The organism is Bradyrhizobium sp. CCBAU 21365, assembly GCF_015291305.1.
Taxonomy (GTDB): Bacteria; Pseudomonadota; Alphaproteobacteria; order Rhizobiales; family Xanthobacteraceae; genus Bradyrhizobium; species Bradyrhizobium elkanii.
The window spans coordinates 6,227,010-6,284,680 of sequence record NZ_CP030036.1 but is presented as its reverse complement, the minus strand read 5'-3'; the positions used below and the strand labels follow the sequence as shown (position 1 = coordinate 6,284,680).

Annotated in this window: 45 protein-coding genes (2 of these 45 cut by a window edge); 30 read left to right on the top strand and 15 right to left on the bottom strand. The window is 66.0% G+C overall.

Annotation, left to right across the window (positions count from 1 at the left end):
- Positions 1-645 carry the 5' portion of a lipopolysaccharide heptosyltransferase II gene (waaF, locus tag XI02_RS29635; protein WP_194483239.1) on the bottom strand. 420 nt of this gene lie to the left of the window's left edge, so only the first 645 of its 1,065 coding nucleotides appear in the window; the start codon lies at positions 643-645; its stop codon lies beyond the left edge, outside the window.
- Positions 646-780: 135 nt separating this feature from the next.
- Here waaF and rfaD point away from each other — a divergent pair, with 135 nt between their 5' ends.
- The 6 genes from rfaD to XI02_RS29605 all read left to right on the top strand — a co-directional run bounded on the left by rfaD (position 781) and on the right by XI02_RS29605 (position 8,740).
- Positions 781-1,761, top strand: coding sequence for an ADP-glyceromanno-heptose 6-epimerase (gene rfaD / locus XI02_RS29630; protein ID WP_038380740.1), 981 nt, complete (start codon positions 781-783; stop codon positions 1,759-1,761).
- A gap of 18 nt (positions 1,762-1,779) precedes the next feature.
- Positions 1,780-3,252 (top strand): D-glycero-beta-D-manno-heptose-7-phosphate kinase, encoded by a 1,473-nt coding sequence (gene rfaE1, locus XI02_RS29625; RefSeq protein WP_172647659.1) that lies wholly within the window; start codon positions 1,780-1,782, stop codon positions 3,250-3,252.
- A gap of 8 nt (positions 3,253-3,260) precedes the next feature.
- Positions 3,261-4,541 carry an O-antigen ligase gene (locus XI02_RS29620; RefSeq protein ID WP_016840368.1) on the top strand — a complete coding sequence of 427 codons (1,281 nt, stop codon included), beginning with the start codon at positions 3,261-3,263 and terminating at the stop codon, positions 4,539-4,541.
- Between the two features lie 84 nt (positions 4,542-4,625).
- The gene (locus tag XI02_RS29615; RefSeq protein WP_016840369.1) at positions 4,626-6,539 is read left to right on the top strand and encodes a nucleoside-diphosphate sugar epimerase/dehydratase; all 1,914 of its coding nucleotides are present in this window, start codon (positions 4,626-4,628) and stop codon (positions 6,537-6,539) included.
- 48 nt (positions 6,540-6,587) lie between these two features.
- Positions 6,588-7,802 (top strand): glycosyltransferase family 4 protein, encoded by a 1,215-nt coding sequence (locus XI02_RS29610; protein ID WP_038373023.1) that lies wholly within the window; start codon positions 6,588-6,590, stop codon positions 7,800-7,802.
- A complete protein-coding gene (locus XI02_RS29605; protein ID WP_016840371.1) occupies positions 7,799-8,740 on the top strand; it encodes an NAD-dependent epimerase/dehydratase family protein in 942 nt (313 codons plus the stop codon). The genes XI02_RS29610 and XI02_RS29605 overlap by 4 nt, the downstream gene beginning before the upstream one ends.
- A 5-nt stretch (positions 8,741-8,745) precedes the next feature.
- Here the strand turns inward: XI02_RS29605 and XI02_RS29600 are convergent, their stop codons facing one another.
- Together XI02_RS29600 and XI02_RS29595 are read right to left on the bottom strand one after the other, a co-directional pair.
- A complete protein-coding gene (locus XI02_RS29600) occupies positions 8,746-9,756 on the bottom strand; it encodes a hypothetical protein (protein ID WP_016840372.1) in 1,011 nt (336 codons plus the stop codon).
- Positions 9,757-9,766: 10 nt separating this feature from the next.
- Positions 9,767-10,753, bottom strand: coding sequence for a lysylphosphatidylglycerol synthase transmembrane domain-containing protein (locus XI02_RS29595; RefSeq protein ID WP_016840373.1), 987 nt, complete (start codon positions 10,751-10,753; stop codon positions 9,767-9,769).
- Positions 10,754-11,104: 351 nt separating this feature from the next.
- Between XI02_RS29595 and XI02_RS29590 the strand changes: the two genes are divergently transcribed.
- The 6 genes from XI02_RS29590 to XI02_RS29565 all read left to right on the top strand — a co-directional run bounded on the left by XI02_RS29590 (position 11,105) and on the right by XI02_RS29565 (position 19,529).
- Positions 11,105-12,517, top strand: a complete 1,413-nt coding sequence (locus tag XI02_RS29590) for a mannose-1-phosphate guanylyltransferase/mannose-6-phosphate isomerase (RefSeq protein ID WP_172647660.1) — start codon at positions 11,105-11,107, stop codon at positions 12,515-12,517.
- A gap of 263 nt (positions 12,518-12,780) precedes the next feature.
- Positions 12,781-13,785 carry a Gfo/Idh/MocA family protein gene (locus XI02_RS29585; protein ID WP_125459328.1) on the top strand — a complete coding sequence of 335 codons (1,005 nt, stop codon included), beginning with the start codon at positions 12,781-12,783 and terminating at the stop codon, positions 13,783-13,785.
- A 31-nt stretch (positions 13,786-13,816) separates the two neighbouring features.
- Positions 13,817-14,968 carry a DegT/DnrJ/EryC1/StrS aminotransferase family protein gene (locus XI02_RS29580; protein WP_016845980.1) on the top strand — a complete coding sequence of 384 codons (1,152 nt, stop codon included), beginning with the start codon at positions 13,817-13,819 and terminating at the stop codon, positions 14,966-14,968.
- A 43-nt stretch (positions 14,969-15,011) separates the two neighbouring features.
- The gene (gene murJ, locus XI02_RS29575) at positions 15,012-16,541 is read left to right on the top strand and encodes a murein biosynthesis integral membrane protein MurJ (RefSeq protein ID WP_016845981.1); all 1,530 of its coding nucleotides are present in this window, start codon (positions 15,012-15,014) and stop codon (positions 16,539-16,541) included.
- A gap of 128 nt (positions 16,542-16,669) precedes the next feature.
- On the top strand, positions 16,670-18,979 hold the full coding sequence (locus XI02_RS29570; protein ID WP_016845982.1) for a xanthine dehydrogenase family protein molybdopterin-binding subunit: 2,310 nt from the start codon (positions 16,670-16,672) through the stop codon (positions 18,977-18,979).
- Positions 18,980-19,082: 103 nt separating this feature from the next.
- Positions 19,083-19,529, top strand: a complete 447-nt coding sequence (locus XI02_RS29565; RefSeq protein ID WP_016845983.1) for a cytochrome c — start codon at positions 19,083-19,085, stop codon at positions 19,527-19,529.
- A gap of 149 nt (positions 19,530-19,678) precedes the next feature.
- Here the strand turns inward: XI02_RS29565 and XI02_RS29560 are convergent, their stop codons facing one another.
- On the bottom strand, positions 19,679-20,101 hold the full coding sequence (locus tag XI02_RS29560; RefSeq protein ID WP_016845984.1) for a CHRD domain-containing protein: 423 nt from the start codon (positions 20,099-20,101) through the stop codon (positions 19,679-19,681).
- Between the two features lie 165 nt (positions 20,102-20,266).
- Between XI02_RS29560 and XI02_RS29555 the strand changes: the two genes are divergently transcribed.
- Entirely contained in the window at positions 20,267-21,202 is a 936-nt protein-coding gene (locus XI02_RS29555; RefSeq protein WP_016845985.1) for a cytochrome c, read from the top strand.
- A 122-nt stretch (positions 21,203-21,324) separates the two neighbouring features.
- Here the strand turns inward: XI02_RS29555 and XI02_RS29550 are convergent, their stop codons facing one another.
- The gene (locus tag XI02_RS29550; RefSeq protein WP_016845986.1) at positions 21,325-21,570 is read right to left on the bottom strand and encodes an Lrp/AsnC ligand binding domain-containing protein; all 246 of its coding nucleotides are present in this window, start codon (positions 21,568-21,570) and stop codon (positions 21,325-21,327) included.
- A gap of 194 nt (positions 21,571-21,764) precedes the next feature.
- Between XI02_RS29550 and thiD the strand changes: the two genes are divergently transcribed.
- From thiD to XI02_RS29530, 4 genes are all read left to right on the top strand, one after another.
- Positions 21,765-22,562, top strand: a complete 798-nt coding sequence (gene thiD / locus XI02_RS29545; protein WP_075968999.1) for a bifunctional hydroxymethylpyrimidine kinase/phosphomethylpyrimidine kinase — start codon at positions 21,765-21,767, stop codon at positions 22,560-22,562.
- A gap of 339 nt (positions 22,563-22,901) precedes the next feature.
- Positions 22,902-23,714 carry a UDP-2,3-diacylglucosamine diphosphatase gene (locus XI02_RS29540; RefSeq protein ID WP_050994092.1) on the top strand — a complete coding sequence of 271 codons (813 nt, stop codon included), beginning with the start codon at positions 22,902-22,904 and terminating at the stop codon, positions 23,712-23,714.
- On the top strand, positions 23,711-24,802 hold the full coding sequence (locus XI02_RS29535; protein WP_172647661.1) for a glycosyltransferase family 1 protein: 1,092 nt from the start codon (positions 23,711-23,713) through the stop codon (positions 24,800-24,802). Before XI02_RS29540 ends, XI02_RS29535 begins: the two co-directional genes overlap by 4 nt.
- Before the next feature lie 56 nt (positions 24,803-24,858).
- Complete coding sequence (locus XI02_RS29530; protein WP_016841247.1) at positions 24,859-25,848, top strand: threonine/serine dehydratase; 990 nt, start codon at positions 24,859-24,861, stop codon at positions 25,846-25,848.
- A 140-nt stretch (positions 25,849-25,988) separates the two neighbouring features.
- On the opposite strand, the gene XI02_RS29525 is transcribed toward XI02_RS29530, so the two are convergent.
- A complete protein-coding gene (locus XI02_RS29525) occupies positions 25,989-27,284 on the bottom strand; it encodes a hypothetical protein (RefSeq protein WP_172647662.1) in 1,296 nt (431 codons plus the stop codon).
- A 75-nt stretch (positions 27,285-27,359) separates the two neighbouring features.
- Here XI02_RS29525 and XI02_RS29520 point away from each other — a divergent pair, with 75 nt between their 5' ends.
- A complete protein-coding gene (locus XI02_RS29520; RefSeq protein WP_016841245.1) occupies positions 27,360-28,562 on the top strand; it encodes an MFS transporter in 1,203 nt (400 codons plus the stop codon).
- Between the two features lie 25 nt (positions 28,563-28,587).
- On the opposite strand, the gene dgcA is transcribed toward XI02_RS29520, so the two are convergent.
- A complete protein-coding gene (gene dgcA / locus XI02_RS29515) occupies positions 28,588-29,589 on the bottom strand; it encodes an N-acetyl-D-Glu racemase DgcA (RefSeq protein ID WP_016841244.1) in 1,002 nt (333 codons plus the stop codon).
- Positions 29,590-29,730: 141 nt separating this feature from the next.
- Between dgcA and XI02_RS29510 the strand changes: the two genes are divergently transcribed.
- From XI02_RS29510 to XI02_RS29500, 3 genes are all read left to right on the top strand, one after another.
- Entirely contained in the window at positions 29,731-30,864 is a 1,134-nt protein-coding gene (locus XI02_RS29510; protein WP_038380720.1) for an ABC transporter permease, read from the top strand.
- 2 nt (positions 30,865-30,866) lie between these two features.
- Entirely contained in the window at positions 30,867-31,637 is a 771-nt protein-coding gene (locus XI02_RS29505) for an ABC transporter ATP-binding protein (protein WP_028338275.1), read from the top strand.
- Positions 31,638-31,756: 119 nt separating this feature from the next.
- Entirely contained in the window at positions 31,757-32,623 is an 867-nt protein-coding gene (locus XI02_RS29500) for an MlaD family protein (protein WP_018272595.1), read from the top strand.
- Positions 32,624-32,912: 289 nt separating this feature from the next.
- On the opposite strand, the gene XI02_RS29495 is transcribed toward XI02_RS29500, so the two are convergent.
- Positions 32,913-38,933: a negative regulator of septation ring formation gene (locus XI02_RS29495; protein WP_179077276.1), complete on the bottom strand. Its 6,021-nt coding sequence runs from the start codon at positions 38,931-38,933 to the stop codon at positions 32,913-32,915.
- A gap of 380 nt (positions 38,934-39,313) precedes the next feature.
- Here XI02_RS29495 and XI02_RS29490 point away from each other — a divergent pair, with 380 nt between their 5' ends.
- Both XI02_RS29490 and XI02_RS29485 read left to right on the top strand, forming a co-directional pair.
- The gene (locus tag XI02_RS29490) at positions 39,314-39,691 is read left to right on the top strand and encodes an Hpt domain-containing protein (protein ID WP_016841524.1); all 378 of its coding nucleotides are present in this window, start codon (positions 39,314-39,316) and stop codon (positions 39,689-39,691) included.
- A gap of 141 nt (positions 39,692-39,832) precedes the next feature.
- Complete coding sequence (locus tag XI02_RS29485; protein WP_016841525.1) at positions 39,833-40,153, top strand: 2Fe-2S iron-sulfur cluster-binding protein; 321 nt, start codon at positions 39,833-39,835, stop codon at positions 40,151-40,153.
- Between the two features lie 7 nt (positions 40,154-40,160).
- Here the strand turns inward: XI02_RS29485 and XI02_RS29480 are convergent, their stop codons facing one another.
- Positions 40,161-40,622 carry a thioesterase family protein gene (locus tag XI02_RS29480; protein WP_038374068.1) on the bottom strand — a complete coding sequence of 154 codons (462 nt, stop codon included), beginning with the start codon at positions 40,620-40,622 and terminating at the stop codon, positions 40,161-40,163.
- A gap of 164 nt (positions 40,623-40,786) precedes the next feature.
- On the opposite strand from XI02_RS29480, the gene XI02_RS29475 reads away from it, so the two are divergent.
- A complete protein-coding gene (locus XI02_RS29475) occupies positions 40,787-41,815 on the top strand; it encodes an NAD(P)/FAD-dependent oxidoreductase (protein WP_016841527.1) in 1,029 nt (342 codons plus the stop codon).
- 127 nt (positions 41,816-41,942) lie between these two features.
- Positions 41,943-42,509: a DUF2147 domain-containing protein gene (locus XI02_RS29470; RefSeq protein WP_026193022.1), complete on the top strand. Its 567-nt coding sequence runs from the start codon at positions 41,943-41,945 to the stop codon at positions 42,507-42,509.
- 127 nt (positions 42,510-42,636) lie between these two features.
- Here the strand turns inward: XI02_RS29470 and XI02_RS29465 are convergent.
- From XI02_RS29465 to XI02_RS29455, 3 genes are all read right to left on the bottom strand, one after another.
- Positions 42,637-43,576, bottom strand: a protein-coding gene (locus XI02_RS29465; RefSeq protein ID WP_370143117.1) for an IS630 family transposase whose coding sequence is annotated in 2 segments (ribosomal slippage) — positions 42,637-43,239 and positions 43,241-43,576 — 939 coding nt in all. Because the reading frame shifts where the segments join, the coding sequence is not laid out codon by codon here.
- 144 nt (positions 43,577-43,720) lie between these two features.
- Positions 43,721-45,688, bottom strand: a complete 1,968-nt coding sequence (locus XI02_RS29460; protein ID WP_075969255.1) for a hypothetical protein — start codon at positions 45,686-45,688, stop codon at positions 43,721-43,723.
- Positions 45,689-45,791: 103 nt separating this feature from the next.
- A complete protein-coding gene (locus XI02_RS29455) occupies positions 45,792-46,862 on the bottom strand; it encodes a YbhN family protein (protein ID WP_075969254.1) in 1,071 nt (356 codons plus the stop codon).
- Between the two features lie 618 nt (positions 46,863-47,480).
- Between XI02_RS29455 and XI02_RS29450 the strand changes: the two genes are divergently transcribed.
- Positions 47,481-48,872, top strand: coding sequence for an MFS transporter (locus XI02_RS29450; protein ID WP_244981143.1), 1,392 nt, complete (start codon positions 47,481-47,483; stop codon positions 48,870-48,872).
- A gap of 172 nt (positions 48,873-49,044) precedes the next feature.
- Positions 49,045-51,420: an EAL domain-containing protein gene (locus XI02_RS29445; RefSeq protein ID WP_016840860.1), complete on the top strand. Its 2,376-nt coding sequence runs from the start codon at positions 49,045-49,047 to the stop codon at positions 51,418-51,420.
- Positions 51,421-51,434: 14 nt separating this feature from the next.
- Here XI02_RS29445 and XI02_RS29440 read toward each other — a convergent pair whose 3' ends face one another.
- The gene (locus XI02_RS29440; RefSeq protein WP_016840859.1) at positions 51,435-51,869 is read right to left on the bottom strand and encodes a hypothetical protein; all 435 of its coding nucleotides are present in this window, start codon (positions 51,867-51,869) and stop codon (positions 51,435-51,437) included.
- Positions 51,870-51,952: 83 nt separating this feature from the next.
- Here XI02_RS29440 and XI02_RS29435 point away from each other — a divergent pair, with 83 nt between their 5' ends.
- Positions 51,953-52,567, top strand: coding sequence for a hypothetical protein (locus tag XI02_RS29435; protein WP_075968893.1), 615 nt, complete (start codon positions 51,953-51,955; stop codon positions 52,565-52,567).
- Between the two features lie 18 nt (positions 52,568-52,585).
- On the opposite strand, the gene XI02_RS29430 is transcribed toward XI02_RS29435, so the two are convergent.
- Positions 52,586-53,929: a PLP-dependent aminotransferase family protein gene (locus tag XI02_RS29430; RefSeq protein WP_018272582.1), complete on the bottom strand. Its 1,344-nt coding sequence runs from the start codon at positions 53,927-53,929 to the stop codon at positions 52,586-52,588.
- Between the two features lie 180 nt (positions 53,930-54,109).
- On the opposite strand from XI02_RS29430, the gene XI02_RS29425 reads away from it, so the two are divergent.
- Together XI02_RS29425 and XI02_RS29420 are read left to right on the top strand one after the other, a co-directional pair.
- Positions 54,110-54,346, top strand: a complete 237-nt coding sequence (locus XI02_RS29425) for a DUF1127 domain-containing protein (protein ID WP_244981088.1) — start codon at positions 54,110-54,112, stop codon at positions 54,344-54,346.
- 294 nt (positions 54,347-54,640) lie between these two features.
- The gene (locus tag XI02_RS29420; RefSeq protein WP_075968894.1) at positions 54,641-57,181 is read left to right on the top strand and encodes a bifunctional diguanylate cyclase/phosphodiesterase; all 2,541 of its coding nucleotides are present in this window, start codon (positions 54,641-54,643) and stop codon (positions 57,179-57,181) included.
- Positions 57,182-57,428: 247 nt separating this feature from the next.
- On the opposite strand, the gene XI02_RS29415 is transcribed toward XI02_RS29420, so the two are convergent.
- A protein-coding gene (locus XI02_RS29415) for an adenylate/guanylate cyclase domain-containing protein (RefSeq protein ID WP_026193020.1) crosses the window boundary here: on the bottom strand, positions 57,429-57,671 show its final stretch. It continues 1,518 nt past the right edge of the window; only the last 243 of its 1,761 coding nucleotides appear in the window; its start codon lies off the right edge, out of view; it ends in the stop codon at positions 57,429-57,431.

Genomic DNA, 57,671 nt, shown 5'->3' with positions numbered 1-57,671 from the left:
CAGCCGCGCGGCCTCCGGATAATAGGTCCAGCGTTTCGAGGCGCCGACCGAGCCGGGGCCGAGTGCGATGGCGGGACCGCGGCCGAGGCCGTTGGCCTGCCGCCAGCGTTCGATGTCGTGCGCGGGAACCCGGAGCTGCGGCACCGGCCATTCCGGCGGGCGGGCGGCGCCGTCAGGCAGCGCCAGGATCGCGTTCTTGTCGATGAAGCGCGGCTGCCGCTTTTCGCCCCATCGCATCGCGTTGATCAGGCCGAACCGCCCCTCGCCAAAGAAGCCGACCCGTTCCGGGATGCCCGCCAGCGCCGGCGCGAGGGCGGCCTTCCAGGTCCGCGGCAGCACCAGCGCGGTGGCGTAGTTCCGGCTGCGAAGCTCGGCCGCGAGGGCCTGCTGCTGGGCCAGCGCCAGCCGGCTGCGCGGCAGGTCGAACACGATCCCGGCACGAACATCGGGCATATAATCGACCAAAGGGGCGCAAAGCCGGGATGTCAGAAGGTCGATCGGCCGGTTCGGCCAGCGCTTGCGGAGCACCCGGACCACGGTGTGGCCGCGCACGAAATCGCCGATCCAAACATAGGGCACGACGAGGATAGGTCTGGTATCCTCGGTATCCTGTGTTTCGATATCAGATATTGAATCAAGATTCATTTCTAAATAGGCCAGGACCGGTCGGGCGCGGCCAAGTCGGTAACCGGTTCGCGATGAGAGGTAAAGCCGTCGTTGCCTGCGACGCGGGAGTGGGGCAAAGCTGACGGCTGCAAAGGAATCTGGCGGGATTTCATCATGTTTCTGGTAACCGGGGGCGCCGGTTTTATCGGATCGAACGTCGTGGCCGCGTTGAACGACGCCGGGCGCAGCGACGTGGCGGTCTGTGACGTGCTTGGGCAGGACGGCAAGTGGCGGAACCTCGCCAAGCGGCAGCTTGCCGATGTCGTTCCGCCAGCCGAGTTGGGCGACTGGCTGAAGGGGCGACGGCTCACCGCCGTGATCCATCTCGGCGCCATCTCCGAGACCACGGCAACCGACGGCGATCTGGTGATCGAGACCAATTTCCGCCTCTCGATGCGGCTGCTCGACTGGTGCACGGCAAATGCCACGCCGTTCATCTACGCCTCCTCCGCCGCCACCTATGGCGACGGCGAACGGGGGTTTGACGACGACGCGTCAGTCGAGGCGCTGAAGCGGCTGCGGCCGATGAACCTGTACGGCTGGAGCAAGAACCTGTTCGATCTTGCGGTCGCCGAGCGCGCGGCGAAGGGCGAGCGCCTGCCGCCGCAATGGGCCGGGTTGAAATTCTTCAACGTGTTCGGCCCCAACGAATACCACAAGGGCCCGATGATGAGCGTGCTCGCGCGCCGCTTCGACGACATCAAGGCGGGCCACGTCGTGCAGCTATTCAAGTCGCATCGCGAGGGCATCGCCGACGGCGATCAGCGCCGCGACTTCATCTATGTCGACGACGTCGTGCGGGTGATGATGTGGCTGATCGCGACGCCGCGGGTATCCGGGCTGTTCAATGTCGGTACCGGCAAGGCGCGCAGCTTCAAGGACCTGATCGTGTCGGCCTACGGCGCGCTCGGGCTGGAGCCGAACATCCAGTATGTCGACATGCCCGAGCAGATCCGCGGCAGCTACCAGTACTTCACCCAGAGCGTCGTCGATCGTCTCGGGCGCGCCGGGTACAATGGCGGTTTTACCCGCCTGGAAGACGCAGTCGGGGCCTATGTGACGGGCTTTCTCGATCGCGCGGATCGCTATCGCTAGTGCGGATGACGGTGACTGATGTTCGATTTTGAAGCGATCTCGCGTGCAATGTCCGGCCAGACCGTGCTCTGCGTCGGCGATCTCATGCTCGACGAGTTCGTCTATGGCGAGGTGTCGCGAATCTCGCCGGAGGCGCCGGCGCCGGTGATCGCGGTCAGGCGCAGCGAGACCAATATCGGCGGCGCCGGCAACGTCGCGCGCAACATCGCCGCGCTTGGCGGGCGCTGCATCTTCGTCGGCCTGATCGGCGAGGACGCCGCCGGCGCGGTGCTGGCCGAGGCGCTGGCGAAGGAGGCCGCTGTCGAGACCGTGCTGGTGAGCGACGCCGCGCGTCCGACCACGCGCAAGGTGCGCTTCGTCTCCGAGCAATTCTCCACCCACATGCTGCGCTCCGACTGGGAACTCGCCGCGCCGGCCGCGCCGGCCATCGAGCAGCAGCTGATCGACGCGATCCTGCCGCGACTTGCGCGGGCCGACATCGTGCTGCTGTCGGACTACGCCAAGGGCGTGCTCACCGCGCGCGTGATCCGCAATGTGATCGACGCCGCGCGCCAGGCGCAAAAGCGCGTCATCGTCGACCCCAAGAGCGCCAATCTTGCGATCTATCGCGGCGCGACCGTGCTGACGCCGAACCGCAAGGAATTCGCCGAGGCGACCCGCAGCCGCGCCGACAGCCAGGACAGCATCGCGCAGGCCGCGCCCGATGCGATGTATCTCGCGGATTGCGAGGCGATGCTGGTGACGCAGGGCGAGCGCGGCATGACGCTGGTGACGCGGGGCGGCGAATCGATCCATGTGCCGGCGCTGCCGGTCAAGGTGCGCGACGTCTCCGGCGCCGGCGATACCGTTGCCGCGGCGCTGGCGCTGGCGCTGGCGGGTGGGGCCGACTGGGAAGGCGCGCTGCGGATCGCGAGCGCGGCGGCGGCGGTTGCGGTCGGCAAGACCGGCACCGCGATCGTCAAGTCCGCCGAATTGCGCCGAAGGATCCTGCCGCACGCTTCGCTGGCGGCCGAGGAGAAGATCGTCCCGGCCGGCGGCGACATCGATGCACACCTTGCGGAGTGGCGCCGGCAGGATCTGCGCATCGGCTTCACCAATGGCTGCTTCGACATCCTGCATCCCGGCCACGTCAAGGTGCTGACCGCCGCGCGCGGCGCCTGTGACCGCCTGGTCGTCGGGTTGAACAGCGACGCCTCGGTGAAGCGGCTGAAGGGCGAGGGACGTCCGGTGCAGAACGAGCGCGCCCGCGCCGAGGTGCTGGCGGCGCTGGAAGCCGTCGACCTCGTCGCGATCTTCGAGGAGGACACGCCGATCAATCTGATCACGCAGGTGCGGCCGAGCGTGCTGGTCAAGGGCGGCGACTATACCCGCGAGCAGGTGGTCGGCCACGAGATCGTCGAAGCGGCCGGCGGCGAGGTGGTGCTGGTCGAGATCCTGGCCGGCCACAGCACGACGTCGCTGGTTGCGCGGGCCCGTGAGGGCAAGGCGTGAGCGCAAGCATGGCATCCCCGGCAGGCGCCGCGGCGTGTCCGGCCTGGCGCGATCCGGCGCGCTGGCAGACCGCGACCGATGTGGTCGCGGTCCTGATTGCGCTGTCGCTGCCGTGGTCGACCTCGCTGGTCGGCATCTTCGGCGTGGTGCTGCTGATCGCGATTGCGCCGACGGTCGATCTGAAGGCGTTCTGGGCGCTGCTGAAGCGGCCGATCTGCCTGGCGCCGGTCGCGTTGTTTTGCCTCGCGCTTGTCGGCACGCTCTGGTCGGACGCGGCCTGGGGCGCGCGATTCTACGCGGTCGGGCCGACCGCGAAGCTCCTCGTGCTCCCGGTCCTGCTCTATCATTTCCAGCGCTCGGACCGCGGGACCTGGGTGTTTGTCGCTTTCCTCGTCTCCTGCACGCTGCTGATGCTGATGTCCTGGCTGGTGCTTGCCTATCCGCACCTCGCACTGAGGGCGCCCGCGCCTGGCGAGCAGGGAGTCTTCGTCAAGAACTACATCGACCAGAGCCAGGAATTCACGTTGTGCGCGGTCGCGCTGGCCTATCCGGTCGTGATGCTGCTGCGGGCCAAGCGCATCCTGCCGGCCATGTTGCTGATCGCGATTGCGCTCAGCCTGTTCGCCAACATGGCGATGGTGGTGGTGTCGCGGACTGCATTGGTGACGGTTCCGATCATGTTCGCGGTGTTTGCGCTGCTCCATCTGCGCTGGCGCAGCATCGTCCTGATCCTTTGTGCGGCCGCCGCGTTATCCGTGGTGGCGTGGTACGGCTCTTCGCAATTGCGCTCGACGGCCGAGTCATTCGAGCGCGACTACAAGCTCTACATGGAGCGCAACGAGCCGACCTCGCTCGGCTTGCGGCTCGAATTCTGGCGCAAGTCGCTCGGCTTCTTCGCCGAGGCTCCGGTGATCGGCCATGGCACCGGCGCGACGCGGGGCCTGTTCGAGCGCGTCGCGAAGGGCGGTGTGACCCAGGCCTCCGGCGAAGTGATCGGAAACCCCCACAATCAAACGTTGAACGTCGCCGTGCAGTGGGGCATTGTGGGTGTGGCGATACTGTACGCGATGTGGCTCCTGCACCTTTTGCTGTTCCGCGGCGACGGTCTCGTCAACTGGATCGGGCTTCTCGTCGTGGTACAGAATATTTCTAGTTCGTTGTTTAATTCACACATCTTCGACTTTCATGAGGGCTGGATGTATGTGCTGGGCGTCGGAGTTGCGGGCGGCATGGCGTTGAAGGGGCAATTGGGGGCCGGTATGGAACCCGAACCGCCTGCTCGTCCATGATCGCTGGCAAGGGCGCTGCAGATACGCTATCAGCCTGCCAATGTCTCATCGCGAACTCCCAGTTGCCGGCAACCCGTCCGTTAGATGACGCGTCTTTCACAACTCACCCTGCGCAATTTCCTGATTTTGGTGCATGACGCGCTCGCGACGACGTTTGCGTTGCTGGCGAGCTTCTATCTGCGTTTCGAGGGCAGCCTCCTCACCGATCGATTGCCGCATCTGCTGCTGATTCTGCCCTGGTTCGTGCTGTTCAGCGTTTTCGTCAGCTATTTCTCCAATCTGACCACGGCGAAATGGCGCTTCACCTCGCTGCCGGACGCGGTGAATATCCTGCGGGTTGCAGCCGTGCTGACCCTGGCACTGGTCGTGCTGGACTACGTCTACTTCTTCACCGGCACGAATTCGCAAAGCCCGGTGTTCCTCGGCCGGGTCACGATCATCCTGTTCTTCTTCCTCGAGGTGTTCGCGCTGAGCGCGTTGCGCCTCGGCTACCGCTATTTCCGTTATTCGCGCACGCGCCTGCATGCCCGATCCGACAACGCCGCGCCGGCGCTGCTGGTCGGACGTACGGCCGATGCCGAAGTCGTGCTGCGCGGCATCGAGAATGGCGCGATCAAGCGGCTCTGGCCGGTCGGCGTGCTCTCGCCGTCGGACGCGGACCGCGGCCAGATGATCCGCAACATTCCCGTGGTCGGCGGCGTCGACGACATCGAGGCCGTGATTCGGGATTTCGAGACCCGCCAGCGGCCGATCAAGCGCGTGGTCATGACACCGTCGGCCTTCGAACCCGAAGCGCATCCGGAAAGCGTGCTGATGCGCGCCCGGCGGCTCGGCGTGATGGTCAGTCGCCTGCCGTCGCTGGAAGGCGGCGACGCGCCGCGACTGACCAACGTCGCCGTCGAGGACCTGCTGCTGCGCCCGAGCCAGAAGATCGACTACGCGCGGCTCGAGACGCTGGTGCGGGGCAAGTCCGTCATCGTGACCGGCGGCGGCGGCTCGATCGGCGCCGAAATCTGCGAACGGGTCGCGACCTTCGGCGCGGCGCGCCTCCTGGTCGTGGAGAACTCGGAGCCGGCGCTCTATGCGGTCACCGAGGCGCTGTCCGCGCGTGACTCCGGCCCCGAGATCGAAGGCCGGATCGCCGATATCCGGGATCGCGAGCGCATCACGCGGCTGATGAGCGAGTTCAAGCCCGACATCGTGTTCCATGCCGCGGCGCTCAAGCATGTACCGATCCTGGAGCGCGACTGGAGCGAAGGGGTCAAGACCAACATCTTCGGGTCGGTGAACGTGGCCGACGCCGCGCATGCCGCGGGCGCGAGCGCGATGGTGATGATCTCGACCGACAAGGCGATCGAGCCGGTGTCGATGCTGGGCCTGACCAAGCGGTTCGCCGAGATGTATTGTCAGGCGCTGGACCATGACCTGATGACCGAGGCAAAGGGCAAGCCGCACATGCGGCTGATCTCGGTGCGGTTCGGCAACGTGCTGGCGTCCAATGGATCGGTGGTGCCGAAATTCAAGGCGCAGATCGAGGCCGGCGGACCGATCACGGTGACCCATCCGGACATGGTTCGCTACTTCATGACGATCCGCGAGGCCTGCGATCTCGTGATCACCGCAGCGACGCACGCCGTGACGCCGGCGCGGCCCGACGTCTCGGTTTATGTGCTGAACATGGGGCAACCGGTGAAGATCGTCGATCTCGCCGAGCGGATGATCCGTTTGTCGGGCCTGCAACCCGGCGTCGACGTCGAGATCGTGTTCAGCGGCATCCGTCCCGGCGAGCGGCTGAACGAGATCCTGTTCGCAAGCCAGGAGCCGACGCTCGAAATCGGCGTCGCCGGCGTCATGGCCGCCAAGCCGAACCAGCCTCCGATGTCGAGGCTGCGCAAGTGGCTCGCGGCGCTGGAGGATGCGATCGAGAGAGATGACCGTGTGACCATCCGCGCCGTCCTTCAGGACGCCGTGCCCGAGTTCGGATCGAATGCCGCCTGACCGCGCCGTTCTGCGGACGCCGAGACAGGACCGTTTCGAAAGCCATTGATGCGTAGTTCTCGAAAAGTCGTGGTCGTCAGCCAGCACTATCCACCGGACCACAGCACGACCGCCGCGATCATGTCTGCGATCGCCGAACGGATCGCGCAGGAGTCGGAGGTGATGGTGGTCTCCGGGATGCCGGGCTCGGCGCGGGCGCCGGCGCCCGGGCGTCCCGCCGTCGTCGAGATCAGGAACTGGCTGCCTGGAAAGGCGGCGCTGATCAAGCGCGCGCTGGCCGAGGCGCTGTTCACCGGCCGGATCTTTTTTGCGCTGTTGTCGCGCCTGAAGCGGGGCGACGTGGCGCTGACGGTGACCGCTCCCTTCGCGCTGCCTTATGCGGTTGCCGCCGCGGCAAGGTTGAAGGGGGCCAAGTCGGCGCTGATCCTGCACGACCTATTTCCAGATGTGCTCGTGATGGCCGGGCTGCTTCGGCCGTCCTCGCTGGTCGCGCGGGCGATGCGCGCGATCAACGCGCTGATGTTCCGGTCCCTGAACGCTGTCATCGTGATCGGCCGCGACGCCGAGAAGCTACTGCTGCGCTATGGCGGAATGACACAGGACAAGATCAGGTTCATCCCGAACTGGGCCACGCTCGCGCCCGGCAACCGTCCCGTGAGCCCCGACAATCCGTTTCGCAAGGCCATCGCCGCCCGCTTCGTCGTCGGGCTGTCCGGCAATCTCGGCTTCACCCACGATCCGGATATCGTGTTTGAGGCCGCGCGACTGCTGCGTGACGAAGGCGAGATCCATTTCCTGCTCTCGGGATGGGGCATCGGCTTCGCGCGGCTCAAGGAGCTGCAGGCCACCGCGCGGCTTGCCAACGTCACGCTGGTCGACCGCGTCGCGGACAGCGAACTCGATGCGCTGCTCTCCAGCGCGGACGTCTGGCTCATTCCCTATCGCAAGGACGTCGCCGGCGTGTCGGTGCCGAGCCGGTTCTATAATCTGCTCGCGGCCGGCCGCCCCGTCATTCTCGTCTCCGAGCCCGAGGCCGAGGCCGCGCTCACCGTCAGCGAAAACCGGCTGGGCTGGGTCGTCACGCCGGGAAGGCCCGATCAACTCGCCGATGCCATTCGCCAGGCGTCGCGATCGCAGGACGCCGCGATGGCCGAGCGCGCAGTCGCGACCGCGCGGAACTTCAGTTCCGAGCGGGCGCTCGCGAGCTACGCTGCGCTGGTCCGGGAGCTGCTATCCAATCGCGATGTGGAGCGGACGGTATGAATAATGGTCACCGGACGGTTCTGGTGACGGGCGCCAGCGGCTTTGTCGGCCGCCATGTGGTGCCCGCGCTGGCGCGCAGCGGCTGGGTGGTGCGACGCGCGGTGCGAACTCCACCGCGCGATGCAAACGACGTGATGATCGGCTCGCTCAGTCCCGCCACCGATTGGCGCGCCGCGCTCGACGGGGTGGAGGCGGTTGTGCATCTTGCGGCCCGCGTTCATCAGCAGTCCGACGAACGCGCGATAGAGCTCTATCGCAACGTCAATATCGAGGGCACGCTGCATTTGGCGCGGTCCGCGGTCGCTGCGGGCATTCGTGATTTCATTTTCGTCAGCACGATCCTGGTGCATGGGCGCAGCAATTACGGGCGTCTTCCGTTTCGCGAGGACGATGTCCTGACGCCGCGCGGCCTCTACGGAAACTCGAAGGCGGCCGCCGAGGTCGGCTTGAAGGAAATTGTGCCGGGCAGCGGCATGAGGGTGACCGTTATCAGGCCGCCGCTAATCTACGGGGCCGGTGCGAAGGGAAATTTCGCCCTGCTCAAGCGCGCGGTGCTCAATGGCTTGCCGCTACCGCTCGCTTATGTGAAGAATCGCCGCGCGTTCCTGTCGGCGGAAAACCTCGCGTCGTTCATCTTGCACCGGTTGTCGCACCCGGGAGATGATTTCGACGTGTTCCTGGTGGCTGACCGCGAGCAGGTCTCGACGCGGGAATTCGTCGAGCGTCTGGCCCGGGCGGCGGACACCTCGCCGCGTCTGTTCTGGCTGCCGCCGCTGCTGTTGAAGATGGCGCTCGGGATCAGCGGCCGCAAGGAAGCCTATGACAGCCTGTTCGCCTCGCTCGAGCTTGATCTTTCCAAGATCGCGGGCACCGGATGGCAGCAGCCGATCAGCCTCGACGAGGGGCTGCGGCGCGCGCTGCGTCAAACGGACAGCTGAGGCGATCAGAGCGGTCGCGAGAATCGCCACAGCTGCCAGGCGACGGCGAGCGCGCCGGTCAGCAGCAGCGCGATGTCTGCGGTGAGCGAATTGAGGGCAACCGATGCGAATGCGAGCAGCGCCAGCACCGCGTTCAGCGCAAACACCTCGCCGACGACGCGCCACACCGTGAATCGATTGTCGGTCGCGCGCTGGTAGAAGTGCGAGCGATGCGCGGCCCAGAAAGGCTCGCGCCGCGCCATGCGGCGAAACAGCGTGACCGTCGCATCCGTCAAATAGTACAGCGGCAGCAACAGCGCGGCGGCGAACTGCCGGTGCAGGGCGAGCTCGAGCAGGCACCAGCCGAGCAGCAGGCCGATCGGCAGGCTGCCGACATCGCCGAGGAATATCCTTGCGACCGGCCGGTTGAACGGCGCGAAGCCGAGCAGCGCGCCGCACAGCGCTGCCGCGACCAGCGCGGGAGCTGCGGGGAGATAGCCGAAGCTGCCGAGCAGGGCGATCGCCACGGTGATCGGCACGGCCTCGGCCGCGGTCATCAGGTCGAGCCCGTCCATGAAGTTGACGAGGTTCACGAACCAGAGGCCGGCGATCAGCAGCAGGCCGCGTTCGAGCCAAACCGGGCCGGCCGGAACCAGCCTGAGACCATCAGGCGCGGAAAACACCACGGCCGCAACGGCGGCGGCCTGCAGCAGCAGCCGCGGGACGACGGGCAGCGAGCGGATGTCGTCGGCAAAACCCACCACCGCGATGAACAGGCAGGCCGCGAAGACGATGAAGGGAATAGTCAGGTTCTGCGATCCGGCCAGGACGATGACGATTCCGCCCGCCAGCAGCGTCGCCGCCGTGACCGCGATGCCGGCACCCTGCGGCGTTGGAATACGGTGCGACGAACGCGCATTCGGCTTCGCCAGCGCCACACGCAGCAGCAGCGGCCGCGTCGCCTGGATCAGGACAGCCGAGATCGACGCAGCCAGAACCGCCGCGATCAATGACAGGAGGATTTCGAAAGCGCTCATTCTGGTCCGGCTATTGCGATCCCGGGACTCGCGATTGCGATCCCGGGACTTCGATCGGTTCTGTGCCCTTGGCGGCCTTTTCCGGACTCAGGATCCAGACCAGGCCGCCAAACACGCCAACCACGAACGATACCGCGCCGAATAACAGCGAGATGTTGACGCCTTCATTGGCGATCAATCCGGCGTAGCCGAAGGCCAGCGCCATCGTGGCCTCGCGTACGCCCCAGCCCGCGATCGAGATCGGCATCATCGTGATCAGCATCACCGGCGGCAACAACTGGAATATCTGGCCGAAGGTGACGGGCGCGGTGATCGATTTCACCACGCACCAGGCGATCACGACGGTCACCACGTGAATGGCGATCGAGAGAATTGCAACCCTCAATCCGCGCTTGCGGCTGAACAACACCCGGTTCGCGATGACCGCGCAGGCGTGGATGTGATGCGTCGCCCACCATTGCTTCAGCCAGACCCAAGGCAACACGCCGATCAGCAGGAAGCCAAATCCGGCCGCGAGTGCGGCGAGGTCGAGAAGCAGCAACGCCATCCAGCCGTGGGAATCAGAAATCAGCCGATAGCTCCAGGGCAGGGTGGCGGCGATGACGACGGCGAGGGCGATCAGCCCGATCGCGCGGTCGACGAAAATCGAATAGGTGGCTGCGCGCCAGCCCGCACCGGCGCGCGCGACGAGCCAAAGCCGGACCGCGTCGCCGCCGATCGAGGACGGCAGTGTCTGGTTGAAGAAGGTGCCGATCACGTTGAAGCGCATGGCCTGGCCTGTCTCCAGCGGGGCTCCGCACTCCACGCTGATCTCCCGCCAGCGCAACACCCCGAGGAAGATCTGCAGGAACGTGACCGCGATCGCGAGGCCGAGCCAGCCCAGGCTCTCGACCTGGATACGGGCGGCAAGGTCGTACAGATTGACCTTACGCAGCGAGAAATAGAGCAGCGCGGCCGAGATCAGGATCTTGACGGTCGAAAGCAGGATTCGGCGCATTTCCGTTCGCGCTGCCAGGTTTCAGAATGTGTCAAAACAGCGCAAAACGCCTTCGCGCGCCCAAATTCGCCGCCTTGGTATGGTTTCCGCGCCGATCTGGCAATACCCGTACTGGTCCCTATTGCGGCAGGCGCGAAGGGGTGGCTAAAGAGGCCGGAACGGGGGACGGCCGGCCACTCACCGGGGATTTACGTTACCGGTAAAATCCGACCAGGCGCATGGGGGCGCGTGCTACTGCTTGGATAGTGCTTCCGAAGCAACAGGGCCACCGGCCGCCACGGCCCGGGCCGATTTGGTATGTCGTCCGCGGGCGGATACGACGGGACTTGCACGACAGGATTTGAGGCATCGATGGATCGACGAATTATTCCCCTGATCATGTGCGGCGGCGCGGGCACGCGGCTGTGGCCGGCGTCACGCGAGGTGCATCCGAAACAGTTCCTGTCGCTGTTCGGGGCCCGCTCGACCTTCCAGGAGACACTTCTGCGGGTCTCCGACGCCGGCCTGTTCGAGCGTCCGATCGTGATCACCAACGAGGCCTATCGCTTCATGGTGCTGGAGCAGCTGGCCGAGATCGGCCGCGAGGCCGACGTGCTGCTGGAGCCGATGCGCCGCGACTCGGGGCCGGCGATTGCGGCCGGTGCGGCGTTCGCGCAGAGCCGCGACAGCGAAGCGATCGTGCTGGCGCTGGCCGCCGACCATCTGGTGCGGGACACGGCGGCCTTCGTCGCCGCGTGCCGCGGCGGATTGGTCGCTGCGGACGCCGGCCGCATCGTGACGTTCGGCGTCAAGCCGGAGCGGCCTGCCACCGAATACGGCTACATCAATCCGGGCGAGGTGGTCGCCGGCGAGGTGCGCGCGGTGGCGAAATTCGTCGAGAAGCCGGATGCCGCGACCGCAGCGGGCTATATCGATGCAGGCTATCTCTGGAACAGCGGCAACTTCATGTTCCGCGCCGGCGTGCTGCTCGACGAGTACCGCAATGTCGATGTGGACAGCGTGGCCTCGGTGGAGCAGTCGGTTGCGTCGGCGGCGCGCGATCTCGGCTTCGTCAAGCTCGATGCGCAGGCCTTCGGCGCGGCGAAGGCGATCTCGATCGATTACGCGGTCATGGAGAAGACATCGCGTGCCGCGGTGGTGCCGGTGGCGTGCGGGTGGTCCGACATCGGCTCGTGGCGCCAGGTCTGGGAGCTGTCGGACAAGGACAGCCTCGGCAACTCTGCGCGCGGCAAGGCGGTGTTCGAAGACTCCCGCAATTGCAACGTCTCGACCGACCGGGCGCTGGTTGCGCTCGAAGGCGTCGACGATCTCGTCGTGGTCGCGACCCAGGACGCCGTGCTGGTGTCACGCCAGAAGGACGCCAATGGGCTGAAGCGGCTGGTAGCGAAATTGAAAGTCGCGGCGCCGGAGGTGACCGAGAATCACATCAAGGTGCATCGCCCCTGGGGCTCCTATCAGTCGGTCGACAATGGCGATCGCCACCAGGTCAAGCGCATCGTCGTCAAGCCGGGCGGACGGCTGTCCCTGCAGAAGCACCATCACCGCTCCGAGCACTGGATCGTGGTGCGCGGCACCGCACAGGTCACCGTCAACGAGCTGATCAAGACGGTGCACGAGAACGAATCGATCTACATCCCGATCGGCGCGGTGCACCGGCTGGAGAACCCGGGCAAGATCCAGCTCGAGCTGATCGAGGTGCAGACCGGCAGCTATCTCGGCGAGGACGACATCATCCGCATCGAGGATGACTATCGGCGCACCTGAGGCGAACGGGCCCCGCGCTCAAGATCGAGTCGCGGGCGATGTAACTCTTTGAATCAAAACGTGTCCGGATTTCGCCGTTGGCATTCGCCACATTTGTGACGCCGTGCTATAGCGGCTGCCAACGAAGCGGGTCGTGATTTGCGCCAAAGGCGCGGATCGGGCAGAGGGGCCTTGGTGCTGATTCCCTCGGAGCCGGGATGGCTCCCTGAGAAGCCGGGACAACCGCCAGAACGTTACTTGGGGTCTACGATATGAATGCAAAAATGTCCGCAGCCGGCGCGAAGGCCGATATCGGCCGCGCATTGCGCGTCGGCGTGATCGGCGCCGGCGTGATGGGCAGCAACCATGCCCGCGTGCTGGCCGGACTGCCGGGGGTGCTGTTGATCGGCATCGTCGATCCGCTGCCGGAACATCGCACGCGCGCCATCGACCTGGTCGGCTGCCGCGCCTTTGAAAGCCTCGATCAGCTGTTCGCCGAGGGCATCGATGCGGTGACGATCGCAGCTCCCACCCATCTGCATCACGAGATCGCGCTCGCCTGCGTCGCGCGCAACATTCACATCCTGGTCGAGAAGCCGGTCGCATCCACGGTCGAAGAGGGCCGCGAGATCGTGGCGGCCGCCGAGCAGGCCGGCGTCACGCTGATGGTCGGACATGTCGAGCGTTTCAATCCGGCGGTCGCCGCGATCAAGAAGGCGATCTCGGGCGAGGACATCCTGTCGATCGGCATCACCCGGGTCGGCCCGTTTCCGCCGCGAATGTCCAATGTCGGCGTCGTGATCGATCTTGCCGTGCACGACATCGACCTGATCCGCTGGTTCACCGAGTCCGACATCGTCGAGGTGCAGCCGCAGCTCTCGAGCGCGGTCGCCGAGCGCGAGGACATCGCGCTGCTGCAGTTTCGTACCGCGTCCGGCGTGCTCGCCCACATCAACACCAACTGGCTGACGCCGTTCAAGGCGCGCAACGTGACGGTCGCAACCCGCGGCAAGTATGTGATGGGCGATCTGCTCACGCGTCAGGTCACCGAATGTTTCGGCTTCAAGCCGGACGGCAGCTATTCGATGCGTCATCTGCCGGTCGGTCACGACGAGCCGCTGCGCGCCGAACTGATCGCCTTCCTCGATGCCGTACGCGGCGGCAAGCTGCCGGCGGTGTCCGGCGACGAGGGCGTGGCGAGCCTCGAGATCGCGATCCGCTGCCTGGAATCGCCCGCGCGGCCCGCCGCCTCGACGATGCGCAAGGGGCCGCGCCGGATCGCCGGCTAATTTGCAACTTGAAAACACGCGCGAAAGCTTCATGAACCAACACATGCGTCCAGAGCCCGTTCCCTTCATAGACATTGCCGCGCAGCGCCAGCGGCTCGGCAAATCGGTCGATGATGCAGTCGCCCGCGTGCTCAACCATTGCCAATTCGTCAATGGCCCGGAAGTGACCGCGCTGGAGAAGGCGCTGGCCGACTATAGCGGCGCAAAGCATGTGGTGAGCTGTTCCAGCGGCACTGACGCGCTCTTGATGGTCCTGATGGCGAAGAATGTCGGGCCGGGCGACGCCGTGCTGTGCCCGTCTTTCACGTTCTGCGCGACCGGCGAAGCGGTGGCGCTCACTGGCGCGACACCCCTCTTCGTCGATGTGGACGAGACGACATTCAATATCGATATCAATTCGCTCAAGCGCGGGATCGCCGCCGCGATGTCGCGTGGCCTAAAGCCGGTTGGTGTCATTCCAGTGGATTTGTTCGGCCAGAGCGCCGATCATGACGCGGTGGCTGCGGTTGCCGAAGCCGAGGGCCTGTTCGTGCTCGACGACGCCGCCCAGGGCTTTGGCGCGAGTTACAAGGGCCGCAAGCTCGGCACCTTCGGGCTTGCGACCGCGACCAGTTTCTTCCCGGCAAAGCCGCTCGGCTGTTTTGGCGATGGCGGCGCGATCTTTACCAATGATGACGAACTTGCGAACGCGCTACGCAGCATCCGTGTGCACGGGCAAGGCTCGGACAAATATGACAATGTCCGCCTCGGCCTCACCGGGCGGCTCGATACCATGCAGGCCGCGATCCTGCTCGAGAAGCTGAAGATTTTTGACGACGAGATCGTGGCACGCAACCAAGTGGCGGAGCGCTACGCGCGCGGACTCGGCAATATCGTGACCGTGCCTCGCCTTGCGCCAGGTTGCACCTCGGTGTGGGCGCAATACACAATCCGCCTGCCGAAAGGGGCCGACCGCGATGCCTTTGCCTCGACGCTGAAGACCCAAGGCATTCCGACGGCGATCTACTACACGAAGTCGATGCACCAGCAGACCGCTTACCGTGATTTCCCGGTCGCCGACGGCGGCCTAGCGATCAGCGAAAGCCTCTCCGACGACGTCATCAGCCTGCCGATGCACGCCTATCTCGACGAGGCGGCCCAAGACCGCGTCATCGCGGCTGTGCGCAGCGCGCTTTCGGCCTGATAGGAAACTTTTTCAGACCGCAATCATGCGCTAGAAGCAGCGCATGCTTGGGCGCATCTTCACCGTCGGCGGCTATACCCTGCTATCGCGGGTCACCGGGTTCGCGCGCGACATCATGCTCGCGGCGATCCTCGGTGCCGGGCCGGTTGCCGACGCCTTCTTCGTGGCGCTGCGGCTGCCCAATCATTTCCGCGCGATCTTCGCCGAAGGTGCCTTCAATGCCGCCTTCGTGCCGGCCTATGCCCATGTCCATGGCGAGCGCGGCGAAGCGTCGGCACGGCTGTTCGCCGACCGCATCTTCACGCTCCTGTTCGCCTCGCAGGTGATCCTGCTGGCGGTGGCGATGGCGTTCATGCCGCAGGCGATGAGCATCCTGGCGCCGGGCTTCACCGAGGACGCGGCGCAGCGCAAGCTCGCGATCGAGCTGACGCGGATCACCTTTCCCTATCTGCTGCTGATCACGCTGGTGACGCTCTATGGTGGCATGCTCAATGTGATGCATCGCTTCGCCAGCGCCGCCGCGGCGCCGATCTTCCTCAACCTCGCCATGATGATGACGCTGGCGCTCGCGGCTTTCTTTCCGAGCGCGGGCCACGCCGCGGCCTGGGGCGTGCTGATCTCGGGCTTCCTGCAATTCTTCCTGCTCGCCGGCGACCTGGCGCGTCACGGCGGCCTGCCGCGGTTCGCGCCCTTGCGGCTCGACGAGGACGTCCGCGGCTTCTTCCGCGCGCTCGGGCCGGCGACGCTAGGCTCGATGGGCACGCAGGTGGCGCTGTTCGCCGACACCATCATCGCGACCTTTCTGCCCGCAGGCGCGCTGTCGGCGCTGTATTATGCCGACCGCCTCAATCAATTGCCGATCGGCGTGATCGGGATCGCGATCGGCACCGTGCTGCTGCCGGAGATGTCGCGGCGCCTGAGCGCCGACGATCACGCCGGCGCCATGGCGGCGCAGCGCCGCGCCTTCGATTTCACGCTGCTGTTCTCGGTGCCGTTCGTGGCGGCGTTCCTGACGGTCGCCGATCCGATCATGCGCGCGATGTTCGCCCGCGGCGCCTTCTCCAAGGCCGATGCCGCTAGCGCCGGGGCCACGCTCGCGGCCTATGCGGTCGGGCTCATTCCGTTCGTGATGATCCGCAGCGCGGTCGCGACCTTCTACGCCCGCAAGGACACCGCAACGCCGGTGAAAGCGGCGCTGACCGGGGTCGCGGTCAACGTCGCGCTGAAGATCGCACTGGTCGGCTCGCTGGCGCAGGTCGGGCTCGCGCTCGCGACCGCGACCGGGGCCTGGGTCAATCTGCTGCTGGTGCTGATGTTTGCCGTGCGCCGCGGCTACCTCGCGCTCGATCGGGCGCTGATCCGCTCCTTCGGCACCTTCGCGCTATGCGGCGTGCTGCTCGCGGTCGCGCTGTGGCTGACCTCGCATTTCGCTTATGTGTGGTTCGCGCCGATGCAGATCTTTCGCGATGAGCTGATCCTGCTACTGCTGATTGCGGTCGGCGTCTTCGTCTACGCCCTGTCGATCCTCACGCTGTTCGGCCGCGGCTGGCTGTTCGCGCTGCGCCGCGTATAGTTTTACCTGTCAAATCAAATGCATAGGCGGCCGCTGTGTGATAGCGCCGCGCGCGGCGGAAAGCGGTTTGCGCTTCGCCGACAACCACGCCAATATGCGCAAAACACACCAAGGCAATTGGAGAGACGATGGCAGCTCCCATCAAATTCGGCGTCGGACAAAGTGTGCGGCGCAAGGAGGACGACGCTCTGATTCGCGGCAAGGGCCGCTACACCGACGACGTCGCACCGTCTCCCGCATTGCACGCGCTGATGCTGCGCTCGCCGCACGCGCACGCGACCTACACGATCGATGCCGGCAAGGCCCGCGGCATGCCCGGCGTGGCGCTGATCCTGACCGCCGCCGACGTCGCCGAACTCGGCGGGCTGCCGTGCCTGTTCAATCTCGAGACCGATCCGTTCACCGCACCGCCTTATCCGATCCTCGCCAAGGACGAGGTGCGCCATGTCGGCGACGCGGTGGCCTTTGTGGTCGCCGACACCGTCGATCATGCCCGTGACGCGATCGAGGCGATCGACGTCAAATGGACGCCGCTGCCGGCGGCGGTCGGCCTCGTCAATGCGGTGAAGAAGGATGCGCCGCAGGTCTGGCCGGACAAGCCCGGCAATGTGCTGTTCGACGTCTCGATCGGCGACAAGAAGGCCGCCGAGGACGCGTTCGCGAAGGCGCATGCGGTGGCCGAGATCACCATCGTCAATCCGCGCGTCATCACCAATTTCATGGAGACGCGCGCTGCGGTCGCCGAATACGACGCCAAGAAGGATCATCTGACGCTGACGATCGGCAGCCAGGGCAGCCACCGCCTGCGCGAGATCCTCTGCGACATGATCCTGAAGATGCCGAAGGAGAACATGCGGGTAATCTGCCCGGATGTCGGCGGCGGCTTTGGCACCAAGCTGTTTCCCTATCGCGAATATGCGCTGATCTCGGTCGCCGCGCGCAAGCTCAAGAAGAGCATCAAATGGACGGCCGAGCGCTCCGACCATTTCATGGGCGACGCGCAGGGCCGCGACAATCTCACCACCGCGAAGATGGCGCTCGCCGAGGACGGCAAATTCCTCGGCATGGATGTCGACCTGATGGGCGACATGGGCGCCTATCTCTCGACCTTCGCGCCTTACATCCCGCATGGCGGCGCCGGCATGCTGCCGGGCCTCTACGACATCCAGGCCTTCCACTGCCGGGTCCGCACCGTGTTCACCAACACGGTGCCGGTCGATGCCTATCGCGGCGCCGGCCGCCCGGAGGCCGCCTATGTCATCGAGCGCCTGGTCGATGCCGCCGCGCGCAAGCTCGGCATGACGCCGGACTCCATCAGGCGGAAGAATTTCATTCCGCCGAAGTCGCTGCCCTACACGACCGCGACCGGCAAGGTCTACGACTCCGGCGACTTCGTCGCGCACATGAAGCGCGCGATGGAGATTGCCAACTGGAAGGAATTTCCGAAGCGCGCCAAGGCCGCCAGAAAGGACGGCCTGGTGCGGGGCATCGGCATGGCGAGCTATGTCGAGGTCTGCGGCACCATGGGCGAGGAGACCGCCAATGTGGCGCTCGATGCCAATGGCGATATCTCGGTCCTGATCGGCACGCAGTCGAGCGGGCAGGGCCACCAGACCGCCTATGCGCAGATCGTCGCCGAGCAGTTCGGCGTGCCGCCCGAGCGCGTCCATGTGCTGCAGGGCGATACCGACAAGATCGCGACCGGCCTCGGCACCGGCGGCTCGGCATCGATTCCGTCCGGCGGCGTCAGCGTGCAGCGCGCGACGCATGATCTCGGCAACAAGCTGAAGGAGCTTGCGGCGCAGGCGCTGGAAGCCGGCGCCGGCGACCTCGAAATCGCCGACGGCCGTATCCGCATCGCCGGCACCGACCGCTCGATCAGCTTTGCCGATCTCGCCAAACGCCCCGGCGGCGATACGTCGAAGATGAATGCGAGCGCGACCTTCGCCAGCGCCGACGGCACCTATCCGAACGGCACGCATCTCGCCGAGGTCGAGATCGATCCCGCCACCGGCATCATCAAGATCGTCAGCTACGTCATCGTCGACGATTTCGGCGTCACGCTCAATCCGCTGATGCTGGCGGGCCAGGTTCATGGCGGCGCGATGCAGGGCATCGGTCAGGCGCTGATGGAGCAGGCGGTGTACAGCCCGACCGACGGTCAGCTCGTCACCGGCACGTTCATGGACTATGCGCTGCCGCGCGCCTCCGACGGGCCGTCCTTCGTGTTCGAGACCCATAACGTGCCCTGCACGACCAATCCGATGGGCGTGAAGGGCGCGGGCGAGGCCGGCGCGATCGGCTCGTGCCCGGCGGTCGTCAACGCGATCGTCGAGGGGCTGCATCGCGAGTACAAGATCGACCACATCGACATGCCGGCGACGCCGGAACGGGTCTGGATCGCGATCCGCGAGGCGCAGCGCCGCCATAATCTCTGATAAATTGTCGCAGGCGGAATGAAGATTCCGCCTGCGGTGTTTTGCAAACCAGCCCGGCCGCAGATCGCGGACCGGGACAGAGCGGAATTGAGAGGTTTTGCCGATGAAGCGGATTGTCGTCGTCGCAGCGATGCTTGCGTTGAGTGCAGGGGCGGTGGTGGCCGACCAAAATCAGGTCAAGAAGACCCAGGCCATGATGAAGGACAATGGCAAGAATGCGGGCGCGCTGGCGGCGATGCTCAAGGGCGAGAAGCCCTACGACCAGGCGACCGTCAATGCCGCGCTGGCCCAGTTCGAGGACACCGCCAAGCAGCTGCCAACGCTGTTCCCGGAGAGCATGAAAGGCGTCAAGCTGGACGGCGATTACGCCCCCTCGCCGAAAATCTGGGAAGACAAGGCCGGTTTCGCGCAACAGGCTGCGAGCTTCGCCAAGGCGGTCGCCGATGCCAAGGGCAAGATCAAGGATGTCGATACGCTGAAGGCCGAACTGGGCCTGATCGGCAAGCAGTGCGGCGGCTGTCACGAGACCTATCGCCTCAAGAAGGGCTGATCGCCACTCGGCTCATCATCGTTCGATCAATGAGAAGGGCGGACGCTTTGAGGCGTCCGCCCTTTTTTGTGTCGGTCGTTTCTTGTTGGAGCGAGCTCGCGACGATTGCTTCGTGAGGATTGCTTGGTGATGGATTACTTCGTCACTTGTTATTTGGTCACTTGGCCGCGGATCTCACCGCCCGGATTGGCCGCGGTGTGAACGTTGACATAGTACTTGCCGGCGAGCAGATCGGCGGCCTGCGCGTCGGTCAATGTTGCGCTGCCTTCGACCGGGCTCGACGTCGCGTTCGGGATCGCGACTGCGACACCCGCATTCTTGCCCGCCTCGGCGGGGCCGTGGAAATGCGCGGCGGTGGCTGGACCCGACAGGCCGGAATAGGTCAGCTTCCAGCTCAGCTTCTTGGAGGCGGCGTCGTAGTCGATGTCGGCGGTGCCGGTGGCGGCGCTGGTATTCGGCGGCACTTCGCTCTTGCTGTCCAGCTTCGCCGTGAACTTCTCGGCAAAGGCCGGACCGGCGAGGGCGATGGCGGCGCCGAGCGTCAGCGTGGCAAGCAAGGTCTTGTTCGACATGGTTCTCTCCCCTTTGACGTCACAGGATGGTTGCAATCCTCAAACAGCAGTTTTTCGGATTTATTCCCCAAATGATCGTGGGTGCGGCAAATTTGATGCGAGCTTGTCCGGCTGGTTGCCATCATACTGGTCCAAGAACTGACGCGACCAATGACGGATTGGTGAATGCTGCGACGAATTTTCCTCCTGGCGATTCTGGCCGGCGTAATCGGCTTTGGCGTGTTCTGGTGGCTGACGATCCCCGCGACCGTCGCCGCCGACGCGCTGCCTGCCTATCAGCCTGACCTGGCCAATGGCCTCACAACGTTCAATGCCGGGGGATGTTCCTCCTGCCATGCCGTGCCGAAGCAGGACGACCGCACACGGCTCGGCGGTGGGCTCGCGATCCCCTCGCCATTCGGCACCTTCTATGCGCCGAACATCTCGCCCGACCCGAACGACGGCATCGGCCGCTGGAGCGAGGCCGATTTCGTCACGGCGGTCATGAAGGGCACCTCGCCATCGGGTGCGCACTATTTCCCGGCGTTTCCGTACCCGTCCTATCAGCACGCCAAGGTCAGCGATGTGCGCGACCTGTTCGCCTATCTGAAGACCTTGCCGCCGGTCGCCGGCAAGGTGCGCGACCACGATTTGCCGTTTCTCTTCAACATCAGGCGCAATGTCGGCGTCTGGAAGTTGCTGTTCATGAACGGCAAGCCGTTCATCGCGGATGCAAGCCGCTCCGCGCATTGGTATCGCGGCGCCTATCTCGTCAACAGCTTCGGCCACTGCGCCGAGTGCCACAGCCCGCGCAATGTCCTCGGCGGCATCGTCACCGCGCAGCGCTTCGCCGGTGGTCCGAATCCGGACGGCGAAGGCTGGGTGCCCAACATCACGCCGAGGGGGATCTCGGACTGGAGTGTGAAGGATATCGCCTATTTCCTCGAGAGCGGCCAGACGCCGGACGGAGACTCCGCCGGTGGGTCGATGGTGCGCGTGATCCGCAACACCTCGCAACTGTCGTCGTCCGACCGCGACGCGATCGCCGAGTACATCAAGTCGCTGCCGCCGGTCGAGGGACCGCCGAAGCCGGTGAAGAAAGAGAAGGAGAAGGAGTCGTAAAGCAGGATGAGCTTTGGTTGAACCGGCTCGCCGCGGTTTCGGTTCACCTCTCCCAAAGGCGAGGTGAACTTTCGACGCCGTTCAAGCTCGACTCAATCTCATCATGCTCTCGTGGACGCGTCCTACTTCGCGCCGAACGCCTTGAAGGTGATGATGGTGAGGGTGTCCTGGATGCCCGGGATCACCTGAACCTTCTCGTTGATGAAATGGCCGATGTCGGTGTCGTGGTCGACGTAGAACTTGACCAGAAGGTCGTAATTGCCCGCGGTGGAATAGATCTCGGACGCAATCTCGGCCTCCGCCAGCGCGTTGGCGACGGTGTAGGACTGGCCGAGCTTGCATTTGATCTGGACGAAGAAAGGAACCATCAAAGTCGTCTCCGGGGATTTCCGCGACTATAGGCCCAAAACGGGCGGCCAAGGCAAGGGGCGAGGCAAGGGGGCAAGGCGAGGCCAACTCGCGGTAAAGTCAGGCGAACTTGCCGTCGATCCGCGGCCGGGCTAGGACAGGCCATGGTCTTGTTCGCGATGGTCGCATTCGTATCAACCGCCGGTGCTGCAAGATGACGCCGGTCGCGCTCACCATTGCCGGCTCGGATTCCTCGGGCGGGGCGGGCATCCAGGCCGACCTCAAGAGCTTTGCCGCGCTCGGGGTGTATGGCGCCTCCGCGATCACGGCGCTGACTGCGCAGAACACCACGGGGGTCAGCGGCATCCATCCGGTGCCTGCGTCATTCGTCACCGCCCAGATCGATGCGGTGTTCTCCGACCTCGCGGTCGGCGCGGTCAAGATCGGCATGGTGGCACAGGCCGAGACGATCGCGGCGATCGCCGACGGGCTGATGCGCTGGGCGCCGCGCCATGTCGTGCTCGATCCGGTGATGGTCGCGACCTCGGGCGATCGGCTGCTTGCCGTCGAGGCGGTCGATGCGCTGAAGACCCTGCTGTTTCCGCTGGCCTCGCTGATCACGCCGAACCTGCCGGAAGCGGCGGCGCTGCTCAACGAACCGGTTGCCGAGAGCGAGGCCGACGTCGAGCGACAAGGCAAGCGATTGCTGGCGATGGGCTGTCGCGCGGTGCTGGTCAAGGGCGGCCACGGCCACGGCGCCGACAGCATCGACTATCTGATCGACGCCGAGCGCAGCATCGCGCTGGCTGCGCCGCGCATTGCGACCGCCAATACGCATGGCACCGGCTGCTCGCTGTCCTCGGCAATCGCAGCAGGGCTCGCGAAGGGCGAGAGCATGGAGACCTCCGTGCGCAACGCCAAGGCCTGGATCACCGAAGCAATCGCCGCTGCCGATCGTTTTGCCGTCGGCCACGGCCACGGGCCGGTGCATCACTTTCACAAATATTACTGAAGCCCGGAGCTGCGTAGCCCGGATGGAGCCAACGGGTCGCGCGAACGCGCGCCCGATGACAGGCTCCGCGAAATCCGGGAACAGATCATCCGCGGACGCAGAACCCGGATTGCGCTTCGCTCCATCCGGGCTACGCACCGCGCGGGTCGTTCCATCGCGTTACGCAGCCAACACAACGCCTCTTCCACACAGCCGCGACCGCCGATGTCGCCAGATTGTCGCACGCTGCTGTTATCCGCAGGGCAGGGGCGTACTGCTGATTCTCGTTAACTGTTTGTGGGGCTTTGGGTCACGGGGATCGTCATCGCCTTGTCACAGGAATCTGTTAGGTGCACAGGCATGGGAAGTGACTCCTTGAGTGAAGAAAGTCCAGAGCGGCACTTTCGCACTTTGTTTATCTCCGATGTCCATCTCGGAGCCCGCGGTTCGCAAGCCGACCGCCTGCTGGACTTCCTCCGCTCTCACGATGCCGACACGATCTACCTCGTTGGTGATATCGTCGACGGCTGGGCGCTGAAGTCGAACTGGTACTGGCCGCAGACCCATAACGATTTCGTGCAGAAGATGCTGCGCAAGGCGCGCAAGGGCGCCAAGGTGATCTACGTCCCGGGCAACCACGACGAGTTCCTGCGCAAATATTACGGCACGCATTTCGGCGGCATCGACGTGGTGGAGAACACCGTTCACACCGGTGCCGACGGCAAGCGCTACCTCGTGATCCACGGCGACATCTTCGACCTCGTGGTGCAGAACGCGCGCTGGCTCGCCCATCTTGGCGACAAGGCCTACGACTTCGCGATCCAGATGAATCGCTTCGTCAACTTCTTCCGCAAGATGTTCGGCGTGCCGTACTGGTCGCTGTCGCAATGGGCCAAGCTGAAGGTCAAGAAGGCGGTGAACTATATCGGCGCGTTCGAGGCGACGCTTGCCGGCGAGGCGCGGCGCCACGGCTGCGACGGCGTGATCTGCGGCCACATCCACTACGCGACGATTCATGACGAGCACGGCATCCGCTACATGAATTGCGGCGACTGGGTGGAGAGCTGCACCGCGCTCGCCGAGCACGAGGACGGCCATTTCGAGATCATCAGCTGGACCGACCCGGTGCGCCGGATCGCGCCAGCTCCGCGAGTGACGGCACGCGCTGCATGACGCATATCCTGGTCGCGACCGATGCGTGGCATCCCCAGGTCAACGGGGTTGTCCGCACGCTGACCATGATGGCACAGGCGGCGAAATCGCTCGGCGTCGAGGTGAGCTTCCTGACGCCGGACGAGTTCCGCACCTTCGCGATGCCGAGCTATCGCGATCTCCGGCTGGCGCTGCCGTACCGGGCCAAGGTCGCAAGTCTGATCGAGGCGGCGAGGCCCGACAGCATCCATATCGCGACCGAGGGCCCGATCGGGCTTGCGGTGCGCCGCTATTGCCGCAAGCGCGGCCTGCCGTTCACGACGAGCTTCCATACCCGCTTCCCCGAATACGTCTCGGCGCGGACGCCGGTCCCGGAAGCCTGGGTGTGGCGCGCGCTGCGCTGGTTCCACAGGCCGAGCCGGGCGGTGATGGCGGCGACCCCGGCGCTGGCAGCCGAGTTGCGCCAGCGCGGCTTCCGCAACGTGGTGCTGTGGTCGCGCGGCGTCGATACCGCGCTGTTCCATCCGCGCGACGTCGATCTCTGCCTGCCGCAGCCGGTCTATCTCAGCGTCGGCCGGGTGGCGGTGGAGAAGAATCTGGAGACCTTCCTCGAGCTCGATTTGCCGGGAACCAAGGTCGTGGTCGGCGACGGCCCGGCGCGGGCGGCGCTGGAGCGGAAATATCCGGACGCCGTGTTCCTCGGCGCCCGCCATGGGGAAGAATTGGCTGAGATCTACGCCGCGGCCGATGTGTTCGTTTTCCCGAGCCGGACCGATACGTTCGGTCTGGTGCTGCTTGAAGCGTTGGCGAGCGGCCTGCCGGTTGCCGCTTTTCCGGTCACCGGTCCCCGCGACGTGATCGGCGCGGCGCCGGTCGGTGTGCTCGACGAGGATCTGCGCCATGCCTGCCTCGAGGCGCTCAGCATCCCGCGGCAGGCCTGCGTCGATTTTGCCGCGCTCCACACCTGGCAGGCGTCGGCCCGGGTGTTCATCGACCGTTGCATGAACGTCCGTCCCGCGCCGCCGGATGGCGAGGGGGAGGCGTTCGAATTCGGTGCCGAAGAGCACCATTTCGCCGTCCTGCCGGCACCTCAGCCGAACTCACGCTAGTCAGGTCACGCTAAAGCGTCTTGCCCGCCAGCCCGTCGCCGCGATACAAATCGCGAATGACGGACACCGTTCTCAATCCACCCGTCGCTGCCGCGGACATCGATGCTGCCGCAAGGGTGGTTGCGCCGTTCGCGGTGCGCACGCCGCTCCTGACCTTCCCCGTTCTCAACGAACGCGTCGGCAGCCAGGTTTTCCTCAAGCCCGAAATGCTGCAGCGGACCGGATCGTTCAAGTTTCGCGGCGCCTTCAACAAGCTCGCCTCGATCCCGCAGGACAAGCGGAGCGGCGGCGTCGTCGCGTTCTCCTCGGGCAACCACGCCCAGGGCGTCGCCGCGGCGGCCAAGATCCTCAACATGCAGGCGACCATCGTGATGCCTGCGGACTCGCCGATCACCAAGCGCGAGCGCACCAAATCCTATGGCGCCGAAGTCGTGCTCTACGACCGCGATCGCGACGACCGCGAGGCGATCGCCAACGGCATTGCCGGCAAGCGCGGCGCGACCTTGGTGCGCCCCTACGACGATCCCTTCGTGATCGCGGGCCAGGGCACCGCCGGCCGCGAGATCGCCGAAGACATGGCTGCGCTCGGGCTGACGCCCGACATCGTGGTCGCGCCGGCTTCGGGCGGCGGATTGATCGCCGGCGTCGCAACCGCGGTGAAGGCGAAATATCCGCAGGCCCAGGTGATCGTCGCCGAGCCCGCGGGCTATGACGATCACGCTCTGTCGCTCAAGGTCGGGCATCGCGAGGCGCATCCAGTCGCGGCGCGGACCATCTGCGATGCGCTGATGGCGATGATGCCGGGCGAACTGACCTTCGCCATCAACAGCAAGCTGCTCGCAAATGGCGTCAACGCCACCGATGACGAAGTCGGCGCCGCCGTTGCCTTCGCCTATCGCGAGCTGAAGCTCGTGGTCGAGCCCGGCGGCGCGGTCGGGCTCGCCGCGCTGCTTGCCGGGCGGATCGATGCCAAGGGCAAGAACGTCGTTATCGTGCTGTCGGGCGGCAATGTCGACGCCGACCTGTTCGCGAAACTCGTTGCCTGACGCCGGGTTAGGCACAGATGCTGCCGCGGTACATGAGCTGGCTCACGTTGCGTGTGCAGGCCCACGGGACATGAATGCTTCGCGCGCCAGTCGTCTTGCGCGGGTCAAGCCCGGCAATGACCGGATATGAAAAGTCGAGGTTACGAGAAGAACGCGATCTTCTCGGCCTGGCTCATGCGGCGGATCGGCGCGAGTGGATCGTTGGCCGCGACGCTTGGCCTTTTCAGAAGACCGCTGGCGATGATCGTCGAGCCGAGTGAGATCTCCGCTGCGGGAGCAGCAGCCTCAACGGTGGGCGGGAGAGGCGGCGGCATCACCAGAGTTTCGGCAATCGGCGCTGCGGCCAGCGGTGACGGCTCGATCTTGACTTCGGCCCTGACCTCGACCGTCGGCGCGGGCGCCGGCTCGGGCTGAATGGCCGGCGCAACCATTTCCGGCTCGACCGCCATCGCCTCGGCGACGCCCATCGCTTCCGCGATGCGCATCTCCTCGGCGGCGCGCATTTCCTCTGCGATCGCCTCTTCGTCGATCGGATCGGGCGCACCCATCTCCATCGCGATCAGGTCGAGCACCGCCTCGTCATGGGCGTCGGCCGCCGCTTCGTCGCTGACGCGGGCGAGCTCTGCGGCCTCGGCTTCGGTCAGTGCGGCTTCAGCCTTGATCCAGGCTTCGCTCGGCTGTGGCATGACGGCCGTAGCGGCCTCGGTGCCGGGAATCGCGGCTTCGACGTTCGGCGTCGCAGCGGCTTCCTGAGGCGGCGCTGGCGGCGTGGCGGCCATATCGGGGGCTGCACTTTCAGCCACCGGTGGCGGCGCGGCGGCCGCTGCCGGCGGCTCCGCAACCGGCGCCTCGGCCACATCAGGCTCGGCCGCAGGCGTCGCCGCCTTGTCCGGATCGAACTCGCTCAGGCGGCGGGCCAGCGCAGCGAAGCCGGCATCCAGCACGGCCTTGGCATCGTCCATCGAGACCTCGGCGGCGCCGGCCTCGATCGCGCTGACCTGCGAATCGATGATGTCGCAGATCCGGCCGTCATTGCCGATCTCGCGCAACCGCCAGGAGATCTCCCTGATCACCCGCACGCCCTTGCGCACCGGCGCGAGGCTCTGCTCGAAGCTGATGCCGTCGAGCGCGGCCATGGCCGAGGCCTGGGCGGCTTCGATTGCGCCGCGCAGGGCGGCCAGCGCCTGCGCCAGCTGCTCGTCCCTGATCGCCGCTGCGGCGGCTTGCCGCTGCGCGCTGAGGCTTTCCTCGATCCGCACCACCGCATCGAGCACCATGCGGGTATCGGCATTGCGGTTGCGCTTGGCGTATTCGCCGAGGAACCAGCGGCCCCGCGAAGTCTCCATGAAGGCCGCGCTGATCGCGGCATAGTCCTCCTCGCTCGGCAGGGCCGCGCGGGCGGATATCGGCGACAGGGCGAATGCTTCTTCGGCCATCACAATCTCTCCGCGCAAATCACTGCGCGTTACGCTAACGATCACCACGATATCGCGCGAATCGCAATTGAATTGATGTCTTCCGAATCACAAATCCCCATTGCAGCAAAGGTTGCATCGCGGCGATTCGCGAACCGACTCGCGGCATTCTACGCCACGCTGTTCGGCATGACCGGGGTTCACCTGCCGTTTTTCACGGTGTGGCTGAAGGCGATCGGCATCGACGCCACCTGGATCGGCATCATTACCGCGGTGCCGCCGGTGACGCGCTTCACCGTGCTGCCGCTGGTCACCGCGGCGGCGGAACGGCGCCAGATGCTGCGCGGGGCGATCATCGCCACCGGATTCGCCACGGCGTTCGGCTTTGCCGTGATCGGCACCCAGCGCCAGCCGTTCGTGCTGCTGGCGATCTATGCGCTGACCTGCTGCGTCTGGACGCCGATGGTGCCGCTCACCGACGCCTATGCGCTGCGCGGCGTCAGGCAATTCGGCCTCAGCTACGGACCGCTGCGGCTCTGGGGCTCGGCCGCCTTCGCGGTCTGCGCGCTGCTGAGCGGCTTCCTGCTCCGCTATGTCGCGGAGGTCGACCTGATCTGGATCATCACGGCCGTGACGGTGCTCGGCGCGCTGGTCGGGTTGACGCTGCGGCCGCTGGGCCGCCGAGTGGCAGCCGTCACACCTGCGGCCGGCGCGCCAAAACTGCTGCGCAATCCCACCTTCCTCGCCATCATCGTATCCTCGGCGCTGATCCAGGGCAGCCACGGCGCCTATTACATCTTCGCATCGATTGCCTGGCAGCAGGCCGGCTTCAGCGGCCTGACGATCGCGTGTCTCTGGGTGCTCGGCGTGATCGCCGAGATCGTGCTGTTTGCGGCCTCGCCGCGCTTCACGCTGCCGTCGGCGGTGCTGGTGATGATCGCAGCCTCCAGTGCCGCGGCGCGCTGGGCGATCACCGCGCAGGACCCGCCGCTTGCGGTGCTTGCCGTGGTCCAGCTCGGACATGGGCTGAGCTTCGGCCTGACGCAGGTCGGCATCATGGGCCTGATGGTGCATCACGTGCCGGTTCACGTGATGGCGCGCGCGCAAGGCTATCTCACCGCCTGCGGCGGCATTGTCGCGAGCACCACCGCGATCGTCAGCGGCATGGTCTATGCGCGCTTCGGGCTCGGCGTCTACGACATGATGGCCGCAATGGCGGCCACGGGCGGGCTCGTGATGTGGCTGGCGCGCAAGCGCTTCATAGCGTTTTCAAGCGAAGTGGGGACCGGTTCGCGCTAGGAAAACGCGTCAACAAGAGAGCCGGTTAGCCCCAGAGCGCGGCGTCGGGCGGATGGACCAGGCTGCCCTCGTAGCGCAGGCCGTGGTCGCGGTCCCTGGCCAGCAGCAGCGGGCCGTCGAGGTCGACGAAGCGGGCCTGCTGCGCGATCAGCATCGCCGGTGCCATCGCGAGCGAGGTCGCGACCATGCAGCCGATCATGATCTCGAAGCCGAGCGCACGGGCGGCATCCGCCATCGCCAGCGCTTCGGTCAGGCCGCCGGTCTTGTCGAGCTTGATGTTGACGGCGTCATAGCGGCCGCGCAGGCCGGCAAGCGAGCCACGGTCGTGCACGCTCTCGTCGGCGCAGACCGCAACCGGGCGCGGGATCCGCGCCAGCGCCTCGTCCTTGCCCGCCGGCAGCGGCTGCTCGATCAGGGTGACGCCGGCATCGGCGCAGGCCGCGAGGTTGGCGGCGAGGTTATCCTCGGTCCAGGCTTCGTTGGCATCGACGATCAGCTCGGATCGAGGCGCCGCCTTGCGCACGGCGGCGATCCGTGCGCCGTCGCCATCGCCGCCGAGCTTGATCTTGAGCAACTGACGATGCGCAGCCTTCGCGGTGGCCTCCGCCATCGCCTCGGGCGTCCCGAGCGAGATCGTATAGGCGGTGGTGCGCGGCTCCGGCGCGGGCCGGCCGAGCAGGTTCCAGATCCGTTTGCCGGCGCGTTTGGCCTCAAGGTCCGCCAGCGCGCAATCCAGCGCATTGCGGGCGGCGCCGGCGGGCATCCGCTCCTGCAAGGGGATGCGGTCCATGCCGCCGGCGAGCGGCGCCTGCATCGCCTGGATCGCCAGCAGCGTCGCCTCGGGCGTTTCGCCATAGCGCGGGTAGGGCACGCATTCGCCGCGGCCAATGAGGCCGCCCTGGCTTACCTCGGCGACCACCACGATGGCCTCGGTCTTGGCGCCGCGGCTGATCGTGAAGGTCCCCGCGATCGGCCAGCGCTCGATCCGACCGGTCAGGGAAATCGCTCCGGATGGGGTGGAAGTCATTTTAAAGTCTACTATTTCCTGAACCGTGGCTTGCGACGCGCAGCCAACTATGGCTGGTTAGCGGCAGATTCGACAAGCCGATCCGGCAACGCCGGAGATCAGCGTTAGCGGCAGCCAGCCGGCTTGAGGGGTAGGCAAAAGGTGAGCGGCGACCCGACACTGGAGCGGATAGCCCAAGGCGAAGGACTGGCGTTGTGTGCGGCGGGCAACTGGACCGCCCGCTTTGCCCCTGCGCTCGAGCGGATCGTCTCCGACGCGGAGAAGCTGCGCGGGAGCCGGCCGCACATTTTCATCGACGTGTCGCAGGTCGCGAGCCTCGACACCTTCGGCGCCTGGCTGATCGAGCGGCTGCGCCGCAGCCTCAGCGACGCCAGCGCGGAAGCCGAGATCGCCGGCCTGTCGGCCAATTATTCCAGCCTGGTCGACGAGGTCCGCCGCGTCGGTCCCGCGCCCAGGGTGGTCAGCGACCCGCTGTCGATATCAGGCATGCTCGAGCAGATCGGGCGCACCGTGGCCGGGATCGGCGGCACGATCATCGGCCTCGTCGACATGCTCGGCGCGGTGCTGGCGGCCTCCGGCAAGGTGCTGATCCATCCGCGCAGCTTCCGCCTGACCTCGACGGTGCATCACCTCGAGCAGGTGTGCTGGCGCGCGGTGCCGATCGTGGTGCTGATCACCTTCCTGATCGGCTGCATCATCTCGCAGCAGGGCATCTTCCATTTCCGCAGGTTCGGCGCCGACATCTTCGTCGTCGACATGCTGGGCGTCCTGGTGCTGCGCGAGATCGGCGTGCTCTTGGTCGCGATCATGGTCGCGGGCCGTTCCGGCTCCGCCTATACCGCCGAGCTCGGCTCGATGAAGATGCGCGAGGAGATCGACGCGCTGCGCACCATGGGCTTCGATCCGATCGAGGTCCTGATCCTGCCGCGCATGCTGGCGCTGGTGCTGGCGCTGCCGATCCTGGCCTTTCTCGGCGCGATGGCCGCGCTCTATGGCGGCGGCCTGGTGGCCTGGCTCTATGGCGGCGTCGATCCGGAGGCCTTCCTGCTCCGCCTTCGTGATGCCATATCGATCGACCATTTCATCGTCGGCATGGTCAAGGCGCCGGTCATGGCGGCGGTGATCGGTATCGTCGCCTGCGTCGAAGGCCTGGCGGTACAGGGTTCGGCGGAGTCGCTCGGACAGCACACCACCGCATCGGTGGTGAAAGGAATCTTCTTCGTGATCGTGATGGACGGCGTGTTCGCGATCTTCTTCGCCTCGATCGGGATGTGATCATGGCGGAAGAGGACAACGACGCCATCATCCGGGTCCGCGACATCACGGTTCAATTCGGCAACACGCGGGTGCTCGACGGCCTCAACCTCGACGTCAGGCGCGGCGAGATCCTCGGCTTCGTCGGGCCCTCGGGCGCCGGCAAGTCGGTGCTGACGCGCACCATCATCGGGCTCGTGCCGAAGGTCGCCGGCCGCATCGAAGTGTTCGGCGTCGATCTCGACGCCGCGAGCACCTCGCAGCGCCGTGCCGTCGAGCGCCGCTGGGGCATCCTGTTCCAGCAGGGCGCGCTGTTCTCCTCGCTCACGGTGCGCCAGAACATCCAGTTTCCGGCGCGCGAGTATCTGCGCGTCTCGCAGCGGCTGCTCGACGAGATCATGGTGGCGAAACTCGTGATGGTCGGGCTGAAGCCGGAAGTCGCCGATCGTTATCCGTCGGAATTGTCGGGCGGCATGATCAAGCGCGTCGCGCTGGCGCGGGCACTCGCGCTCGATCCAGAACTCGTGTTTCTCGACGAGCCGACCTCGGGTCTCGATCCGATCGGCGCCGGCGAGTTTGACGAGCTGGTGCGCACCCTGCAGCGCACTTTGGGGCTGACCGTTTTCATGGTAACGCACGATCTCGACAGTCTTTACACCGCGTGCGACCGTATCGCCGTTTTAGGGAACGGTAAGATCATTGCTGCAGGATCGATCGCCGACATGAAGGCATCGCAGCATCCATGGCTGCAGCAATATTTCAACGGCAAGCGCGCCCGTGCCGTTGTGGCCTAGCCCATGATCCCGAAACCTGGAGCCGATTTTCGGACGAGATCATGCGCCAACAGGGAATTCGACGGGTTCGAGCGCAGCCGGCTGCGCGAGGGCCCAAGAGTGATTAACGCGAGTAATTGATGGAAACGCGGGCGAACTACGTCTTGATCGGGGCTTTCACGCTGGCGGTGATCGCCGCCGCGTTCGGCTTCGTGCTGTGGTTCCAGAGCCTCCACACCACCAAGCAGCGCAGCCCCTTGCGGGTGATCTTCGAAGGGCCGGCGTCAGGCCTGCGCAACGGCGGCAATGTCAATTTTAACGGTATTCGGATAGGGGAAGTGGTCTCCGTGAAGCTCGACAACCCGCGACGCGTGGTCGCGCTGGCGATGATCGAGAACAACGCACCGCTCCGCAAGGACACCCTGGTCGGTCTCGAGTTCCAGGGGCTCACCGGCGTCGCCGCGATTTCGCTTAAGGGCGGCGAGGAGGCCGCCCCGCCGGTGCCGCTGGACGAGGACGGCATCCCGGTTCTGACCGCCGACCCGAATGCGCTGCAGGACGTCACCGAGGCGATCCGCGCCACCCTGCAAAACGTCAACCGCATCGTCGCCGACAATCAGCAGTCGGTGAAGAATTCGCTGAAGAATCTCGAGGTCTTCACCCAGGCGCTGGCGCGCAATTCCGAGAAGATCGACAACGTCATGCTCAAGGTCGACGGCGTGATGGGCAAGGCCGACAGCCTGATGCTGGGCCTCAATGCGATCGCGGGCGGCAACAATGGCAGCGAGCTGAACCTGATGGTGAAGTCGATCCGCGAGCTCGCCGAGGATCTCGACAAGCGCTCCAATCTCCTGATCAACGACGGTCGCAGGACGCTGTCCGACATCAGCCGCGCGGTGAACAATTTCGACCGCAACCCGAGCCGGGTGATCTTCGGCGGCAGCAACAACGCCGCACCCGAGCCCGCGCCGGCTCCGGCGGCACCCGGGCCGCGGCGGCGGCAGTAGTGACGTAGTGGGCGAATAGCGAATAGGGTTCGCTCCTGAGCGGATCCGTCATTGCGAGCGAAGCAACTCGTAGCCCGGATGGAGCGAAGCGCAATCCGGGGTCAACTCCGCCGCGGCACTGCCCCGGATTTCGCTGCGCTCCATCCGGGCTACGGCTCGTTGCATTCGCGTGACCGCGGCTGAGCCGGCCGACTGCGAATCCAATTCCGAGCCCAAAACAAAAACGGAGACCTTTCGGTCTCCGTTTTCCATTCGCTATTCGCTACTCACTATTCGCTTACTTCGCAGCTTATCCCAGCCGGCCCGCGGCGTGCGCGAGCAGGGTGTAGACCAGCCCGGTCTCCGAGGTCAGGTGGCTGCTCAGCTCCTGCTGGCCGCGGCCGTCGCGGGCGACTTCGTCGAGCAGGCGCTCGAACTCCGCGATGTAGCGGTCGACCGTCTGCTTGAAGCCGCGGTCGGAGCGGTACTTGCGGGCCACCTCATCGAAGGCCTTCTGGCCGGCCGGCGTGTAGAGGCGCTTGGAGAACGCCTTGTTCTCGCCGCGCTGGTAGCGATCCCACATCTCGGCCGCAAGCGTGCGGTCCATCAGCCGGCCGATGTCGAGCGACAGCGACTCCAGCGGATTGACCGGCTGCTGCTGCGGACGCGGGCGCTGCTGGGCGTCGCGGCTCTGCGGGGCGGGCGGCGGCGCGTCGCTGCGGTTGAGCAGGTCGGACAGCCAGCCGTCGCCGTTGTTGTTGGGTTCAGCCGGGCTGACCGGCGGGGCCTCGGTGCGGCGCGAGCTCGCCATGCCGAGATCCGGCGGCGGCAGCGTCGAGGCGCTGTTGCCATTGTCCCGCATGCGCACATCGCCGCGGCCGCCGCCGGCAGCCATCACCGGCTCCTCGTGGCGAACGCTGGCGCGGTTGGTTGAGACCACGTCGAGTCCGCGGCCGTGATGAGCGACGATGCGGTTCAGCTCGGCCAGCGCCTCGATCTGGTCGACGATCACCTTGCGCATCTGCGCGGTGTTCTCGGCCGCCTCCTGCGGCATCTCGAGCACGCCGCGGCGCAGCTCGTTGCGGGTGGCCTCGAGCTCGTTGTGCATCTCGCTCGCCATCTGCTTCATCGCCGTGACCATCGCGGAGAATTTCTCCGTCGATTCCTTGAACATCGCATCGGTCTCGGCATTGCTCTGCTGGTAGAGGTCGTTCATGGCGTCTACGGTCTGCTGACGCTCGTTCTCGGCTGCCTGGCGCACCGCCTCGAACTGCCTGCTGATCGCAGCCGAACCGGCGCCTGCGGTCTCCGCCACCACGCGGGCGATGTCGCGGGCACGTTCCTCGGCCGCTCCGAGCGATTCATCGAGCAGCCCGGTGAAGCGCGACAGCCGCTGGTCGAGATCGGTGGTGCGAAGGTCGATGGTCGTGACCAGCGCTTCCAGCGCCGACTTGCGCTCGCTGACGGAGGCCGTCGTCGAGCGGTTGGCCTGCTCGACCACGGCAGCCGCATCGATCAGCGCCTTGCCATGGGTCTCGAACTGGCTCGACAGCGCGCCGAGATCTTCCAGCGCCTTGCCGGTCTTGCTGTTGAACACCGTGAGCTGGTCTTCCAGCGTCTGGGTTGCCACGCCGTTGCGCGAGGTGACGTCGTTCATGGCGGACACGAAGTCGGCCACGCGGGTCACCAGCGCGCGCTCCAGCGAGTTGAGGTTGTCGTGGGCGCCGGTCAACACTTCCTGCAAGAGGATGTTGCCTTCGCGCAGCCGCTCGAACAGCGCGACCGTATCGGTGCGCAGGATCTTGCTGGTCTCCTGCATCTCCGTGACGGCCGAGATCGAGACCTGGCGCGACTGGTCGATCGCCGCGCGCGAGGCCTGCTCGAGCTCCTTGAGCGACTTCGCCACCGCGCCGGTCGCCTGATCGCCGGCCGTGGTGATGTTGCGCGCGACATCGCTGCCGTGGGCCGACATCGACTGCGAGAAGGCGAGGCCGCGGGTTTCGATCGCCTTCAGCGCGTCCGCGGTGGCGCGATCCATGTCGCTCGACAGCTGCGTGGTCTTGGCGGTCAGCGCCTCGACCAGCGAGCCGCGGCGGCCGTCGACCATCTGCGACAGACGCTCGGTCTGCTGCTGCACATAGGTGACGATCTCGTCGGTCTTGCCGGTCATCGCCGAGCCGAAGGCGCTGGAGGCCGACAGCACCGAACGCTCGATGTCGGCGGAGGTCGTCTTGACCTTGGTCGAGACCTCGTTGGACATGGTGATCAGCGCGGCCTGGGCGTTCTGCGCCGAGGTCTGGATGTTGTCGGTGGTCTTGGCCGTGACCGCACCCAGCGCGCGCTCGATATCGGTCGAGAGCGTGCGGATCTGGGCGGCGGCATCGGCGGAGGTCGCCGCAAACGAGCTCTGGGCCTCGCGGGCGCTGCCCAGGATGGTCTGCGCAGTCTCCGCGCTGGCTGTGGTCAGCGAGCGCTCGATCTCGGCGGAGATCTCGCGGATCTGGCTTGCGGCCTCGCTGGAGGTTGCCACGAACGAGCTCTGGGCATCGCGGGCGCTGCCGAGGATCGCCTGCGCGGTGTTGGTGCCGACCGAGGTCAGGGTGCGCTCGACATCGACGGCCAGCGACTTGACGTGGTTGGCTGCTTCCGTCGACGCGGTGACGAGGGTGTTCTGCGCCTCGCGGGCGCCGGCCGTCAGCATCTCGACGGTGCCGGAGCCGGCCATCGACAGCGCACGCTGGATGTCGGCGGCAAGCGCCGACACCTTGGTCGCAGCCTCGGTCGACGCGTTGACCAGGGTGCTCTGGGCCTCACGCGCACCTGATGTGATCGATTCCGCGGTGGCGGAGCCGGCCATCGACAGCGAACGTTCCATATCGGCCGCCAGCGAGCGGACCAGATCGGTGGCCTCGGTGGATGCGCCGGCCAGTGTGCTCTGGGCCTCGCGGGCGGAAGCGACAACGGCTTCCGCGGTGGCGGAGCCCGCCATCGACAGCGAGCGCTCGATGTCGGCCGACAGCGTGCGGACCAGATTGGCCGCGTCGGTCGACGCGCCGGCCAGCGTGCTCTGGGCCTCGCGAGCGGAGGCGACGACGGCTTCCGCGGTGGCGGAGCCCGCCATCGACAGCGAGCGCTCGATGTCGGCCGACAGCGTGCGCACCAGATTGGTGGCGTCGGTCGACGCGCCGGCCAGCGTGCTCTGGGCTTCGCGGGCGGAGGCGACGATGGATTCCGCGGTGGCGGTGCCGGCGGTCGAGAGCGAGTGCTGCACCTCGGCCGCGAGCGTGCGGACCAGGTTGGCGGCTTCGGTGGATGCACCGGTAAGCGTGCTCTGGGCCTCGCGAGCGGAGGCGACGACGGCTTCCGCGGTCGCGGTGCCGGCCATCGAGAGCGAACGCTCGACGTCGCTGGCGAGCGACTTGACCTGGCCGGTGACGTCGGTCGACGTCGAGATCAGCGTGGTCTGGGCCTCGCGGGCACCGGTCATGATCGCCTCGGCGGCGGCAGAGCCGGCCATCGACAGCGACTGCTCGACATCGGTGGCCAGCGACTTGACCTGGCTTGCGGCCTCGACCGAGGCGCTGACCAGCGTGGTCTGCGCGTCGCGGGCGCCGGACAGCACGGAAGCTGCGGTGGCGCTGCCGGCCGCCTGCAGCGTGCGCTCGACATCCTCGGACAGCGCCTTGATCTGCGAGGCGACGTCGCCGGAGGCCGAGACCAGCGACACCTGGGCGTCGCGGGCACTGGTGAGGATCGAGTTGGCGGCGCTGGTACCGACGGCGGTCAGCACGCTCTCGACCTCGGCCGAGCTCAGCTTGAGCTGGTTGCCGACGTCCGCGGACACCGTGAGCAGCGCCTGCTGCGCGGTGCGCGCGCCGGTCTGGATGGTTTCGCTGGTGTTGACCACGAGGTTGGTCAGCGAGCGCTCGGCGTCCTCGACATGGGACTTGATGCTCGACGACAACAGCTCGGCGCGGGACATCAGGTCATCGCTCGCCTGGCGGCCGCTGCTCTCGATGCGGCCGGCGACGGCCTCGACGCGCGAACCCAGGAGGTCCTCGAACTGCGCGACGCGGGTGTCGATGTCGCCGGCGATGACGCCGACGCGGCTCTCGATGCCCTGCTGGATGTCGGCGAAGCGCGCCGAGATGGTGTCGGTCAGGCTCGCGCTGTGACCATTGATGGTGTCGGCGAGGCGGGTGCTGTGGCCGTTGAGGGTGTCGACCAGGCGGACGCTGTGGCCGTCGATGGTCTCGGTGACGCCGTTGATGCGATGGTCGACCGCGGCGATCGCCTGCACGGTGCCTTCGGTCAGGGTGGTGGTGAGCAGGCCAAGCCGCGAGTCGATCGACTGGATCGCCTGGGAGGCGCCGTCGGTCAGCTGGGTCGCGAGCGTGCCGAGATGGCCGTCGATGGTCTCGGTGACCGACTTGGCGCGGCTCTCGAAGGTGACTTCGAGGGACTTCATGCGGCCGTCGATCGCATCATCGAGCGATTGCAGACGGCCGTCGAACGAGCCGATCTTGCTGGCAAGCGAACTGTCGAACGACGACAGCTTGTCGGTCAGCGAGGCGTCGAGATTGGTGACGCGGCTGCCGAGCGTGGTCTCGAACTGCAGCAGGCGCTGGTCGAGCGAGGCGGTGATCTCGCCGCTGTTGGTGGTGACACGATGGTCGAAGGTGTCGACATAGGTCTTCAGGCTGTCGGCGATGTCCTGGGTCCGCTGGCCCATGCGCTCGACGATGTCGCCGCCGAAGGTCTTCACCGTGCGGTCGAATTCCGAGATGTGGCGGGTGATCAGCGCGCCGAGCGTGCCGGAGTCGCGGGCGAATTTCTCGGCGAGCTCGCTGCCATGGTTCTTCACCAGGTCGTCGAACGCGCTCATCTGCAGCGACAGCGAGTCGTGCGCGGTCTCGGTCTGGCCCACCACCTTGGCGACCAGCGAGTTGACGGTGACGTCGAGCGCCTCGCTCGCCTTGTCGCCGGACGTCAGGATCTGGCCGGCGAGGCGGTTGCCGGCGTCGTCGATCTTGCTGACGAGGTCGTTGCTGCGCAGCTCGAGCTCGAGCAGCAGCGAGTCCGCGGAGTTCTTCAGGGAATCGTGGACCTCTTCGGTGCGGTCGGAGATGCCGTCGACGATGACGGACGAACGCTGCTCGAACTCGCCGGTGATGCGGTCGATGCGCTCGTTCAGCAGCTCGTGGACGCGATCGGCCAGATCGACGAACTCGTCGTGGACGTGGCCGGTCTTGAAGTTGAGGCTGGTGGTCAGCCGCTCGGAGGCATCCATCACCGCGCGCGTGGTCTCGGCGCTGGCTTCCTCGAGGCGGTCGAGCAGGTCGCCGCCGCGCTCGCCGAGCGCGAGGATCATGTTGTCGCCGGCATGGCTCAGCGCGGTCGTGATGTGCTGGCCGCGCTCTTCCAGCGCGCCGGTGATGCTCTTGGCGACCTCGTCGACGCGCGAGGCGATCGCGTCCGAGATCAGCGCGATGTCGTGGCGCAGGTCGATCTGCACGCCGGAGATCGCGCTGCGCACCTGCTCGGCCTGGCCGACCAGATTGTCGCGCTGGTGGGCGATGTCCTGCAGCAGCGCGCGGATGCGCACCTCGTTGTCGGAATAGGCGCGTTCCAGCGCCGCGACCTCGTTGGCAACGAGGGTCTCGAGTTCGCCGGCGCGCGCGATCGCGCGCTCGACGCCATCGCCCATCGCCGCGACCTCGCGGCGGATCGCCTGGCCGACCGTCACCATGGAATCGGCGGCGGCGTTTTCCGGCTCGGAGAAGCGCATCGCGACCTGCGCCATCGATTGCGCGATCATCTGCATGCGCTGACCGTGCGAGGCGAGGCTGGCGAGATAGTAGAACAGCAGGATCGGCACGGCGAACAGCGCGGCAAGGCCGGCGAGCACCAGGACGCCGGTGCCCTGGGCCATCGAGGCCTGCAGGGCCGGCCAGAACGCGACGGTGAGAATCACGCCGCCCAGCAGCCAGGCGCCGGAGCAGACAAAGAACAGCGTGAAGGCGTTGCGCGCGCGTCCTCCCTGCAGCGTCTGCAGCATCTGGCCGATGGTTTCGCGATCGTCGTTGGCGGCGCGGCGCGGCGCGCGCGGTTCTTCGATCGGCTCGAACGCCGAACGATCGGTATTGTTCGGACGGGACTCGAACGATGCGGCTGAAAAATCGGCCGCGGGCGGCGGCAGGTTCGGCGGCGCGGCGCCTTCGTTGAGGGGGCTGCGATTCTCCGCGCCCTGTTCGCTGATGTTGAGGGCTTCCTGGATAGCAGAAAGCGCGACTTCGGTGGGATCTTTGACCTTCTTGGGAGTGTTCGCCATGTTCAGTCTGAGCCCTCTCACTATTTTACGCGTCGGCGAGCCTGCGATCGTCCCCACGCAAGCTCGAAGCCGGTGCCCACAAGCGGAGGCAAGCGCCCCCCTGGGCGGCTTGTCCGCTACATCCGCAAACATCCTATTGGGAGAGCGATGCGAATGAAATGCTTGCGATTAATACTTTCTTAATCATCGTTAACAGCTTTGCGCCATAAGGCCTTATGGGTACTCGAAATTCCGGCCGTAGCGCGTCGATTGTGTCCAGAAATTGTCCAGAATCGGGCGGTTTTGCCGATCATCCCGACAACAATCCGTTAACCAGTTTCGTGATTGGCTGGGCCAACGATCCGCCGGCGAGGGTCCGGCGGAGACGACAGGGACTGGCCATGCCGCTTCATCTCGAACGGGTCGAATGGACGCAATCGCCGCCGCTGGCGCCCGGCGCCGGGCCGATCGACGTCGATCATCTTCAGCGCATGACGCTGGGCGATCCGGGTCTCGAGCGGGAAGTGCTGGCCATGTTCTCGGCCCAGTCGGCCCGGATCCTCGGTGAACTGGCCGCCTTGCCGCCCGAGGCCGCGACCCACGCCCACACCCTGAAAGGATCGGCGCGGGCGATCGGCGCCTTCGGCGTCGCCGAGGCTGCGGCCCAGCTGGAGACCGCGCTGACCGGCGGTTCCGATGCGGCCCAGCCGCTTGCCGCGCTCGGCGCCGCGATTGCCGAGGCGCGCACGGCGATCGAGCTGATCCTGGGCCGCTCCTAGGCGTCCGGCGTCTCGGCGGCGCGTCCCAACCGGCGGGCAGGTTTTCGGTCTCCGCGCTAGCGCTGTGCGGATCGACCCGTTATACGACTGCCCGGGACCTTTCCATCCATCGTCCGGCGCATTCCGGCAGCACGAGCAATCATGGCCAAAATCCACTTTATCGACCATTCCGGCGAGAAACGCACAGTTGACATCGAGAACGGCGCGACGGTGATGGAAGGCGCGATCCGCAACGCCATTCCCGGCATTGAAGCCGAATGCGGCGGCGCCTGCGCCTGTGCGACCTGCCATGTCTATGTCGATGAAGCCTGGCGCGAGAAGGTCGGCGCGCCGTCGCCGATGGAAGAGGACATGCTGGATTTCGGCTTCGACGTGCGTCCGAATTCGCGGCTGTCCTGCCAGATCAAGGTGACCGACGATCTCGACGGACTGGTCGTGTCGACGCCGGAGCGGCAGGCCTAAGATTCTTTCATTCGCCGTCCGGATTCACACCGCGACGGATCCAGCGGCGGAAGTTCTGCTTGACCTCCGCCGGCAGCGGCGTCGGCCTGCGCGTGGCCTCATCGATCATCACCGTGACCGCCTTCGCCGACGCCACGCACCTGCCTTCCGAAAACACCACCTGGTCGAAGGTGGTCGATGTGCGTCCAAACTTGACGAGACCGAGCCCGAGCTCGATCTGACCCGGCCAGTGCAGCTCGGCGCGGAAATGGATGTCGAGGCGCACCATGATCCAGCCGAGCCCCGCCGGCATCAGCCCCATGCTGCGGTCCTTCACCAGCGTGACGCGGCCGGTTTCAAAATAGCTCGCATAGACGGCGTTGTTGACGTGCCCGTTGGGGTCGAGATCGGCAAAGCGCACATTGTCGGACAGGCGGTAGGGAAAGTCTTCCAGGCGCGGCACATCGTCAGCACGGACAGGGGCATTCACGAGGGGGATCTCCGTCGGTTTCCCGCCCATACAGCCGAGTTGCGCAGGCTCGGCAAGGGGTTGCCGCGCCAGCCGCTGTCCCTATTATGCATGTCGCGATCCGGCCCACTTGGCTGGACAGGCGAAAAAGCCGTCCAGTCGATTTCAACTGAAAAGAAGCGGACATGAGCGAAGCGATCAAGACCGATGTGCTGATTATTGGCGCGGGCCCCTGCGGACTGTTCGCCGTGTTCGAACTGGGCCTGCTCGACATGAAGGTGCATCTGGTCGACATCCTCGACAAGATCGGCGGGCAGTGTGCCGAGCTCTATCCCGAGAAGCCGATCTACGACATTCCCGGAATTCCCTTCGTCACCGGCCAGGGCCTCACCGACCAGTTGCTGGAGCAGATCAAGCCGTTCAATCCGACCTTCCATCTCAACGAGATGGTGGAGAGCATCGAGAAGATCGGCGATCCCCTGTTCCGCGTGAAGACCGATGCCGGCAAGGAGTTCGAGTGCAAGGTCGTCGTGATCTCGGCCGGTGGCGGCTCGTTCCAGCCGAAGCGCCCGCCGGTGCCGGGCATCGAGGCCTATGAAGGTACGTCGGTGTTTTATGCCGTGCGCAAGATGGAGCAGTTCCGCGACAAGAACATCCTGATCGTCGGCGGCGGCGACTCCGCGCTCGACTGGACGCTCAATCTGCATCCGATCGCCCAGCGCATCACGCTGCTGCACCGGCGTGACGATTTCCGCGCGGCGCCGCACAGCGTCGAGCAGATGCGTGCGCTCGTTGCCGACGGCAAGATGGATCTGAAGATCGGCCAGGTCACGGGGCTCGAAGGCGCCAACGGACAGCTCTCGGGCGCCGCACTCAAGGGCAACGACAATGCGGTCTCGACGATCGCCTGCGATACGATGCTGCCGTTCTTCGGGCTCACCATGAAGCTCGGTCCGGTCGCGAACTGGGGCGTGGCGCTGGAGAACAATCTGGTGCCGGTCGACACCGCGGCGTTCGAGACCAACGTGTCAGGTATCTTCGCGATCGGCGACATCAACACCTATCCGGGCAAGCTCAAGCTTATTCTCTCCGGCTTCCACGAGGGTGCGCTGATGGCGCAGAAGGCGCACCGCTACGTGTATCCGGACAAGCGGCTGGTGTTCCAGTACACAACCTCGTCATCGAGTTTGCAGAAGAAGCTTGGGGTGAACTGATTCCACTCGAGCGGAGACCAATGCCAGGGGCATGGGCCATTTCCTGCGCGGCGCGAGTACTGGAACACTCCGTGAAATGGCCGTAGTCTGCTTGTAGTCGAGTTGGTCGATTGATCAGGTGATGATGATGCGGAACACGCTATCCAGACTTCGGCTGATCCTCGCGATCGCCACGGCCTTTGCGCTAGCTGCTCCGCTCGCGGCCTCGGCGGCCGACCCGTCGGCTGCCGGCCTGTGGCAAAAGGTCGAAGACGGCAAGCCCGAGGGCTGGTTCCTGGTGATCGAGCGCAATGGTCTGTTCGAAGGCATGATCGCAAAGATGTTTTCGTCGCCCGGCGATCCGCCCAATCCGGTCTGCTCGAAATGCACCGACGATCGCAAGGACATGCCGTGGCTCGGCATTCCCCTCATCCGCGACATGAAGCGCAACGGGCTCGCCTATGAAGGCGGCAACGTGCTCGATCCACGCAACGGCAAGGTCTACAAGGCCAAGATGACGTTGAGCGCCGATGGTCAGACGCTGACGATGCGCGGCTTTCTCGGCATCTCGCTGTTCGGCAAGGATGAGGTCTGGACCCGGCTGCCTGACACCGCGGTGGCCCAGCTCGATCCCGCGATCGTCGCCAAATACCTGCCGGCGCAAGCCGCGGTGGCGAAGCCGGCGGCGCCGGTGCCCGCGACGAAGCGGCACTAACACTTCTCTCCAGAGCTTTTCCCGTTCCGATGGAATCGGAACGGGGCTCTAGATTCTTGTTTTGACGCGTTTTCTTCACGCGAACCGGTATCCACTTCGCTCGAAAACGCTCTAAAGCGTGATGGCATTAAGTTCGATAGCCTGAGTTTTTGAGGTAGTTGGCACATTCCTCGGAGGTGAAGGCATCGAGTGCGAGGCCGATTGCGGCGCAGACCGCGTCGACGGTTCGCGCGGCTGCCTTTCGGACGAGGTGCTTGAGCTTGGCAAAGACCTGTTCGATCGGGTTCAGGTCGGGCGAGTATTTTGGCAGGAAGAAGAGTTTGGCGCCGACCGAACGGATGAGTTGGCGAACTGCTTTGCTCCGGTGGCTGCCGAGGTTGTCCAAGATGACGATATCGCCGGGTCGAAGGACGGGCAGAAGAACCTTCTCGACATAGGTACGAAAGCTCACGCCATCGATCGGCCCCTCGATGAACCATGGCGCATCGATGCGGTCATGGCGCAGGGCCGCCAGGAAGGTCATGGTCTTCCAGCGGCCGTGGGGAACCTTGGCGTGAAGTCTGCGCCCGCGCGGCGCCCATCCTCGCAAGGGCGCCATATCAGTCCTGGTCCAGGTCTCGTCGATGAAGACCAGCCGTTCAACTTCGACGCGACCTTGATATTTTGTCCACTGGGCTCGCCGCCGCGCGACCTCGGGTCGATCGCGTTCGCCAGCCGCCACGCTTTTTTTTGAAGCTGAGCTTCTCGGCATGCACGAAGTCCCACACCGAATGGTAGTCGACCTTCAGGCCGCGTCCGGCAAGTTCGGCAACGAGCCCCCGTATGGTGAAATCGCCGTCTTTGATCCGCTGCGACAGCCAGACTGCGTGGTCTCCCGAAACCGCCTTCGGCTTGTGACCGCCCATCTGGCCAGGCTCAACGCTGCCGGTCTCCTCGACCCGCTGCATCCAGCCGATGGCAGTGCTGATCGCCACCCCAAACTGCTTGGCGGCCCGATTGCGCGACATCCCGCCCTCGATCGCGGACACGACACGCTTGCGAAGATCCAGAGAGTAAGGCTTCCCCATCCATGCTGGCCTCCGATCCAGCCAGCATGGTGAATCAGAAATACACTGATTTGGGAATCCCAAATCGATTCAACCTAACCCCATCCCGCTTTAGCTAACGCTCCGATCTGCTCACGCTCCGCTCTTGCGTGGCAGCGTGAGCGTTCAGCGCTGTCCCATTGGTGCAATCGGCATCGGCAATGGCGCGACCGGCTCGGAAATCACTTCCGGCACGGCGGTGTTCAACTGCAGCACGGTGGCGGCCGCGGGGACCGCGGCATCGGCCATCGCCGCATGGCCTTCGGCGCTCGGATGCACCGCGCCGCCATACACCGCCGACAGGATGCCCCATGTCGCGTCGTGGATGTCGCTTGGCTGCATCGAGGATGGCAGGCCCTGCGGGTAGGTCATCGCCGTGAAGTAGCTGTCGTTGGCGTCGCGGATCCAGCGCGCGCGCGGCAGATAGGCGCGGTATTCGCCGGCGCTGCGGCCGCATTTGAGCGGCTGGTTGGCCGCGGCGACGATGTCCGACACGAAGCTGTCGCCATTGGCGGCGAAGCAATCGCGGTCGAATTCCGGATCGGTCGACGCGCGTGCGCAGAAGCCATGGCTCGCAAACGCGTCCTGATGCGCATCGACGAAGGTCATGCGGTCGGCCTGCGGATTGCGGCAGATGATGCCGGACTGGCACTGCGCGATCGCCTTGAGCTGCGGCAGGAACTCGTTCTGCACGAAGCTCGAGACCGACGCGAGGCGGTTGGGATCCGCGTTGAACGAGGGATGGATCTCGAAGCCGGCGCGGCCGCCGGGGCAGGGCGCCCCGCCATTGGCCAGCGCCGGATTGGCATAGGCCGTGTAGATCACGTGCGAGAGATCGCCGCCGACCAGCGGCTTCAGCGCATCGCGCAGCTTGGCAAAATCGGCCGGCAGGTCGCGCGCCAGCGCCGAACGGGCATCGTCGACGCTGGCCATCGAGCCGCCGCGGCTGAACAGCGTGCGCTCGGTCGGCGTGTCGACGATCACGTTGGCGACGAGGCCGGAGAAATAGATGTCGTTGGCGCCGATCGACAGCAGCACGAGGTCGAGGGTGCGGTCGGGCTGACGGCGCTTGGCGGCGGCGAGTGCGGTGCGCAACTCCGCGATCTGGCCGTTGACGGTGCCCGAGCAGGTGTTGGCTGTCTTCGTCGGCAGGCATTCGCGCGCCTGCTGCGAGCCGAGCAGGCCGTCGGCGATGGTGGCGCCGGTGCAGGCCAGCGGCAGATAGGTCACCGCGGTGTGCGGATATTGCACGGCGAGCGCGAGCGCCGTGCGGGTCTGGTAGCTGTACAGCGACCGGTGACAGGCCGAGTTGAGCCACAGCGCGCTCTGGCGCTGCCAGTTGGTCAGGGTGTCCGGTGCTTCGCAGGCGCGGCCGCCTTTGTAGCCGGCGCGGCTCGGCCGGTAATATTGCGCCCCGCCGAGATAGGAGCGGAAGCAGAACCCCTCGTCGGAGAGCGCAATCGCGCGGTCGGGATTGCCCTCGCCGGATGCGATGCTGTCGCCGAGGCCCGCAATCAGCAAGTCGCGCACCTCGATCGGCGTCGTCACGCGCTGGTTGGCGTCCGAGCCGCTCGCGACGTCGACGGTCGCGACCGTGGTGCGGCCGTAGCGGACGCGCAGATTGACCGGCTCGGCGCAATCGAATGTCGAGGATTGCGGCCCGTCGCCGTCGTCGAACGACCAGGCGCAGGTCGCGCCGACCGGAACCGGTCCGGTGAGCCGCACGACGATCGGATGATCGATCGGCGTCAGATAGCTTTCCTTGACGTTGTCGCGCGTGCAGGGCTCGCTGACGCGGCCCTGCAGGTCGATGCAGAGCCGGTTCACGGTGTTGCGCGCCCAGCCGCGGCCGTCGCTTTGCAGTTCCAGCGCCTGTTCCGAGGCCAGCACGGTGCGGCCAAGCCCGCTTTCGACATGCAGGCGGAAGTCGCGTTCCTCGCGGAACAGGCGGAAGCGGTTGCGGACCTCCCAGGAGATCTGCAGCTGATTGTCCTGCGCGTCCGCGGCCGATGCGAATACCGCGGCCAGCGCGCTGCCGAGCAGCACGCTGCAGACCGTCACCCGAAACGAAAATCGAACCAAAAAGCCAATCATGGCGCGGTTTGACGCGAGCGGTACGGCGAAAATAAGAGAAGCGGCTGCGAGGATCGAAAATCCGGGATCGAGCGGCCCGCACGAGGGCCGATAACCTTGCCTGTTACCGTTTCAGCTGCCTGACCCGCCGGCTTTCGATCGGTTGCCGCACGGTCGCCGAAGCCGTGCAGGCTTGGCTTAGTCGTTTCCGCTCTTGCCAGGGCTGCACCACGTTGAGCCAGAGCTCGCGCATGCCCATGATCGAGATCGAAATCCCGAACGGGATCAGAAAGTAGAGGATGCGGAACACGACCAGCGTCGCCAGCAATTGTTCCTTGCTGAACTCCGGCAGCGCCACCAGCATCGCGGCGTCGAACACGCCGATCGAGCCGGGGGCGTGGCTGGCGAAGCCGAGCAGCGTCGCCAGGATGAACACGACCGCCAGCGAGACGAAGTCGATATGCGGCTCGGTCGGCATCAGCAGGTACATTGCGAGCGCGCAGAAGCCGAGATCGACCACGCCGATCAGGATCTGCAACAGCGTCAGCTTGGCCGAGGGCAGCACCACCTTCCAGCCGTTCTGGCCGAGCTCGCGGCGCTTCTCGCCGGTCAGGAGCCAGACGAAATAGGCCCCGATGCCGGCAAGGCAGCCGAGCGCGATCAGCCGGTTCATCGCCGGCGGCAGCAGGTCCATCGCCGACGCCGCCGCCGGGTGCCAGGCCATGCCGAAGCCGAGCACGAACAAATTGCCGAGCCAGAAGGTCAGGCCCGACAGAAAGCAGATCTTGGCGACGTCGATCGCGGAGAGGCCGTAATCGGAATAGATCCGGAAGCGGATCGCGCCGCCGGTGAAGACCGTGGCGCCGATATTGTGGCCGATCGTGTAGCTGGTGAAGCTCGACAGCGCTGCGATGCGGTAGGGGACATGGATCTTGCCGATCGTGCGCAGCGCGAAGAAGTCGTAGAAGGTCAGCGTGCAGAACGCCCCGACCACGCAGAGCGCCGCGAGCGCGATCCGATGCGGCGCGATGTTGGTGAGCGCGGTGAGAATGATGCCGGTATCGACGCCCTTCAGGGTGTGAACAAGCGACGTGATCGCGAACGCGATGATCAACACACTCGCGGCGATCCCGAGCCGTTTCCAGCCGATCTTTTCCTTGAAACCACGCCCAAGCGTGGTCAGCAGCCGAAGCATTCATCCTCCCGGCGGGGCGGCAATTTCAGTGGGACCCGGTCACGGACGGCGACGGGTGACGGGCAAACGCACCGTACGCGATGACCCATAAGGCAAAACCGATGCGTTGTGCAGCCCTTGACAAGCCAAGCTTCGGCCCTCGTCCAGCGTCATTGTCATATTGGCTACATATGTTCTCGCTCTGCGGAATGTGAGTCGCAGGACAGCGACGGGGCCGCTACGTGTTCCGCCGTTCCAGGCGGTTTCGTCGGCCTTTTTGCCGATTTTGGGGCCGTCCCGGCGTCGATGCGGGTTCGTTGGCGCGAGGCGAATAGACGATATGCATCAGCCTGGGGACGCCTGGGCCCGCTGTGGCGTTTACCAAAGTGTGAAGTCGACAGGCGCTTGCGCATGATCCGCCCTGCGCTCGGGGCCAAGTGAGGCGCGCGAGGGCGGTCCGTAGGTCTATTGAGGCAAAACGCCGCGCGAGCGGGCCGCCGTCGGGCAGGCCGGCCAGGCATGCGACTCCACACTTCGATCGATGGCGAAGTGTTGCGGCGCAACGAAGGCCTATGTCTCGCATTGGTTGCCGAGAGCAAGGACAAGACCATGCAACAGACATCCCTGAACGTCCGGCACATGCCGCCGGACCGGCGCGCAGCGTCGCATCAGCAGTCGAGCGGGCTCGGAGCGACGTTGACGCTCGCTGCGATGAGTCTCGGCTATGGCGTCGTGCAGCTCGACGTCACCATCGTCAACACGGCGCTCAATGCGATCGGCGCCTCGCTCGGCGGCGGCGTTGCCGAACTGCAATGGGTGGTCAGCGCCTATACGATTGCCTTTGCGGCCTTCATCCTGACCGCGGGCGCGCTCGGCGACCGGATCGGCGCCAAGCGCATCTTCATGGCCGGGTTTGCGATCTTCACCGCGGCATCGGTTGGCTGCGCGTTCGCGCCTGATGCGGCGACGCTGATCGCCGCCCGCTGCGTGCAGGGGCTGGCCGCGGCCATTCTGGTGCCGAACTCGCTGGCGCTGCTCCGCCATGCCTATGAAGACGAGCAGGCACGGGGACGCGCAGTCGGGGTCTGGGCCGCGGGCGCGAGCCTTGCGCTGACCGCCGGCCCGTTCGTCGGCGGCGGACTGATCGCGCTGGTCGGCTGGCGCGCGATCTTTCTGGTCAACCTGCCGATCGGCCTCGCCGGCCTGTGGCTCGCCTGGCGCTTTGCCGGTGAAACCGCGCGGCATCAGCAGCACCGGCTCGATCTGCCGGGTCAGGTCGCGGCGATCGCCGCGCTCGGCACGCTCGCCGGCGCGCTGATCGAGGGCGGCGCGCTCGGCTGGGGCAGCCCGTTCGTGATCGCAGGCTTCGCTCTCGCCGCCGTCTTCTCCGTGCTGTTCGTCTGGCGTGAGGCGCGCGCGCCGCAGCCGATGCTGCCGCTCTCGCTGTTCCGCCACCGGATGTTTGCCCTGACCTCGCTGGTCGGCCTCCTGGTCAATGTCGCGTTCTACGGCCTGATCTTCGTGCTCAGCCTCTACTTCCAGCAGGTCAACGGGCTGTCGGCGCTCGCCACCGGCTTGGCGTTCGTGCCGATGCTCGGCGCCGTGCTGCCCGCCAACCTGATCGCGCCGCACGTCGCGGAGCGGATCGGCGCGCCGGCGACAATCGCGCTCGGCGCCGCGCTCTCGGCCGCCGGATGCCTGGCGCTGCTGTTGATCGGCCCCGGCACGAGCTATCTCGCAATCTGCCTGCAGCTGCTGGCCATGAGCGGCGGCCTCGGCCTGCTGGTGCCGCCGCTGACATCGGCGCTGCTCGGCAGTGCCGAGCCGCAGCATGCCGGCATCGCGGCAGGGGTGCTGAACGCGACCCGGCAGACCGGCAGCGTGCTCGGTGTCGCGCTGTTCGGCTCGATGGTCAGCCGGTCCGCGGCCTTCATCGCCGGCCTGCATGCGGCGCTCGTCATCTCCGCCGGCGTGTTGCTGGCGGCCGCTGCGCTGATCTGGATCGGTTCATGGTCAGAGGCCCGGCGTTGAGACGAACTGCGGCGAGGGATCTCCGCTCGCCTTGACCCGATCGCCTGCATTCAAGGCTTCTTCACCATGCGTGGAACCTTGCTGCATTGCGGTTACCGTTCGTACACGAATGCGTCTGTTCTTATAGGTCCATAAAGGGGGCCTATATGTATCGCGTTCTGACCTGTCTCACTTGGAACATGACTGGCGACTGGTCGTCCTTGGCGCGGTGATCTGCCTGCTCGCCAGCGCCGTCGCGATCAGCCTGTTTCACCGCGCCCGCGCCGCACAGGGGCGTGCCCGCGAGATCTGGATCGGCCTCGATGCGGCGGTCGGCGGTTGCGGTATCTGGGCCACCCATTTCGTCGCCATGCTGGCGTACGATCCCGGCATCGAGGCCGGGTACAACATTCCCATCACGCTGCTGTCGCTGGTGCTCGCGGTTGCGATCCTGGCCGTCGGATTGGCCGTCGCCACGCTCGACGAACGCTGGCGGACGGTTGCGGCCGGTGGTGCGATCGTCGGTGCCGGTGTCGCGGCGATGCATTACACCGGCATGCTCGGGCTGGAACTGCCCGCGCGCATCGTCTGGTCGCCCGGCATCGTGGCCTCGTCGATCGCGTTCGGAAGCCTGTTCGGCGCGCTCGCGCTCGTCGTTGCCACCCGTGGCGAACGTTTCGGCACCGTCGCCGCCGCGACCGGTCTTCTGACCGTCGCGATCGTCTCGCATCATTTCACCGCGATGGGCGCGGTGACGCTCGTCCCGGATCCGACGATCGTTTCCGGCGGACTTACGGTCTCGCCGCGCGTGCTCTCATTCATGACCGCCGTTGCGGTTTTCGCGATCCTCGGCCTCTCGCTGATCGCCTCGATCCTCGACCGTCGCGCCAAGACCGAGCTTCACAAGCAGAAGGTGGTGCTCGATACCGCGCTCGAGAACATGTCGCAGGGGCTGTGCATGTTCGATGCCGACGGCCGCATCATGCTGTTCAACGAGCGCTACAGCGAGATGATGGGGCGCAGTCGCATGCCGCTGCAGGGACGCCTGCTGATCGACGTCCTGCAGGACCTGCATTCCATCGGCGAGTGGGACGGCGATCCCGAGGAGTTCTGCAATGCTCTCGTCGCCGAGGCAAAGGCCGGCCACAGCGCAACGCGGATCGTCAGCCGCAACGAGCGCGCGATCCGTGTCGTCGACCAGCCGATGAAGGGCGGCGGCTGGGTCGCGACCTTCGAGGACATCACCGAATGGCAGCAGGCCCAGGAACAGATTTCGCACATGGCGCGGCATGACGCGCTGACCAATTTGCCGAACCGGACGCTGTTCCGCGAGCAGCTCGAAAAGGCCTCGAGACTGGCCAAGCGTTCCGACCAGCTGGCCGTGCTCTGTCTCGATCTCGATCATTTCAAGGAAATCAACGACACGCTCGGACATCCGATCGGCGATGCGCTGCTGCGCGAAGTCGCGCGCCGGCTCGGCGAATGCGTGACCGAGCACGATACCGTGGCGCGGCTTGGCGGCGACGAATTCGCCATCGTGCAGTTCTGCAGCAATTGCGAGCCGTCCGTCGTGTCGTCGCTGGCAAGTCTCGTGGTCGAGCGGATCGCCGCGCCCTACGAGATCGGCGGCCATCAGCTCGTGATCGGCGTCAGCATCGGCATCTCGCTCGCGCCCGAGGACGGCAAGGATCCCGACGAATTGCTGCAAAAGGCCGATCTTGCGCTGTACCGCGCCAAGGCCGACGGCCGCGGCACCTATCGGTTCTTCGAGACCGGGATGGATGCGCGTGCGCAGGCGCGCCGCCTGCTGGAGCGCGACCTGCGGCTCGCGCTCGAGCATGACGAGTTCGAGGTCTACTATCAGCCGATCCGTGACGTCGCGGGCGGTCAGGTCGTCGCCTTCGAGGCGCTGGCGCGCTGGAACCATTCGCTGCGTGGCCTGATCGCGCCGAACAATTTCATTCCTGTCGCCGAGGAAACCGGGCTGATCGTTCCGCTTGGCGAGATCGTGTTGCGCAAGGCCTGCGCGGATGCCGCGGGCTGGCCCGAGGCCGTCGCGGTTGCCGTCAATCTCTCGCCGGTGCAGTTCAAGAACCCGAACCTGGTGTCGTCGGTGAAGGCGGCGCTGCAAGCATCCGGCCTGTCGCCGGACCGGCTCGAGCTCGAGATCACCGAATCGGTGCTGCTGCAGAACAGCGAGGCGACGCTCGCGGTGCTGCACGAGCTGCGCGGCTTCGGCGTCCGCATCTCGCTGGACGATTTCGGCACCGGCTATTCCTCGCTGAGCTATCTGCGCAGCTTCCCGTTCGACAAGATCAAGATCGACCGTTCCTTCGTCACCGACCTTGCGACGCGCGAGGACTCGATGGCGATCGTGCGCGCGGTCACCGGTCTCGGCAAGAGCCTCGGCATCGTCACGACCGCCGAAGGGGTCGAGACCGATACCCAGTTCGACCTGCTGCGTCAGGAGGGCTGCACGCAGGCGCAGGGCTATCTGTTCAGCCCGCCGCGGCCGGCAGCCGACGTCGCCAAGATGTTGCGCAGGGCGCCGGAACGGTCGGTCGCCTGAGTTGGAAGGCTAGCTCAGCTCTTGCGCAGGGCAAAATAGGCGCCGCAGAACGCCATCACCGCGCCGAGGCACAGGGCGGCAAGGCCTGCGAGCACGGCGGAAATGGTCGAGACCGTGCTCGGCGCCGACGCGGCCTGGCCTGCGCCGGCCAGCATCAGCACGCCGACGACGATCAGGAAGTTACGCATCCGTTGCGGGATCTGGCCGGCCACCGCGCTGTGCATCAGATTGGCGGTGAAGTAGCCGCCCGAAAATCCGACGGTCGCGATCAGCCACCACGCAATCGCCGCGCCCGCCGGCATGAACTCGTGGCTATCGGAGCGCCACAGGCCGCCGAGATCGAGCCCGTAGCGCGCGCCGAGCATGTGCACGGCAAGCGCCAGCAGCACGCCGGATATCATCGCGCCGCCGAGGATGAGATAACGCGGAAAATAGGTCGTCTCGGGCATGGCTCGCTTGTAGGATAGGCGCGACAGGCTGCGCAAGCTTGCGCGTACGTTTGAACGGGTGGAACGGCGAATTGCCAACAACGTTGCAGGACCGGTCGGAGGCAGCTGAGGGCACGGCGGTGCGCTACGCCTACAAGGCCTCCTTGATCGGCTCGGCGCACCAGTTCGAGCTGACCGAGGAGGGGCTGTCGTGGCGGATCGCCGGCCGGTCGGGCGTGTGGGACTATGCCGACATCTCCGCCGTGAAACTGTCCTATCGCCCGGTCTCGATGCAGCAGCAGCGGTTTCGCGCCGACATCGACAACGCCAGGGGCGGGCGGATCGCGATCCTCTCGACCTCCTGGCAGACCGCGACGCTGGTCGCGCCGCAGGGCCATCTCTACCGCGACTTCATCGTCGAACTGCATCGCCGGATGCAGGCGGCGGGCAGCAACGCCAGGCTGGTCGGAGGCCTCGGACCGAAGACGTACACCGCCGCGCTGGCGCTGCTGGCCTGCCTTGCGGTGGCAATGATCGGATTGCTGCTGATGGCGCTGCTGACCTCGAACTGGATGGGCGCGCTGTTCCTGGTCGGCTTTGCGGCGCTGTTCACCTGGCAGGTCGGCGGCTTCGTCACGCGCAACCGGCCGCGGCGCTACAGCTTCGATCAATTGCCCGATGCGCTGCTGCCGAAGGCGGTTCGCAATCAAGCCCGATGACGTGCGACGGCGTCGCATTCACTCCGTCGAGTCAAAATCCTCTTCGGTCGCGCTCAACATGCCTGCGAGAGTCCGCAGGCCGAGGTCGAGCTGCTCCATCGGCGGTGCAGCCAGTGCGAGCCGCACCGCATTGGGCGCGTGCCCCGGCGTGGCGGCGAAGGTGGTCGACGGCGTCAGCGCGATGTCGCGGCGCGCCGCGGCCGCGACCAGGGTCTGCGAGCGCCAGTGCGGCGGCAAGGTCAGCCACAGATGATACGACTTCGGGTTGGTCTGGATTTCGAAATCGGCCAGATGCTTCGCCGCCAGAAGCTGGCGGCGGCCGGCATCGATCCGCTTCAGCCGTGACAATTCGGCGGCGGTGCCGTCGGCCATCAGCCGCTGCCCCGCGGCGAAGGCGTAGCCCGACGCGGTCCAGCCGCCCGAGCGCACCGCGGCCATGATGCTCTCGCGCAGCCGCGGCGGCGACACGATGAAGCCGAGCGCGAGGCCCGGCGCGACCTTCTTCGACAGGCTGTCGAGCACGATGCAGCTGTCGGGCGCCAGCGCGGCGAGCGGCGCCTCGTCGTCGAGGAATCCGTAGACGCCGTCCTCGATGACGACGAGGCCGAGCTTCTCCACCACCCGCAGCAGCTCGGCGCGACGCTCGGGCGGCATGGTGATGCTGAGCGGGTTCTGGATCGTGGGCTGGACGTAGATCGCGGACAGATGCGCCTCGCGATGCGCTTTCTGCACCGCATCCGGTCGCACGCCGTGTTCGTCCATCGCGAGCGGCACCAGCGAGATGCCGAGCCGCGCGGCGATGCCCTTGACGAACGGGTAGGTCAGCGCCTCGACGCCGCAGCGTCCGCCGGCCGGCACGACGGCGGCGAGCGCGGCGGCGATGCATTGCCGGCCATTGGCGGTGAACACGATCTGGTCGGGATTTGGCGTCCAGGTCTTGCGCGCCAGAAATTCCGAGGAGATGGTTCGGGCCGCCCGCGTGCCAAAACTGGTCGCCGGCCGCAGCGCGCCCTCGAGCACCTCGGGCCGCTCCAGCCCTTCGAGGCTCTTGGCGATCATCGTCGCCTGGTGCGGCAGCAGCGGATAGTTGAACTCGAGGTCGATGCGGGCGCCGCGCGGCTCGGTCGGGGCCGCGATGCCGCGGCGCGCCTCGCCGGAGACGAAGGTGCCGCGGCCGACTTCACCGACCACCAGCCCGCGCCGCAACAGCTCGGTGTAGACCCGGCTCGCCGTCGAGACGGCGATGTTGCGGTCATAGGCGAAATGACGCTGCGGCGGCAGCCGGTCGCCCGCCTTGAGCGCGCCGCTGGCGATCTCGGCGGCCACCGCATCCGCCAGCTTCAGATATTCGAACCTCGACATTATTGCACCGAGAGCAATGTTTTACTTGCTCCGAGTAATGTACCGGATCATTTAAGAGGGAACAAGCCCATGATTGCACCGAGGAGCGCGCAAGCAATCCGAGGTTCCGACGGCGCAGGCGCTGAAACAGCATTTGCGTCAACGGCGTAGCTTTGTATATGGGCAGCGAAGGAGATGACAATGTCAGCGATATCCTCAGCCGCCGCAGCGCCCGCGCGGCCCAGCATGTTGGGCGGGTTGCTCCGATTGCTCCGAGTGTGGGGCGATACAATCGCGACCTATTGGGTGCGCCGCGAGGCGATCAAGACGCTGCGCCAGCTCGATGACCGGGCGTTGCGCGATATCGGACTCTCGCGCTGCCAGATCGAGACCGCCGTCACCGGCGACTTCGACCTGGAGCTGGTGCGGATCCGTTAAGACGCCGGTGCTGCGCTAAAGCATGATCCGGCAAAGTGCGAAGCGGTTTTCCCTCGCGACAAACGCGGGACGCGTTTGCGCGGAGATCATGCTCAAACAAAGAGTTAAGGCGCGATGACGATTCAACCCAATCGCATCGCGCTTTAGCGCCGGGCGCCGACTGCCGGTTGCAGAATTCACCGAAACTACACCAAAGAAGCGGAAGAACCCCATCGCGTCACCGCCGTTGCTCCAAGGTTGTGAGGCCATATGCTAGCCTGTTAGCTGCGTACGCTCGCGTTGAGTTGGGGACCGATGGCCGCTCGCAAATTGTCGCAAGGGCAGGTCCCGACCCGGGAAGCGCGTCGCCGCTGGCATGAGGAGCGATCGCTGCGCTGTGCGATCAGGTTGGCCCGCATGGGCTACTGGGAGTCGCAGAGCGCCGCCGCGACCGATCTCTGGATATCGCCCGAGCTCGCTGCATTCTACGAATTCGAGACCGCCGACGGCTACATTCCCATCGCCACGGTGCGCGAGCGCTATTTGCCTGAAAGCCGGAAGCTTCTGGAGGCGCATTACGCGGCCTGCTGGGCGGAGGGGCGGCCCTATGCGGTGCGCACGAGACTCCGCGGTCCCGATGGCAGTGTGCTCGACTGCGTCGTGCATGGCGAGCCGGAATTCGACGCGCGCGGTCAGGTTCGACGCGTGTCCGGCATCGTCCGCGACGTCACGGAGGAGACCACCGCGCTGCGGCGCCTGGCGGAGAGCGAGCAACGGCTGGCCGATTTTGTCTCTACCGCCTCGGACTGGTGCTGGGAAAGCGACGCCGAGCATCGGCTGCTGCCCTATCCCAAATCGCTTGCCGGCAATGCGGCGTTCCAGACAGTGGCCGCTGGCAGGAAGGCGCGCTGGGAACTGACCTATGCGCCCGAGGATGGGGAGGCGATGGCGCGGCACCGCGCCGATATGGAGGCCCATCGCCCTTTTCGCGACTTCACCTATACGCTGATCGGCAAGGACGGCTCGCGCGTCAGTATCTGCACCAGCGGCAAGCCGATCTTCGCCGATGACGGCAGCTTTCTCGGCTACCGCGGCACGTCCAGCGACATCACTCAGCTCAGGGCGGCCAAGGCGCTGCTCGACCAGCGCACGCGGGCGCTGGAGGAGGCTCACCGCCTCGGCAAGATCGGCACCTGGAGCCACCGGCTGGACAGCGGCCGCACGATCTGGGCGCCCGAGCTCTACCAGCTTCTCGGCTTGCCCGACACGTTCGAGCCGACCGATGAGAACATGAGGCCCTATTTCCTGGACGGCGACGCCGACCGCTTCCGGGACGTGCAGAAACGGGTGCTGCGCACCCGCCGGACCGAGGCTACCGACCTGCGCATCCTGCACGCGGACGGCATGCCCCGCGATCTGGCTGTGATCTGCAAGGCGGAGGTTGCCCACGACAAGGTCGTCGGCATCATCGGCACCGTGCAGGACGTCACCGAGCGCAAGGAAGCCGAGCGCCAGCTCGAGCAGCTCGCCTACAGCGATCCGTTGACCGGCCTTGCCAATCGCGCGCTGTTCACGCGCCAGCTCGCCGCCCTGACCGAAGGCTGCTCCCAGGGAGGCCGGACTGGTGCGCTGCTGCTCATCGACCTCGATCGCTTCAAGGAGGTCAATGATTCCCTCGGCCATGCCGCCGGTGACGAATTGCTGATCAAGGTGGCGGCTGCGTTGCGGCAGGACCTGGGGCCGCGCGCCTTCATCGCCCGGCTCGGCGGCGACGAATTCGCCGTGCTGGCGGATGGATGCGACACGTCCGACGCCGCGCTGACCGGGCTTGCCGATCGGATCATCGGCAAACTGTCCGGCCCCGTCGATCTCGCCGAGGGCGAGGCCTCGGTCGGCGCCACCATCGGCATCGCCCGCCTGCCGGAGCACGGCGCGACGGCGGAGACCGCCGTGCGCAACGCGGACCTCGCGCTCTACATGGCCAAGGAGGCCGGGCGAGGGCGGGCGCAACTGTTCGAGCCGGTCTATGCGCAGGCGGTCGATGAAAGGCTCGATCTCGGCCGCCATCTGCGCCACGCCGTGGAGGCCGGCGCCCTCGAGGCCCATTACCAGCCGCAGGTGGATCTGAAGACCGGCCGCGTCACCGGTTTCGAGGCGCTGCTGCGCTGGAGCCATCCCGAACGCGGGCCGATCTCGCCGGCGGAGTTCATCCCGATCGCCGAAAGCTCCGGACTCATCGTCGACCTCGGCCTGTGGGTGCTGCGCGAGGCCTGCCGGCAGGGCCGCGCCTGGCTGGACGCCGGGCTGCCGCCGCGCTCCATCTCGGTCAATGTCTCGCCGGCGCAGATCTGGAGCGTGGATTTCGAGACCGCGGTCTCGGCCATCCTGGCGGAGACCGGCTTTCCGGCGGAGCTGCTCTGCCTGGAGCTGACCGAAAACCTGTTCGTGGATCATACCGAGCAACGGATCAGTCGTACCCTGACGGCGCTGTCCGGCTTGGGCGCCCGGCTGGCGCTGGACGATTTTGGCTCGGGCTATTCCTCGCTCGGCTATCTGACGCGCCTGCCGTTCGACTGTCTGAAAGTGGACCGGGCTTTCGTCGATGGCATTTCCACCGCGCCGGAGAAGCGCAAGCTGCTCGGCGGCATCATCGCCCTGTCGCACGGGCTCGGCATGACGGTCGTGGCGGAGGGCGCCGAATTGTCCGCCGAACTGGACGTGCTCGGCAGCCTTGATTGCGACCTGGTGCAGGGCTTCGTGTTTTCCCCGCCGGTCGCCGCCGACAAGGCGCCGCTGGTTGCTGCCAGCATCGAGCGCGAGGCGCGCCGGATCCAGCCGAAACGGAATCGCCTCTAGGCAAGCACCGCTTTGGCAGCATTCTTCTTGTGCGTGGCTTTGCCTCGATGGTGGCAGCTCACCAATTCGCCAGGCCGTGTACTCACACACCGGCGTTGGGCGAGGGGCGCTTGACGCCCGCTCTCACCTGACAGCGGCGAGAAGGCGGACCTCGCCGGAGGTTGGAGAAGGGCCAACAGCGGACTTCGGCCGAGCACCACCGTGCAGCACGGCGGGTTGCTGTCCTGCCCCCGCGCATTCGCCGAGACTATGCTGGAAGGCCGGCCTTTCGCAGCCCGTCGACCAGGTGCTCCAAATCTTCGGCGCGTTTGAGAATGGATACCTGCTGCTGGGTGCCGCTGATGCTGTATCTTGGATTTAAGCGTAGAACCTCGTTTGCCTCTGCACGAGCATCTTCCATTCGTCCCAGCTGAGCGTACGTCGCAGCCAGGAAGGCGTGGCCATACTGGTGATTGGGCGCGCGGCTAATGGCTTCGGTCAACCAATGTTG

What these genes read in the sequence shown, in the direction of transcription:
- XI02_RS29600 (WP_016840372.1), bottom strand. Translation starts at nt 9,756, where the DNA reads ATGAGCGCTTTCGAAATCCTCCTGTCATTGATCGCGGCGGTTCTGGCT.
- XI02_RS29615 (WP_016840369.1), top strand. Translation starts at nt 4,626, where the DNA reads ATGACGCGTCTTTCACAACTCACCCTGCGCAATTTCCTGATTTTGGTG.
- XI02_RS29455 (WP_075969254.1), bottom strand. Translation starts at nt 46,862, where the DNA reads ATGCTTCGGCTGCTGACCACGCTTGGGCGTGGTTTCAAGGAAAAGATC.
- XI02_RS29565 (WP_016845983.1), top strand. Translation starts at nt 19,083, where the DNA reads ATGAAGCGGATTGTCGTCGTCGCAGCGATGCTTGCGTTGAGTGCAGGG.
- XI02_RS29505 (WP_028338275.1), top strand. Translation starts at nt 30,867, where the DNA reads ATGGCGGAAGAGGACAACGACGCCATCATCCGGGTCCGCGACATCACG.
- XI02_RS29430 (WP_018272582.1), bottom strand. Translation starts at nt 53,929, where the DNA reads ATGTCGAGGTTCGAATATCTGAAGCTGGCGGATGCGGTGGCCGCCGAG.
- XI02_RS29460 (WP_075969255.1), bottom strand. Translation starts at nt 45,688, where the DNA reads ATGATTGGCTTTTTGGTTCGATTTTCGTTTCGGGTGACGGTCTGCAGC.
- XI02_RS29450 (WP_244981143.1), top strand. Translation starts at nt 47,481, where the DNA reads ATGCCGCCGGACCGGCGCGCAGCGTCGCATCAGCAGTCGAGCGGGCTC.
- XI02_RS29500 (WP_018272595.1), top strand. Translation starts at nt 31,757, where the DNA reads ATGGAAACGCGGGCGAACTACGTCTTGATCGGGGCTTTCACGCTGGCG.
- XI02_RS29530 (WP_016841247.1), top strand. Translation starts at nt 24,859, where the DNA reads ATGACGGACACCGTTCTCAATCCACCCGTCGCTGCCGCGGACATCGAT.
- XI02_RS29560 (WP_016845984.1), bottom strand. Translation starts at nt 20,101, where the DNA reads ATGTCGAACAAGACCTTGCTTGCCACGCTGACGCTCGGCGCCGCCATC.
- XI02_RS29610 (WP_038373023.1), top strand. Translation starts at nt 6,588, where the DNA reads ATGCGTAGTTCTCGAAAAGTCGTGGTCGTCAGCCAGCACTATCCACCG.
- rfaD (WP_038380740.1), top strand. Translation starts at nt 781, where the DNA reads ATGTTTCTGGTAACCGGGGGCGCCGGTTTTATCGGATCGAACGTCGTG.
- XI02_RS29585 (WP_125459328.1), top strand. Translation starts at nt 12,781, where the DNA reads ATGTCCGCAGCCGGCGCGAAGGCCGATATCGGCCGCGCATTGCGCGTC.
- XI02_RS29440 (WP_016840859.1), bottom strand. Translation starts at nt 51,869, where the DNA reads ATGCCCGAGACGACCTATTTTCCGCGTTATCTCATCCTCGGCGGCGCG.
- rfaE1 (WP_172647659.1), top strand. Translation starts at nt 1,780, where the DNA reads ATGTTCGATTTTGAAGCGATCTCGCGTGCAATGTCCGGCCAGACCGTG.
- XI02_RS29595 (WP_016840373.1), bottom strand. Translation starts at nt 10,753, where the DNA reads ATGCGCCGAATCCTGCTTTCGACCGTCAAGATCCTGATCTCGGCCGCG.
- XI02_RS29555 (WP_016845985.1), top strand. Translation starts at nt 20,267, where the DNA reads ATGCTGCGACGAATTTTCCTCCTGGCGATTCTGGCCGGCGTAATCGGC.
- murJ (WP_016845981.1), top strand. Translation starts at nt 15,012, where the DNA reads ATGCTTGGGCGCATCTTCACCGTCGGCGGCTATACCCTGCTATCGCGG.
- XI02_RS29620 (WP_016840368.1), top strand. Translation starts at nt 3,261, where the DNA reads ATGGCATCCCCGGCAGGCGCCGCGGCGTGTCCGGCCTGGCGCGATCCG.
- XI02_RS29420 (WP_075968894.1), top strand. Translation starts at nt 54,641, where the DNA reads ATGGCCGCTCGCAAATTGTCGCAAGGGCAGGTCCCGACCCGGGAAGCG.
- XI02_RS29570 (WP_016845982.1), top strand. Translation starts at nt 16,670, where the DNA reads ATGGCAGCTCCCATCAAATTCGGCGTCGGACAAAGTGTGCGGCGCAAG.
- XI02_RS29550 (WP_016845986.1), bottom strand. Translation starts at nt 21,570, where the DNA reads ATGGTTCCTTTCTTCGTCCAGATCAAATGCAAGCTCGGCCAGTCCTAC.
- XI02_RS29535 (WP_172647661.1), top strand. Translation starts at nt 23,711, where the DNA reads ATGACGCATATCCTGGTCGCGACCGATGCGTGGCATCCCCAGGTCAAC.
- XI02_RS29525 (WP_172647662.1), bottom strand. Translation starts at nt 27,284, where the DNA reads ATGGCCGAAGAAGCATTCGCCCTGTCGCCGATATCCGCCCGCGCGGCC.
- XI02_RS29485 (WP_016841525.1), top strand. Translation starts at nt 39,833, where the DNA reads ATGGCCAAAATCCACTTTATCGACCATTCCGGCGAGAAACGCACAGTT.
- thiD (WP_075968999.1), top strand. Translation starts at nt 21,765, where the DNA reads ATGACGCCGGTCGCGCTCACCATTGCCGGCTCGGATTCCTCGGGCGGG.
- XI02_RS29580 (WP_016845980.1), top strand. Translation starts at nt 13,817, where the DNA reads ATGAACCAACACATGCGTCCAGAGCCCGTTCCCTTCATAGACATTGCC.
- XI02_RS29540 (WP_050994092.1), top strand. Translation starts at nt 22,902, where the DNA reads ATGGGAAGTGACTCCTTGAGTGAAGAAAGTCCAGAGCGGCACTTTCGC.
- XI02_RS29590 (WP_172647660.1), top strand. Translation starts at nt 11,105, where the DNA reads ATGGATCGACGAATTATTCCCCTGATCATGTGCGGCGGCGCGGGCACG.
- XI02_RS29475 (WP_016841527.1), top strand. Translation starts at nt 40,787, where the DNA reads ATGAGCGAAGCGATCAAGACCGATGTGCTGATTATTGGCGCGGGCCCC.
- XI02_RS29490 (WP_016841524.1), top strand. Translation starts at nt 39,314, where the DNA reads ATGCCGCTTCATCTCGAACGGGTCGAATGGACGCAATCGCCGCCGCTG.
- XI02_RS29470 (WP_026193022.1), top strand. Translation starts at nt 41,943, where the DNA reads ATGCGGAACACGCTATCCAGACTTCGGCTGATCCTCGCGATCGCCACG.
- XI02_RS29520 (WP_016841245.1), top strand. Translation starts at nt 27,360, where the DNA reads ATGTCTTCCGAATCACAAATCCCCATTGCAGCAAAGGTTGCATCGCGG.
- XI02_RS29425 (WP_244981088.1), top strand. Translation starts at nt 54,110, where the DNA reads ATGTCAGCGATATCCTCAGCCGCCGCAGCGCCCGCGCGGCCCAGCATG.
- XI02_RS29605 (WP_016840371.1), top strand. Translation starts at nt 7,799, where the DNA reads ATGAATAATGGTCACCGGACGGTTCTGGTGACGGGCGCCAGCGGCTTT.
- XI02_RS29495 (WP_179077276.1), bottom strand. Translation starts at nt 38,933, where the DNA reads ATGGCGAACACTCCCAAGAAGGTCAAAGATCCCACCGAAGTCGCGCTT.
- dgcA (WP_016841244.1), bottom strand. Translation starts at nt 29,589, where the DNA reads ATGACTTCCACCCCATCCGGAGCGATTTCCCTGACCGGTCGGATCGAG.